This is a genomic window from Quyinboa ferrireducens (assembly GCF_042436675.1).
In the GTDB taxonomy this organism is placed as follows: Bacteria; Bacteroidota; Bacteroidia; order Bacteroidales; family UBA5342; genus JBHJHP01.
In genome coordinates this window covers 1-57671 of record NZ_JBHMVA010000017.1, presented here as the reverse complement: position 1 = coordinate 57671, position 57671 = coordinate 1, and the positions used below count along the sequence as shown (strand labels likewise).

At 38.7% G+C, this 57671-nt stretch carries 48 protein-coding genes (1 of these 48 running past the window's edge); 27 read left to right on the top strand and 21 right to left on the bottom strand.

Annotation, left to right across the window (positions count from 1 at the left end; genetic code table 11):
* From ACE01N_RS18215 to ACE01N_RS18185, 7 genes are all read left to right on the top strand, one after another.
* Positions 1–278, top strand: the 3' portion of a protein-coding gene (locus ACE01N_RS18215) for a hypothetical protein (protein ID WP_380592084.1). The gene continues 220 nt to the left of window position 1, outside the view; 278 of the gene's 498 nt are visible here — the last part of the coding sequence; the start codon falls outside the window, past its left edge; it ends in the stop codon at positions 276–278.
* 167 nt (positions 279–445) lie between these two features.
* Entirely contained in the window at positions 446–1039 is a 594-nt protein-coding gene (locus tag ACE01N_RS18210; protein WP_380592082.1) for a hypothetical protein, read from the top strand.
* 9 nt (positions 1040–1048) lie between these two features.
* Positions 1049–1579 (top strand): hypothetical protein, encoded by a 531-nt coding sequence (locus ACE01N_RS18205; protein ID WP_380592081.1) that lies wholly within the window; start codon positions 1049–1051, stop codon positions 1577–1579.
* 123 nt (positions 1580–1702) lie between these two features.
* Complete coding sequence (locus ACE01N_RS18200) at positions 1703–2920, top strand: permease (RefSeq protein ID WP_380592079.1); 1218 nt, start codon at positions 1703–1705, stop codon at positions 2918–2920.
* 73 nt (positions 2921–2993) lie between these two features.
* Positions 2994–6008, top strand: coding sequence for a glycoside hydrolase (locus ACE01N_RS18195; protein ID WP_380592077.1), 3015 nt, complete (start codon positions 2994–2996; stop codon positions 6006–6008).
* Positions 6009–6134: 126 nt separating this feature from the next.
* Positions 6135–6539 carry a hypothetical protein gene (locus tag ACE01N_RS18190; RefSeq protein WP_375727138.1) on the top strand — a complete coding sequence of 135 codons (405 nt, stop codon included), beginning with the start codon at positions 6135–6137 and terminating at the stop codon, positions 6537–6539.
* A gap of 6 nt (positions 6540–6545) precedes the next feature.
* Positions 6546–7250 (top strand): RluA family pseudouridine synthase, encoded by a 705-nt coding sequence (locus tag ACE01N_RS18185; RefSeq protein WP_380592075.1) that lies wholly within the window; start codon positions 6546–6548, stop codon positions 7248–7250.
* Positions 7251–7278: 28 nt separating this feature from the next.
* Here the strand turns inward: ACE01N_RS18185 and trxA are convergent, their stop codons facing one another.
* From trxA to ACE01N_RS18165, 4 genes are read right to left on the bottom strand one after another with little or no spacing between them, the layout of a single operon-like run.
* Positions 7279–7689 carry a thioredoxin gene (trxA, locus tag ACE01N_RS18180; protein WP_380592074.1) on the bottom strand — a complete coding sequence of 137 codons (411 nt, stop codon included), beginning with the start codon at positions 7687–7689 and terminating at the stop codon, positions 7279–7281.
* Positions 7690–7691: 2 nt separating this feature from the next.
* The gene (locus ACE01N_RS18175; RefSeq protein ID WP_380592072.1) at positions 7692–7829 is read right to left on the bottom strand and encodes a hypothetical protein; all 138 of its coding nucleotides are present in this window, start codon (positions 7827–7829) and stop codon (positions 7692–7694) included.
* A complete protein-coding gene (locus tag ACE01N_RS18170; protein WP_380592070.1) occupies positions 7819–8106 on the bottom strand; it encodes a co-chaperone GroES in 288 nt (95 codons plus the stop codon). The genes ACE01N_RS18175 and ACE01N_RS18170 overlap by 11 nt, the downstream gene beginning before the upstream one ends.
* A 19-nt stretch (positions 8107–8125) precedes the next feature.
* The gene (locus ACE01N_RS18165; RefSeq protein ID WP_380592067.1) at positions 8126–8707 is read right to left on the bottom strand and encodes a glutaredoxin family protein; all 582 of its coding nucleotides are present in this window, start codon (positions 8705–8707) and stop codon (positions 8126–8128) included.
* A 249-nt stretch (positions 8708–8956) separates the two neighbouring features.
* On the opposite strand from ACE01N_RS18165, the gene nhaA reads away from it, so the two are divergent.
* On the top strand, positions 8957–10279 hold the full coding sequence (nhaA, locus tag ACE01N_RS18160; RefSeq protein ID WP_380592065.1) for a Na+/H+ antiporter NhaA: 1323 nt from the start codon (positions 8957–8959) through the stop codon (positions 10277–10279).
* Positions 10280–10291: 12 nt separating this feature from the next.
* The gene (locus ACE01N_RS18155) at positions 10292–11290 is read left to right on the top strand and encodes an alpha/beta fold hydrolase (RefSeq protein WP_380592063.1); all 999 of its coding nucleotides are present in this window, start codon (positions 10292–10294) and stop codon (positions 11288–11290) included.
* 10 nt (positions 11291–11300) lie between these two features.
* Here ACE01N_RS18155 and kdsA read toward each other — a convergent pair whose 3' ends face one another.
* Together kdsA and ACE01N_RS18145 are read right to left on the bottom strand one after the other, a co-directional pair.
* Positions 11301–12116, bottom strand: coding sequence for a 3-deoxy-8-phosphooctulonate synthase (kdsA, locus tag ACE01N_RS18150; RefSeq protein ID WP_380592061.1), 816 nt, complete (start codon positions 12114–12116; stop codon positions 11301–11303).
* On the bottom strand, positions 12109–13386 hold the full coding sequence (locus ACE01N_RS18145; protein WP_375727129.1) for a replication-associated recombination protein A: 1278 nt from the start codon (positions 13384–13386) through the stop codon (positions 12109–12111). Before ACE01N_RS18145 ends, kdsA begins: the two co-directional genes overlap by 8 nt.
* A gap of 207 nt (positions 13387–13593) precedes the next feature.
* On the opposite strand from ACE01N_RS18145, the gene ACE01N_RS18140 reads away from it, so the two are divergent.
* The gene (locus ACE01N_RS18140; RefSeq protein WP_380592059.1) at positions 13594–14109 is read left to right on the top strand and encodes a DUF6265 family protein; all 516 of its coding nucleotides are present in this window, start codon (positions 13594–13596) and stop codon (positions 14107–14109) included.
* Positions 14110–14166: 57 nt separating this feature from the next.
* Here ACE01N_RS18140 and ACE01N_RS18135 read toward each other — a convergent pair whose 3' ends face one another.
* Complete coding sequence (locus tag ACE01N_RS18135) at positions 14167–14931, bottom strand: exodeoxyribonuclease III (RefSeq protein WP_380592057.1); 765 nt, start codon at positions 14929–14931, stop codon at positions 14167–14169.
* Between the two features lie 182 nt (positions 14932–15113).
* Between ACE01N_RS18135 and ACE01N_RS18130 the strand changes: the two genes are divergently transcribed.
* Positions 15114–15659: a glutathione peroxidase gene (locus ACE01N_RS18130; RefSeq protein ID WP_438826952.1), complete on the top strand. Its 546-nt coding sequence runs from the start codon at positions 15114–15116 to the stop codon at positions 15657–15659.
* Between the two features lie 59 nt (positions 15660–15718).
* Positions 15719–16597 carry a carbon-nitrogen hydrolase gene (locus ACE01N_RS18125; protein WP_380592055.1) on the top strand — a complete coding sequence of 293 codons (879 nt, stop codon included), beginning with the start codon at positions 15719–15721 and terminating at the stop codon, positions 16595–16597.
* 9 nt (positions 16598–16606) lie between these two features.
* Here the strand turns inward: ACE01N_RS18125 and ACE01N_RS18120 are convergent, their stop codons facing one another.
* Together ACE01N_RS18120 and ACE01N_RS18115 are read right to left on the bottom strand one after the other, a co-directional pair.
* The gene (locus ACE01N_RS18120) at positions 16607–16996 is read right to left on the bottom strand and encodes a hypothetical protein (RefSeq protein ID WP_380592053.1); all 390 of its coding nucleotides are present in this window, start codon (positions 16994–16996) and stop codon (positions 16607–16609) included.
* Positions 16997–17041: 45 nt separating this feature from the next.
* Entirely contained in the window at positions 17042–18130 is a 1089-nt protein-coding gene (locus ACE01N_RS18115; protein ID WP_380592051.1) for an EFR1 family ferrodoxin, read from the bottom strand.
* A 110-nt stretch (positions 18131–18240) separates the two neighbouring features.
* Between ACE01N_RS18115 and ACE01N_RS18110 the strand changes: the two genes are divergently transcribed.
* The 3 genes from ACE01N_RS18110 (at position 18241) to ACE01N_RS18100 (ending at position 22277) form a co-directional block, all read left to right on the top strand.
* The gene (locus tag ACE01N_RS18110; RefSeq protein WP_380592049.1) at positions 18241–18714 is read left to right on the top strand and encodes an SRPBCC family protein; all 474 of its coding nucleotides are present in this window, start codon (positions 18241–18243) and stop codon (positions 18712–18714) included.
* Positions 18715–19026: 312 nt separating this feature from the next.
* A complete protein-coding gene (locus ACE01N_RS18105; RefSeq protein WP_380592047.1) occupies positions 19027–21858 on the top strand; it encodes an ATP-binding protein in 2832 nt (943 codons plus the stop codon).
* 137 nt (positions 21859–21995) lie between these two features.
* Positions 21996–22277: an encapsulin-associated ferritin-like protein gene (locus ACE01N_RS18100; protein ID WP_380592045.1), complete on the top strand. Its 282-nt coding sequence runs from the start codon at positions 21996–21998 to the stop codon at positions 22275–22277.
* A 74-nt stretch (positions 22278–22351) separates the two neighbouring features.
* Here ACE01N_RS18100 and ACE01N_RS18095 read toward each other — a convergent pair whose 3' ends face one another.
* The 6 genes from ACE01N_RS18095 to ACE01N_RS18070 form a co-directional block, all read right to left on the bottom strand.
* A complete protein-coding gene (locus tag ACE01N_RS18095; RefSeq protein ID WP_380592043.1) occupies positions 22352–23362 on the bottom strand; it encodes a beta-ketoacyl-ACP synthase III in 1011 nt (336 codons plus the stop codon).
* 76 nt (positions 23363–23438) lie between these two features.
* Positions 23439–23624 carry a 50S ribosomal protein L32 gene (gene rpmF / locus ACE01N_RS18090; protein WP_375727119.1) on the bottom strand — a complete coding sequence of 62 codons (186 nt, stop codon included), beginning with the start codon at positions 23622–23624 and terminating at the stop codon, positions 23439–23441.
* A gap of 14 nt (positions 23625–23638) precedes the next feature.
* Positions 23639–24151: a YceD family protein gene (locus ACE01N_RS18085; RefSeq protein WP_380592040.1), complete on the bottom strand. Its 513-nt coding sequence runs from the start codon at positions 24149–24151 to the stop codon at positions 23639–23641.
* A 99-nt stretch (positions 24152–24250) separates the two neighbouring features.
* Positions 24251–25420 carry a sensor histidine kinase gene (locus ACE01N_RS18080; RefSeq protein ID WP_380592038.1) on the bottom strand — a complete coding sequence of 390 codons (1170 nt, stop codon included), beginning with the start codon at positions 25418–25420 and terminating at the stop codon, positions 24251–24253.
* A gap of 28 nt (positions 25421–25448) precedes the next feature.
* The gene (gene rsgA, locus ACE01N_RS18075; RefSeq protein WP_380592036.1) at positions 25449–26351 is read right to left on the bottom strand and encodes a ribosome small subunit-dependent GTPase A; all 903 of its coding nucleotides are present in this window, start codon (positions 26349–26351) and stop codon (positions 25449–25451) included.
* A gap of 44 nt (positions 26352–26395) precedes the next feature.
* Positions 26396–26998: a hypothetical protein gene (locus ACE01N_RS18070; protein ID WP_375727115.1), complete on the bottom strand. Its 603-nt coding sequence runs from the start codon at positions 26996–26998 to the stop codon at positions 26396–26398.
* Positions 26999–27149: 151 nt separating this feature from the next.
* On the opposite strand from ACE01N_RS18070, the gene ACE01N_RS18065 reads away from it, so the two are divergent.
* The 6 genes from ACE01N_RS18065 (at position 27150) to ACE01N_RS18040 (ending at position 35768) form a co-directional block, all read left to right on the top strand.
* Positions 27150–28307, top strand: coding sequence for a hypothetical protein (locus tag ACE01N_RS18065; RefSeq protein WP_380592034.1), 1158 nt, complete (start codon positions 27150–27152; stop codon positions 28305–28307).
* Between the two features lie 294 nt (positions 28308–28601).
* Positions 28602–29249, top strand: coding sequence for a Rossmann-fold NAD(P)-binding domain-containing protein (locus ACE01N_RS18060; RefSeq protein ID WP_380592033.1), 648 nt, complete (start codon positions 28602–28604; stop codon positions 29247–29249).
* Between the two features lie 104 nt (positions 29250–29353).
* The gene (locus ACE01N_RS18055; protein ID WP_380592031.1) at positions 29354–30622 is read left to right on the top strand and encodes a serine hydrolase domain-containing protein; all 1269 of its coding nucleotides are present in this window, start codon (positions 29354–29356) and stop codon (positions 30620–30622) included.
* Positions 30623–30722: 100 nt separating this feature from the next.
* Positions 30723–31463: a 3'-5' exonuclease gene (locus ACE01N_RS18050; protein ID WP_380592029.1), complete on the top strand. Its 741-nt coding sequence runs from the start codon at positions 30723–30725 to the stop codon at positions 31461–31463.
* Between the two features lie 5 nt (positions 31464–31468).
* On the top strand, positions 31469–32899 hold the full coding sequence (locus ACE01N_RS18045; RefSeq protein ID WP_380592027.1) for an MltF family protein: 1431 nt from the start codon (positions 31469–31471) through the stop codon (positions 32897–32899).
* 1 nt (position 32900) lies between these two features.
* Complete coding sequence (locus tag ACE01N_RS18040; protein WP_380592025.1) at positions 32901–35768, top strand: PD-(D/E)XK nuclease family protein; 2868 nt, start codon at positions 32901–32903, stop codon at positions 35766–35768.
* Positions 35769–35770: 2 nt separating this feature from the next.
* On the opposite strand, the gene ACE01N_RS18035 is transcribed toward ACE01N_RS18040, so the two are convergent.
* Positions 35771–36850, bottom strand: coding sequence for an acyloxyacyl hydrolase (locus tag ACE01N_RS18035; RefSeq protein ID WP_380592023.1), 1080 nt, complete (start codon positions 36848–36850; stop codon positions 35771–35773).
* A gap of 137 nt (positions 36851–36987) precedes the next feature.
* Positions 36988–38214 carry an isocitrate dehydrogenase (NADP(+)) gene (locus ACE01N_RS18030; protein ID WP_380592021.1) on the bottom strand — a complete coding sequence of 409 codons (1227 nt, stop codon included), beginning with the start codon at positions 38212–38214 and terminating at the stop codon, positions 36988–36990.
* Positions 38215–38384: 170 nt separating this feature from the next.
* On the opposite strand from ACE01N_RS18030, the gene ACE01N_RS18025 reads away from it, so the two are divergent.
* Together ACE01N_RS18025 and ACE01N_RS18020 are read left to right on the top strand one after the other, a co-directional pair.
* Positions 38385–39755: an exonuclease domain-containing protein gene (locus ACE01N_RS18025; RefSeq protein ID WP_380592019.1), complete on the top strand. Its 1371-nt coding sequence runs from the start codon at positions 38385–38387 to the stop codon at positions 39753–39755.
* 1 nt (position 39756) lies between these two features.
* Positions 39757–41589: a YgiQ family radical SAM protein gene (locus ACE01N_RS18020; protein ID WP_380592017.1), complete on the top strand. Its 1833-nt coding sequence runs from the start codon at positions 39757–39759 to the stop codon at positions 41587–41589.
* A gap of 576 nt (positions 41590–42165) precedes the next feature.
* Here ACE01N_RS18020 and ACE01N_RS18015 read toward each other — a convergent pair.
* From ACE01N_RS18015 to ACE01N_RS18000, 4 genes are all read right to left on the bottom strand, one after another.
* Positions 42166–42531, bottom strand: coding sequence for a DUF1801 domain-containing protein (locus ACE01N_RS18015; RefSeq protein ID WP_380592015.1), 366 nt, complete (start codon positions 42529–42531; stop codon positions 42166–42168).
* A gap of 150 nt (positions 42532–42681) precedes the next feature.
* The gene (locus ACE01N_RS18010; protein ID WP_380592013.1) at positions 42682–45690 is read right to left on the bottom strand and encodes a glycoside hydrolase family 2 protein; all 3009 of its coding nucleotides are present in this window, start codon (positions 45688–45690) and stop codon (positions 42682–42684) included.
* Positions 45691–45735: 45 nt separating this feature from the next.
* A complete protein-coding gene (locus tag ACE01N_RS18005; protein ID WP_380592011.1) occupies positions 45736–50211 on the bottom strand; it encodes a rhamnogalacturonan lyase family protein in 4476 nt (1491 codons plus the stop codon).
* 194 nt (positions 50212–50405) lie between these two features.
* Positions 50406–54041, bottom strand: coding sequence for a hybrid sensor histidine kinase/response regulator transcription factor (locus tag ACE01N_RS18000; RefSeq protein ID WP_380592009.1), 3636 nt, complete (start codon positions 54039–54041; stop codon positions 50406–50408).
* 272 nt (positions 54042–54313) lie between these two features.
* On the opposite strand from ACE01N_RS18000, the gene ACE01N_RS17995 reads away from it, so the two are divergent.
* The 4 genes from ACE01N_RS17995 to ACE01N_RS17980 all read left to right on the top strand — a co-directional run bounded on the left by ACE01N_RS17995 (position 54314) and on the right by ACE01N_RS17980 (position 57475).
* On the top strand, positions 54314–55078 hold the full coding sequence (locus ACE01N_RS17995) for a polysaccharide deacetylase family protein (RefSeq protein ID WP_380592007.1): 765 nt from the start codon (positions 54314–54316) through the stop codon (positions 55076–55078).
* Between the two features lie 24 nt (positions 55079–55102).
* Positions 55103–55837 (top strand): DUF169 domain-containing protein, encoded by a 735-nt coding sequence (locus tag ACE01N_RS17990; RefSeq protein ID WP_380592005.1) that lies wholly within the window; start codon positions 55103–55105, stop codon positions 55835–55837.
* A gap of 27 nt (positions 55838–55864) precedes the next feature.
* Positions 55865–56749 carry a helix-turn-helix domain-containing protein gene (locus tag ACE01N_RS17985; RefSeq protein ID WP_380592003.1) on the top strand — a complete coding sequence of 295 codons (885 nt, stop codon included), beginning with the start codon at positions 55865–55867 and terminating at the stop codon, positions 56747–56749.
* A gap of 75 nt (positions 56750–56824) precedes the next feature.
* Entirely contained in the window at positions 56825–57475 is a 651-nt protein-coding gene (locus ACE01N_RS17980) for an NAD(P)-dependent oxidoreductase (protein WP_380592001.1), read from the top strand.
* Positions 57476–57671 lie beyond the last annotated feature (196 nt).

Below are 57671 nucleotides of genomic sequence, written 5' to 3'. Positions count from 1 at the left end.
GTGATGGCCTATTAAATTTTAATCAAAATCTAATTTTTGTAGAATTAAAATCGAGAAAGTGGAGGGGAAGTAAATGGCTAAATGATGGAATCGAACAACTAAGATCTACAATACATTCTTTTACAAAAAGTTATAACTTAGCAGATTATCCAATAATCCGAGCATATGTTTGTAACCAGTTTAAACCTCAAGCAAATCAAGGTCATGCGGTAAAATTGGAAAAATTCAAAAATGAAACGGGAATAATATTAAGAGCACAACAAGAAATAGTAGTTTAGACCATTCTGAAACCTCAATGAAATTCATTCTATTTAAATGATTAAGCATACTACAATTACTTTAAAAATTCAGTAATTAATTCCGATTCAGAAGCATTTTATTCAAAAAATGCCTACTTTTAAATCCCTAAAAAGAATTTACTTATTTAAGTTTAAGATTATCAACTATGATTTTTAAAAAACCTGTTTTGCTCCTCTTGTTCATGACGTATGGGCTCTTTAACCTCACCGCTCAAATCGAAAAAGGAACCCTGTTGGTTGGAAGTAAGTCAGATATAAGTGCATCATCCGGGATGACAACAACTACTGGTTCGTTGGATTATTGGCAAACCCACATTTATGTAAACAGTAAGAAATATACAAACCTGGCATTAAATCCGATTATTGGTTATTTCATCGCAAATAATCTGGTCATAGGACTAGTTATTCCCGTTAAATACCAGTCATATAACAAAACTGAAAAGGCCTATTCGGTTATGGGAAAACCTTTTATAAAATTCTACATTGGCAATGGAATTGTAAAACCTTATGCGCAAGTTGCAGCCGGTTTTGGCATATTGGACAGCGATAATGTGTATACTCAGTTTGGATATGATTACAGCGTTGGTATGGGAATCGCATTAAATCAAAGGTTTGTAATAGATATTGGCATGGGATTCGCCTCGCTTAAATACAACGAAGTGGTTAATCAGTATGATATACCCAAAACACAAAAACTGACCGACCTTGGACTTGATTTAGGACTAGTTGTATTACTTTAAATTTTTATCATGGAACCAAATCAACAAACCTCAAAACAATTCTTCAGAACGATAAACATCTTGTTTCTCGCATTGTTTGCTGGACCCTTTCTATTCGCATGTATAGCAGTTTTTATGAATTCAGGCGAGAACCTGAGGTTTCAGTTTTTTAGTTCAGAAGAACCGGTTTTCATTGCTGCCACTACCCTAGCGATTATTGATCTGTTCGTGAGTAGGATCATGTACCGTTATCAGATAAAAAGATATAATAAGGATGATAAGCTTCATGTAAAGATGGCAACTTACCAGACCGCTGTTATTATAAGACTGGCATTGATAGAAGGGGCATCGCTTTTATTAATCGTAAGCTTTTTTCTTTCAGCAAATCTAACTGCACTTATTTTTCTTGGATTAATGTTTATACAGTTTTATTTCTTCAAACCGTCCCGGGAAGAAGCCATCAGGGATTTGCATCTTAATTATAATGAAACGGCACAGGTAAATAATCCTGATGCAATTATTGGACAGGGTGTACCCCAGGAGCATACCATTAGAAGATAACAGTTTGGGACTGAAATAAATTTGACATACTACCTTTTATATTTTAACTTTACATATCTGTATTCAGAATACCACATTATCTGAAACTCTCCGTCATTTTAAGAACCTGCAAATTAAATATAAATGAGTCATTTTTTTCAGCAATGGGGTGAAGCCTCATATACATCATTTTCTTTTTTCTGGATGGCGCTTTGGGCTTTTATGCTTGGGTATGTCATCAGCAGCATGATCCAGATTTTCGTGACCGAGAAACGAATGAAACAAAGCATGGGGAAGCCCGGCATAGGCAGCATATTAAAAGGAACATTTTTCGGTTTCATAAGCAGCTCGTGCAGCTTCTCAGCCTTAGCCAGTACTAAATCGCTTTTTCAGAAAGGGGCCAGTTTTATATCCTCTGTAGCTTTTCTGCTTTCATCAACAAACCTTGTTATCGAACTGGGGATCATTATTTCCATATTCTTGGGATGGCAGTTTCTGGCCGGCGAATATATTGGCGGAATAATGCTGATCCTGTTTAGCTGGTTGCTGGTCAAACTAATCCGTCCTGACAAACTCATTAAAAAGGCAAGGCAAAACCTTGGAAGCCCTGACGAGGACGAAGATATGGAAAAACCGTTCAGCGAAAAAGTCAAATCCATGGAGGCCTGGTCAAAAACGGGCAAACAATATGCCATGGAATGGAAAATGGTCTGGAAGGATGTCACCATTGGATTTACCATTGCCGGCATCGTCTCGGCATTTGTCCCGGATTCCTTCTTTCAGACGCTCTTTATCCATACCGGTGACGGACAACAGAGCTACAGTTTTTTAACGCTTCTGCAACATGTTATTGTCGGCCCCCTGGTGGCTTTTATGACCTTTATCGGTTCAATGGGAAATATACCTCTCGCTGCACTACTGTATGGGAAAGGAGTTAGTTTTGCCGGTATCATGGCTTTTATTTTCAGTGATCTGGTCGTCTTTCCTGTGCTTCGGATCAACGCCAAATATTACGGCTGGAAGATGGCATTTTTCATTCTGCTCCTGCTGTTCCTGTCACTGATTATCACCTCTTTGACCCTGCATTACGGCCTGGATATCATGAACCTGCTTCCGGACGGTTCACAGCAAAAGATCACCGATAATATGGGTTTCAAAATTGACTATACCTTCTTTCTGAATATCGCCTTTCTTATCATTTCAGGCATACTGGCCTGGTTTGGATTTGTAAAAGGTAAACATGTTATGCATCATAAAGAAATGACTCCTAAAAGTCCTGCACTTGAAAATACGCTGAAATACATAGCCTTAGCTTGTTATGTTTGGTTGATTGCCGGTTTTGTAATACATTTTGTCGTATAAGTGCAACTTTTCCAACTTTGTTTATGATGAAACGGAGCCATAAAACCGTATTTTAGCGGAAAGCTAAAAATGAATGAAAAAATACGTCTACATCATAGCAGGAATACTCATCTCAGTTTTTTTTAAAATTTCTGCACAAGACATCACAATTAAACCAAATCCGGTCAAAGAATATCAAACCATTGAAGGCTGGGGCTCATCCTTGTGCTGGTGGGCTCATATGGTGGGACAATGGGACGATGAAGCCAAAATTGATGAAATAGTTGATCTGATCACTTCACCGGATAAGCTCAATATGAACATCTTTCGCTATAATATCGGAGGCGGCGATGATCCCTCCCACTATTCCACGCCGGGAAATCCGGGACATATGGCAGACGGTAAAGGTGTGCGCGCCGAGATGGAAGGATTTAAACCGGGTGAAAATGAACCTTATGACTGGACCGCCGATGCCGGACAACGCAAAATAATGCTCAAAATCAAAGCGAAACGGCCGGATGCCATTTTTGAAGCATTTTCTAATTCACCACCTTACTGGATGACTTACAGCGGTTGTTCTGCCGGAAATAATCCTGCCGGTTCAGACAACCTTAAACCGGAATATTACGGACAGTTCAGCGATTATCTAATTGAGGTCTGCAAACATTACAAAAACACATACGGCATTGAATTTAAAACACTGGAACCGTTTAACGAATCGCTCAGTAGTTACTGGGGTTACCTCGGCGGACAGGAAGGCTGCCATTTTGATGCCTCCTCACAGATTGCCGTGATAAGGGAATTATATCCACGGTTACAGGCATCAGGATTAAATACGGTCATTTCTGCTTCGGATGAAACCAACATCAGTAGTTTTATATATGCCATGAATGCCTACATCACTGCAGGTGACATTATTCCAAAACTGGGACAGATCAATACGCATACCTACAGCGGCAGTGATCCGGAAAGGATAGAAGCTCATAACCTTTCACGCACGATGGGTAAAACACTCTGGCAGTCTGAAACAGGCCCAAGCGGTTTCAGTGGCAGTGGGATCAGCAATAATCTGCAACTGGCTCAACGTATGTTTAGTGACCTTACCATAATGAAACCGTCTGCGTGGATCGACTGGCAGCTGATGGAAGAATGGAATGATAACTGGTGCCAGATGCGCTGCAGCTTTGCCGATGAAACGTATTACACCGTAAAGAACTTCTATGTCAGAATGCAGGTCACCTGTTTTGTGAAACAAGGCTACCGTATCCTGGAGTCAGGAGCACCAAATATTTTGACTGCCATCAGTCCTGATAATAAGGAGCTGGTTATGGTGGTGCTGAACCAAACAAACACAGACCAAAACTTATCAGCTGATCTGTCAGAATTTGGAACGGTAGCTGCTTCTGCGACGGTTTACAGGACAAGCTCATCAGAAGACTGTTCAAAAAAACCGGATCAGGCTATAACAGAAAGTAAACTAAGTTATGTCTCACCGGCTCAAAGCATCACAACCTTTATCGTTCCGGTAACTTTTACGAATTACGCTCAGTTCAGATTAACAGAAGGCATAACCTTCGAGGATCAAAATACGGAGGGCTTTACCGGGACTTCCGTACAACTATCTGAAAATGGGGCAAAAAGCGAACTGAACAGCAGCCGTTTTACGCTCTCAGCAGACGATAATGTGATCAGCTATGAAACCGGACAGAGTTTTGTTACGACACCGGAATACCGCTATCTGCATATCATGACCAGGTCGGGCATTCACAATTCTTCGCAAACGGCAACCGGTGATACAATTTTACTGGAATCAACTGATACCTGGCAGGATCAGGTCATCGATTTTGGCATCAATACTTCATTTTCAAAACTGGTATTTAAAGGTGTTGATCCGGGAAACCCGCTTTTTATAGACAACCTGATCATAAACAATGATCCTGATCCAAGAGGAGTAACTGAGGTGGCTCCTTTTTTTGATTTTGAATCTGCTTCCGGTGTACCTGTAATAAACAGAGTCCCATTCGAAAATGGTTCTGCTGTTCATGTTATTGCAAATTCAGATATCGTTGGGATGAATGTTTCGGGACATATTCTGGAATATCTGTACCCTATGGTGGCAAACCCAACTGTTAGTGAAGACACCTTATTATTTACCCTTTACGCTCCACTGAAAATATCAGAGGCAACCGCTTATTTTCACATGCTGGTTAAGTCTCCTGCATGGAAAATAAATGTTACCATAGGTAATATCAGCAGGGAAGTTTCTGTTACGCAAGGTGAATGGACAGATGTCGTCATCGATATTACGGGATTGTTAAACCAGGTTATCGGATCTGTTCAGATTTCGCCATTGGGATCGGTTAAATTGAATACGATTATGTATCTTGATGATATTACCTTTAATGATAATTCCGAACCCCTTACCTATGTTTTTGAAGCTCCGAAAAACGGTACCTATATCATTTACAGCCGGAACAGCAACAATGTCATTACCGTTAACGAAACTGGTGATGGTCTCATTCAGGATCTTCCTGATGATGGTTCTCAGAATCCGGAACAGCTTTGGGATTTCACTGCCACGGAAGGAGGTTACACTATCAGCAACACCGGTTCAGGTAAAGTGATGACTGATGAAGATGCTTATCTGCTGGCTTTAAACGAACCGGCGCCGGATAAAGACGGACAGGTATTTACCGTTTCTGAAACTGATGGTGGTTATGTAAAAATAGTATCAGTAAAAACAGGAAAAGCCCTTGATGTTGAAAGTGAAAGCACTGCAGCAGGTGCCAACATCGGATTGTGGGATTTTGGTTCAACTAATAACTACCACCGGCAATGGGCCCTGGTTAAAATAAATGGTGCAACGGGATTACACCTCCCTGAAAACGATGGTTTAAATTCAGTCCTTTTAATTTCAGAAAAGGGGAAATTATCGATCTATAACCTTCCCTCCTCTTCAAATTTAACCGTTTATACCATTAACGGAACAAAAATCAGGGAGCTTCAAAATGTGGCTCAAAATATCAGCGTCGATCTTAAACCCGGAATTTATATCACGAGAATACATACAAATACCGGTATTTTCAGTCTCAAAGGGATTGTATACTGACACAAAATTCCGGATTTGCCATAAAATATTTTTTTCTTCTATCGTTTATACTATTGTATTTCCGACAATTAAATTTCATGTACCTTTACACCCTTAAAAGTTTATAAACCAACAAACTCTGAAAACATGAAAAACAGAATCAGAATATTTGGAATTCCCGTTAATCAGAGAAATGTGGTTCGCTGGAAAATTTATATTGACCGTGCCAGGATGTATATCGGTTATATAAGTTTTATAATGCTTGGTTTTGTTTTTCTGAACTCATTTCAGAACGATGCCATCAGGACTTATCTTGATCAGAATAAATTGTGGATTTATCCTGTCATTATGGTTCTGTTTGTCGTTGTATCCTTATTTCTTGGCCGTATGGATACGAAACTTGGTATGCGGCGTGAAGAAATGCGCAACCAGGCGGCAGAAAACCCGGTGACCATGGAAATTTTAAATTCACTGAGAGAAATCCGGGAAATGCAAAAACAGATGATTGCAGATCAGAAAAGTATTGAAAAATCAGAAAACAAAACTAAATAGCGACACGTGCCGGACAAATATTCCAACAAAAATATTCCCAGGAAATATCAGCCCAGAGGATTGACTGTTCTATACGAAGATCAGGATATTATCGTGATCAATAAAATAAATGGATTGTTAACCATGAGTACGGGCAGGGACCATGAGAAAACCGCTTATTCACTTCTTACCGACTATGTAAAAAAAGGGAATAGCCATTCCAGAAACAGGATATTCATTGTGCACAGGCTGGATAAAGACACCTCGGGGATCCTGGTTTTTGCAAAGCATGAAAAAGCAAAACGCTTTTTACAGGATAACTGGCAGGATTTCAGTAAAACCTATTTAGCCGTTGTACATGGCAACCCTGATAAAAAAGAAGACATTATCACATCCTATTTAATGGAGAACAAATTGCACAGGATGTACTCAACGAATGATCAGAAAAACGGAAAATTTTCGAAGACCGGTTATAAAGTCATCAGGGAATCGCGCTATTTTAGTCTGCTTGAGATCAATCTTTATACCGGAACAAAAAACCAGATACGCGTTCATTTATTTGAAGCGGGCCATCCTGTTGTGGGTGACAAGATGTACGGAGAACGCGATAAAAGTATTAAACGTCTGGGATTGCATGCAGCATCACTCACGTTCATTCATCCTTACTCAAAAGAAAAAATGACTTTTGATTCAGAGCTGCCTGTCTATTTAAAATCGTTGCTGAAACAATAAAACCGGAATTACTTCCGGTTTTTGAATCTTATGCCAAACCAACTTCTTTAAGAATTGATTTTTTAGGTTTTACACCCATAATGCGCTTCACTTCCTTTCCGTTATCGAACAGAATCATGGTCGGAATGTTCCGGATGTTATATTTCTGCGCCAAAGCCTGCTGCTTATCCACATTTACTTTGCCAATGGTTATATTGCCCTTTTGTTCTTCAGCAATTTCATTCAGTGTTGGTGCAACCATTTTACATGGCGCACACCACGGTGCCCAGAAGTCCACCAAAACTTTTCCACTTCTGATAACGGGTTTAAAATTCTTGTTGTCAAGAATTCTGATATCCTTACTTGGAGCCACATCCTCCACATTTTTCATTTTTCTGTAACTGTAAGCGATGTACCCTATAATCAAGGCCAGAACGCCCAATCCTATATACCATCCCATAATTACTTATTTTCTTCCAGGTTAAACGACTCCGGCTCTTCGGAAACCAAACCAGCGTTCCCTTTAAAAACCCTTTTTAAAAACGCCCTGAATGAAATCCAAACGTGGATCATCGGGCAACTCTGACTATCAAATCTCATCTGTTTCCACAATTTTAGCGAGTATCTCAGAATACTGAATCAACAGGTATTTTTTCCCTTCAAATTCGGTTTCTGTTCCACCGTAGGTTTTATATAAAACTAAATCTCCAACAGAGATTTCAGCATTTTCAATAGTACTCATTGCCACCACTTTTGCAATGGTTTGTTTCTCTTTGGCCGAATCTGGAATAATGATTCCCGATGCTGTGCGCTGCTCATTTTTATCGTCGGTTACATCGAGCAACACATTCTGATTTACTGGTTGTAATTCTCTCATGTTATAATAGTTTTTGTTTTTATCCCTGTAAGCCTAATAACTCATTTATCCGGGCTTTGTTGAACCCAACAATTATTTCTCCGTTAATATCCGTCTGAGGAACACCCTGCTGTCCGGTTCTGCGGACAAGTTCTTCCGCTGCTTTAGGATCACGGGAAACATCCACATCGGTATATCTTACCCTTTGATTTTTTAGATATGTTTTTAACGTGTTGCACCAGGAACATGTTGGTGTGGAATACACTGTTACCCTTTTTTGCGGTTTCCCTTCCTTTTTTACTTCTGCAAAATAAACAGCATCTTCAAATAATGCCTTATAGTGTCCAGCATTGTTACAGCCTTTCACAACATTCTTAAATGAACCATTCTCAAACTCAAGCAAAGTGGGAACCGAGGTGATACCAAACTCTGTGTGAATATCCCTTACCATTGTCACATCAGCATAATAAAGGTTCAAACCTTCCACATTCTCACTGCCTTCAGCAATATGCCCAAACGCACATTCACTTTGTTCCGTACCTTTTTTGTACAGTAACAGGTAGGCTTTGTCTTTCCCTGATATTGCGTCCTTTAATTCCGAAAAAGAATTGATCTGTATCATAATTCTACCTCCTATTTTTTCCGATCACAAATTTATTTGAATCATAGCATTTCATCAATACTATACCGAGCGATTATAACCGGTTCACATATGAAATTTTACAGGAAAAAAGCTGTAAAATTTCAATTTTATAAAAATGGTTAAAAGCTTTACGACTAAGTACTCTGGCAGAACCTTTTTAAAGTATTTCCTGTTATAGATGTATAACTTACTATGGACTAACACATTGTAAACATAATCTGCACATAAATGGGTACAAAACAACCGGACAATTTCATAAAAGAGGTCATAATTACGCCAATACAGAAATTCACAAAGATTGAAAGTTTTAGTGGGATATTGCTTTTTTCAGCAACAGTTATTGCACTGATCCTGGCAAACTCACCTGTTGGAGAATCTTTTAACAATATCTGGCAATATAAAATCGGGATCAGTTCAAAAGAATTTCACCTGGTAAAGCCTCTGATCCTATGGATTAACGACGGCTTAATGGCCATATTCTTTTTTGTCATCGGGCTGGAGATAAAGCGGGAACTTATGATTGGTGAGTTGAACACCATGAAAAAAGCCTCCCTTCCATTATTTGCAGCCGTTGGAGGGATGATCATTCCTGTTTCCATATATTTATTGTTCAATACATCTCCCGAAACACATAGTGGCTGGGGGATTCCTATGGCTACAGACATTGCTTTTTCGCTGGCAATTCTAACATTACTTGGTAAAAGGGTTCCTGCCAGTCTTAAAATTTTCCTTACAGCATTTGCCATTGTGGACGACCTTGGTGCTGTTCTGGTCATTGCACTTTTTTACAGTGAAGAAATTAAATGGATGCTCTTGCTTTATGCCATGATCCTGTTTGTTATCCTTTTAATTCTCTCCAAAAGAAATCTGTACTCTAATTATCTTTTGGTAATCGCTGGTGCCGTAATATGGTATCTGTTCCTTAAAGCGGGAATTCATCCAACCATAGCAGGTGTATTGCTGGCATTTACTGTACCAATAAGCCAGAAGATTGATATTAAAACATACAACGAAAAATTAAAAGGCATAGTGGCCAGAATTGCACGAACCGAGGACAATGATAAGCCAATATTAAAACACGAACATCTTGACGCTGTGGATCAACTGGAAGAACTGACTGCAAAAGTGCATTCCCCGCTTCAACATTTGGAGCATAAACTGCACAACTGGGTGGCATATTTTATTATGCCGGTATTTGCATTTTCAAATTCCGGGGTTATAATCAGCAGTGAATTTCAACCGGACGTACCATTGATCGGGCAGATTTCTGCAGGTTTGATTTTAGGTAAAAGCATAGGTATATCACTGTTTTCGTGGTTGGCAATCAAACTGGGAATAGCTGAAAGACCAGCAAGTGCTGATTTTAAACAAATCGTCGGAATAGCTTTTCTGGCCGGCGTTGGTTTTACAATGTCCATCTTTATTGCAAACCTTGCATTCAGCAGCCAGATATTATTGCTCGATTCTGCGAAAATTGGAATTCTGGTGGGTTCACTGATATCAGGTATTGTCGGTTATTTACTTTTAAGAAAGTATACATCCAGAGTATAAAACAAGATAATTATGAAACAACTTATATTTTCCATAATTTTTCTATTCTCCTGTTTAAACTTTTTTGCGCAACAGGATTCACTTCAGTGGCTCGATATTGAACTTGCCAACTACGACTATCCCTATCCGTTCAGCCACATTCAGTTGGATATTCAGAATCAGCATCTTCAAATGGCTTATATGGATGTTAAACCTGAACATTACAACGGCAAAAACATCATGCTTTTACACGGTAAAAATTTCAATGGCGCCTACTGGGGCACCACGATTAAAGCGCTGACTAAAGCAGGCTACCGTGTTATTGTTCCGGATCAGATTGGCTTTGGAAAATCTTCCAAGCCGGAACATTTTCAATATTCCTTTCAACAGCTGGCCATGAATACAAAAGCAGTACTGGATTCCATTGGCATAAAACGGACTGCTGTTTTGGGTCATTCTATGGGAGGTATGCTGGCCACACGCTTTACGCTGATGTATCCCGGCAGCGTTGATAAGCTGGTTCTGGAGAACCCTATCGGTCTGGAAGACTGGAAACTTGTTGTTCCGTACAAACCAATTGAATGGTGGTACAACAACGAACTTCACAAAGATTATGATAAAATAAAGGCATATCAGCTCAACAGCTACTATGATGGCAAATGGAAAAAAGAATATGATGAATGGGTGAATCTACTGGCCGGATGGACGCTCAATTCAGATTATAAACGTATTGCATGGAATGCAGCATTAACCTACGATATGATATTTACTCAGCCGGTGCTGTATGAATTTCAGAACATTGAAGTTCCTACTCTGCTTATTATCGGAACACGGGACAGAACTGCTCTGGGAAAACCACTTGTCTCTGACTCTGTGAGAAAGACCATGGGCTTGTATAACAAACTCGACAAAAAAACACAGCAGACAATTCCGGATTGTAAACTTGTGGAAATTCCAAATATTGGTCACTTACCCCATGTAGAGAGCTTTGAAGAATTTATTGCTCCACTGAAGACATTTCTGAAAGAATAGTACGGAGTTGCTAAAGTGCTTTTCTGATCCGAACCAGTTTTTCCAGCAGGGGTTCAAGCAAAGCCAGATCCAACATGTTGGCACCATCTGATTTTGCAGTAGAAGGATCGTGATGCGTTTCCAAAAACAAGCCATCCACTCCTACTGCGATCCCTGCTTTGGCAATGGTCTCTATCATCTGAGGATTACCACCTGTTACCCCTGAACTCTGATTGGGTTGTTGCAACGAATGAGTTATATCCAGCACCACAGGGCACCCGGTCTTCTGCATTTCCGGAATAGTGCGGTAATCTACGATTAAATCGCTGTAGCCAAACATGGTTCCCCTGTCAGTCAGCATCACTTTGTCGTTTCCGGAATCAATCACCTTCTGCACTGCAAATTTCATGCTTGAACCGGACAGAAACTGTCCCTTTTTTATATTAATGGTTTTGCCGGTTTCCGCAGCTGCTACCAAAATATCCGTCTGACGGCACAGGAATGCCGGGATCTGGATCACATCAACATATTCAGCTGCCATTGCGGCTTCATTGGCTGAATGAATATCGGTAACAGTTGGAACATCAAATGTTTCTGAAACCTTTCTCAGTACTTTCAGTGCCTTTTCATCTCCTATTCCGGAAAAAGAATCCAGCCTGGACCGGTTAGCTTTTCTGTATGATCCTTTAAAAACAAACGGAATTTCAAGCTTATCCGTCACCTTTTTGATCGTTTCTGCAATCCTCAGTGCCATATCTTCACCTTCGATGGCACATGGTCCTGCCAGAATAAAAAAGTTACCTGAATCTTTATGTTTTAATTTGGGTATGTTCAACGCCTTACTCATGGTTGTATTTATTTTTCCAAAGGGATTTCATCCGTTCACTTATCTTTGTTTCAGATGCATTTTTCTGAGGTGTATAAAACTGTTTTCCTTTAATCTGATCCGGCAAAAATTCCTGATCCACAAAATTTCCGGGATAGGAATGCGCATATTTATAATCTGCTCCATACCCCAGTTCTTTCATCAGTTTGCTCGGTGAATTTCTTAAATGCAAAGGAACCGGCAGATTGCCTGTTTTCTGAACCAGACTCTGGGCATCACCAATGGCCATATATGCAGAATTACTTTTGGGTGAAGTGGCCAGGTATATCGTTGCTTCAGACAGCACAATCCGTCCTTCCGGCCAGCCGATCCGTTCAATAGCCTCAAATGCCGCGTTAGCAATAAGCAAGGCATTCGGATTAGCCAGTCCGATATCTTCTGCTGCCAGAATCACCAGTCGCCGGGCAATAAATTTGGGATCTTCACCACCTTCCACCATCCTCGCCAGCCAGTACACGGCACCATTGGGATCACTGCCCCGAACAGATTTAATAAATGCTGAAATGATATCGTAATGCAATTCGCCATTTTTATCATACATGGCAATATTGCGCTGCAACTTTTCAATGACCAGATCATCGGTCACCACAATTTTATCATTGAAATTAGCCGATATCAGTTCCAGAATATTCAACAGTTTACGGGCATCACCTCCACTCTGGCGAATTATTGCTTCATGTTCCTTAATCTCCCAATCCAGCTTTTTCAATTCTGAATCCTCTTTCAGGGCGCGATCCATGAGCTTTAGTATCCCGTCATTATCCAAAGGCTTAAGTACATAAACCTGACAGCGGGACAATAATGGAGAAATGACTTCAAACGATGGATTTTCGGTTGTAGCACCAATCAAAGTAAACACACCTTCTTCAACGGCCCCAAGTAATGAATCCTGTTGCGATTTGCTGAAGCGGTGAATCTCGTCAATGAATAAAATTGGATTTGGCCGGTCAAAAAACTGTGACTTACGGGCCTTTTCTATCACCTCCCGCACATCTTTCACCCCGCTTGACACAGCGCTTAAGGTGTAAAACGGCCGTTCCTGCTGATTGGCAATGATCTTTGCCAGGGTCGTTTTTCCAACTCCCGGAGGTCCCCACAGGATGAAAGAACTGATCTTGCCTGATTCAATCATTTCGCGCAACACCGCACCTTTTCCAACCAGGTGCTCCTGGCCGATATAATCGTCCAGAGATTTAGGACGCAAACGTTCCGCGAGTGGTTTTAAAGCCATAATTTAAAATGAAAAACAAAAATACAAATTCCAACTGAATCGGATCAATGATACTTAACTTTTCCAAAGTTTAAAACTTTGGAAAAGCTTATTCACTATCTTTTCAACAAACCGCTTTATGATATTTTTTAAAACTCCCCAATTCATAAACCACTCAGCAAAATAAATTGTTATAATTACATCAATTAACTTTAAAAATTATTTATAATGAAAAAACTTGCCTTTGCATTAGTGGCATTTTTTGTACTGCATCTTTACGCTTCAGGACAAAATGAATTTCCAAACACGATGTTCTATAACGATTCTGTTGGTTCACCAAAAGCGGATTTAAGTGTAATTGCCTGGCTACAGGGACACTGGCGTGGAGAAGCTTTCGGTGGCATAACAGAGGAAATATGGGCACCTCCTTTAGGTGGATCCATGATGGGCGCTTTTAAACTTGTATCAGAGGACAAAGTTACTTTCTATGAACTTGAAACCATATCAGAAGAAAACGAAACACTGATTTTAAGGCTTAAACATTTTCATTCCGACTTGAAAGGCTGGGAAGAAAAAGATAAAACTGTAGATTTCAAACTGGTGAAAGTTACATCTGACAAAGTTTACTTTGAAGGCTTTACTATAGAACGACTAAACAAAAATGAAATCAATATGTACGTTGTTATTGAAGATGACAATAAAACTGCTGAAGTAAAATTTAATTACCACAGGATGACTGAATAATCACGATCCCATTTACCTTTTCCAAAGTCTGAAACTTTAGAAAAGTATCTATCGGTTTTACTTCAACTCAATCGCTACCGGACAATGGTCGCTTCCCATAACGTCGGCCAGAATAGATGCATTTTTTACTTCCGGGATAAAACTTTCGCTGACCAAAAAATAATCGATTCTCCATCCGATATTCTTTCCTCGGGCACCTGCACGAAAACTCCACCACGAATAGGCATCTGTCTTATCCGGATAAAAATGACGGAAACTATCCACTAAACCACCCTGCGTAAACCGATCCATGCCATCAATCTCTTCCTGCATATAACCGGCACTCTTATTATAATTCGCTTTTGGCCGGGCAATATCTATTTCAGTATGAGCTACATTAAAATCGCCACACACTATGACAGGTTTCGTTTCTTCCAGTTTTTTAAGATAATTGAAAAATGCCAGATCCCATTCCTGCCTGTAACCTAACCGCTTTAATTCACTCCCGGAATTGGGGACATAAACAGAAATCAGATAAAATTTATCATATTCTGCACACAAAACGCGGCCTTCGTTATCGTGGTCATTAATACCAATACCTTTCGATACACTTATTGGCTCTGATTTAGAAAGGATTGCTGTTCCGGAATAACCTTTTTTTTCTGCGGAGTTGGAATAAATATGATAGCCTTCAAGCACTGCCAGCGCTTCTGCCACCTGATCATCCTGTGCTTTGGTTTCCTGCAGACATAACATATCCGGATTCATTACTTTTAAATCCTCAAAAAAATTCTTTTGAACAACGGCACGTATTCCGTTTACATTCCATGAGATTATTTTCATAACTGATATTTTAGTCAATATTAATTGTCATCATACAAATATATCAAGCAACTGCTATATTACAAACCACTATTATCCTTAAAGTGTTTAGTGCAGAACCATTTTGATGCTCTTAACCATTCTTAACCCATGTTGAACAAACATCACTGCACACCATATTGTTATAAGCTAAAACAATTGCAATGAATAAATTCTACATCACTTTAATGCTACTATTTACAGGTGTAGCTTACAACGTAAATGCTCAAAAAAGTTTCTATGATTTCAAAGTGGAAACCATAACCGGTGATTCAATCAGCCTTTCACAGTTTAAAGGAAAGAAAATTTTAGTCGTCAATACGGCGTCGAAATGTGGCTTTACGCCACAATATGAAGGTCTTGAAAAATTATACGACACCTACAAAGACGCCAACTTTGTAATCATAGGATTTCCCGCCAATAATTTCTTACATCAGGAACCCGGATCCAACGAAGAAATAGCGAAATTCTGTAAAATGAATTACGGAGTCACTTTTCCAATGATGGCGAAAATAAGTGTGAAAGGGAAGGATATACATCCGGTTTATCAATGGCTGACCACAAAAAAAGAAAACGGTGTTCTGGATACAAAGATCAGTTGGAACTTTCAGAAATTTCTGATTGATGAAAACGGGAACCTCGTGAAAACGCTTTCTCCCAAGACAAAACCTATGGATGAAGAAATTGTTGGCTGGATTAAAAGTTCCTGAAGCGCCATCGCTGTTTATAATTTCATAAAAAAAACCGAAATTCGCATAAAATTTAAATTATGAAGATCGGGATCGTACAGCAGTCCAATACTGTATCAGTTGAACATAACAAATTAAAACTGGCTGAAAACATCAGAACTGCAGCCAAACTGGGCGCACAACTGGTGGTTCTTCAGGAACTGCACAACAGCCTGTATTTCTGTCAGACCGAAGATACTGAAATATTTAATCTTGCTGAGCCAATTCCGGGACCTTCAACTGCTTTTTACAGCGATCTTGCAAAAGAAAATAACATTGTTCTGGTCACATCATTGTTCGAGAGACGTACAGCAGGTATCTATCATAATACAGCCGTTGTGTTCGATATTGACGGATCTATGGCAGGAAAGTACCGCAAGATGCACATTCCCGATGATCCTGCCTATTATGAAAAATTTTATTTCACGCCAGGAGATTTGGGTTTCGAACCCATCAATACTTCACTGGGACGATTGGGAGTTTTGGTTTGCTGGGATCAGTGGTACCCCGAAGCAGCACGTGCGATGGCTCTAAAAGGAGCTGAGATACTGATTTATCCGACAGCCATTGGCTGGGAAAGTACAGATACCGAAGCAGAAAAAGAGCGGCAGCAAACAGCGTGGATTACAGTTCAACGCGGGCATGCTGTGGCAAATGGCCTGCCTGTTGTTGCAGTAAACCGAACCGGTTATGAACCGGATCCTTCAGGGCAAACCAATGGCATACAGTTCTGGGGCACTTCCTTTGTTGCCGGACCGCAGGGTGAACTTTTGTATAAAGCTCCGGCTGATAAAGACGTTATTGAGATTATTGATGTAGATATGAAACGTAGCGAAGACGTGCGACGTATCTGGCCCTTTTTCCGGGATCGCCGGATTGATGCATTTAACGATCTCCTGAAGCGTTTTGCTGATGACTGATTATAATAACTACTCCTCTTTCAGCTTTTCAATCGTATAACGTTCATAATTGTCTCCCGTTCCTCTCCAGAAAGTGAGTTTATCCTTGGAATAGGCATAGGTGTATGAACCTGATAAAATAAGTGACCAGTCAAAATCAGCCGTCCAGACGCATTCATCATCAAACTGAATGGTATAATCATCCCATCCAACCGTTCCGTGACAAATAGCAGGAAACCGATCTGCTTCACTCCCACCTTCAAAAGTAAAATCTTTAATATTTAACGTAATCGCAGTTGTTGAATCGCCACGGGTATAGGAGCCTGCATATTCGCCGTCAAGATCAGGCAAACTGTTTTTTGGATCACACGAAAAAAATACTGAAACCAAAATAATAAAAAGAGGTATTGTATATTTCATACTGCGTTTTCTTAAATGTGTAAATTAAGACAAAAAGCGTTGCATTTAAAACTGATTTTTACGAAGAATTTTTCCAGGCTGATATCGATTCCAAAGTTTTAGTCTGGTTAATGAGGTATATTCAATGATTATATCGAACCACTTAAAACGCTGTAAAAAATGAACAACACGATATGTGAATATAATCACTGCCATATACAAAGCAGAAAGAACCAGAAACCAAATGGTTCCGTTTTCGGTAATAAATCCCGGTAAAGTTATCCCAATCCGCTGTAACAAACCAAGCAGCAGTGTAACCACAGCCGTATTAGTGAGCGTAATTACACCAACTACCATTCCGTGAGCAGTTTCAATGGCCCGTTTTGGACAGGCATTCATGCATTGCATACAACTCTCACATTTCACAGTCCAGAATGGCCGGTTATTAACTAATTTTATGGCATTAACCGGACAATTTTTATAACACAATCCGCAATTATCACAACCTTTTGTAGCCACAAAGGTTTTGGCAATAAAAAACCTTCCTACAAAATAATATGCCAAAGCGACCGGAGTTAGAATCAGATCAACCGGAAGATCGAGCAAGGACCTGTACACCTTTCTGCCTTTCAGTATCTTGTGTGCAAAATCTTCTGTTTTTTTTTCACAACGGTGATGAATTTTCAATATAGCTTTTTCCCGGAGACCCGGATGCAGGGATATCCAGTTTGATGGTAAATCAATGGAACGCATGCCTGCTATTTTATACCCCTTAAGCCATAGCACCAATGCAGCAAGCAACAGGGCAATTCCACTCACACCGGGTAGAAACCACCGATTTAGCATAACGCCCGCTCTCGTGTTCATCAAAAATACATGACAGTCGCCTGGATTACGGGGAAATCTGAAAATGTATTTTACCATCAGTGGTGGATAATTAAATCCATGTGTCGGCGAAATAAACCCGATGTAAGAACCAGGTTCAATGCCTGGAATTATGTGCCGTTCCGATGAACCAAGATTATGTTGAATTACCTCAAATCCCTTTTGAGAAGCAACATCTGAAACCCATCCAGAAACTCTTTTTGCATTTCCTGTTCCCGAAAACCAAAACAGATCAACTCTCTTTCCTTTATAATCCGGTGATGCACTCATTCCCAAATGGTTTAACTTAATGTTCCACAGATTTATAAAGTACTAAAATTAATAAAATTCAGAACTTTTTATACCATATACAGGTTTATGTATCAAATAATCTGTTAACAATGCGTTTTCATACCATAAACAAATCCGTTGTCGTAAAAACGTCTCTTGAAGAAGCATGGGAATTTATACGTAACCCGGAAAATCTGAATCTGATTACTCCGGCAGATATGGATTTCAGAATCGTTTCGGATCTGCCTGATAAAATGTTTAATGGGCTTACAATAGCCTACAGGGTCAAAATTCCGGTTTTAGGAATTACCGACTGGCTCACTGAAATTAAACACATCCGGGAACCTTTTACCTTTGTGGATGAGCAACGTGTGGGTCCTTATAAGTTATGGTATCATTATCATGCATTGGAGGAAGTTGACGATGGGGTAAAAATAATTGACAAAGTACATTACCAGCTCCCTTTCGGCATTTTAGGACATCTTGCACACCTATTATTTGTCAGACGTACACTGATGAAAATATTTGATTTCCGCAATATTAAATTCAAGGAACTTCTTGAAAATAAAGAGCAGTCAAAATAAACGTCAATATTCATATCAACTCCATTCTTTTCTTAAAGTATGCCTGTATTCTCTATCCTCCACAGTAATTTTATGCATTTTAAGCCTGAATTTACCCACAACATAATTTTCATCATACAGGCAATATAGCCTGTCAATTATACTATATAGACTGAGGCTGAATTATACCTGCTAATTTGAAATATCCTTTTTTATTTTTATGTTTAACGTTAACTAAATTTTAACTCATATTTATGTGTTTAGATTAGTGCCAGTTAGGAGAGTTATGGTTTGGTATTAATGTCATTAATGTGCTATAAATTTATATATCTGATGAACGAAAAGATATTTGCATCTGATTTTTCCAGGGCTCCTTTTGGTTATGCAACACACAGAATAATTCTGGACAAACATAATAATCCCGTTGATTATCAATTTATTGAGGTTAATAAGAAATTTGAAGAACTGACTGGCATGTCTGCCAAAAAAATTATTGGCAAAACTGTTACACAAGTTTTACCTGGTATCGCCAACGATAAATTTGACTGGATCAGATTCTATGGCGATATAGCGATCAATCAGACATCCAAAGAATTTGAACAGTATTCTGTAATTTTGAATAAGTGGTACAGAGTCAGTGCATTTTCCCCTGAAAAAGAATATTTTGTAACTTACTTTACAGATATCACGAAAGATAAACAACAACTTGAAAATGACGCACTCATATTAGAATTATCCCGCAGCATGCTGTCCATAAATAACAGGACAATAAACTACAAAGAAATTACAGAAAACCTTCTTAAACTATCGGGAGCTAAATATGCCATATTCAATTTATATTCTGATGATCAGACAAAAATAGAGCATAAAGCAGTCTGCGGCTTAACAGACCAAATAAACAAGGTATATAATAAATTTGGATATTCATTGCAAAACAAGCAATGGAATATTACCCCTGGCAAACTGGCTGAAATTGTAAGTGGTGAAAATCTGAAAAAAGTTTCAATGGATGAACTTGTTGACGGTCAGATTCCTCCCGTGTTATATAAGTCGGTTAATAAAATGCTGGGGCTTGGTAATATCTATTCAGTTCAGATCAGGCACGAAAATACTGTTTTAGGAGACTTTTTATTATTTTATGATAAAAACAAGGACCTTGAAAATACTGAAGAGGTTAAGACCTATGTAAATATTGTTGGGATTGCACTGGACAGGATCAAGGCTGAAGCAGCACGCGAAACTGAACTTAAGAGAAATAAAGAACTCCGTTTTTTTTACATGAGTGTAATTAATGCCATTCAGGATGGGATTTCGGTTGTATTACCTGATTTTACCATTATCAGTGCCAATGATAAAATCAGGAAATGGAATGAAAATGATGAAGTTATAGGCCGAAAATGTTATGATGTTTACAAAAACAAGAATAAACCTTGTAAGTCTTGCGTTTGCACGGAGGCTTTCAGGAGTGGTAAAATTTCGGTAAATGAAATTAGAGGCTTGTATGGGAATATTGATAATTTATATGAAATATCAGCCCTGCCTTTAACTGACCCTGCTACAGGTAAAATTACATCCGTCGTTGAACTCGTGAGAGACATTACTGAAACAAGAAGTGCCCAAAAAGAAATAAAAAACCAAAAAGAAAGGTTACAACACGTAATTGCAGGAACCAATATAGGTACATGGGAATGGAATGTTCAAACCGGCGAAACAGTGTTCAACGAACGATGGGCAAATATAATTGGATATACACTTGATGAACTTATGCCTGTTTCCATAAAAACCTGGAACCATTTTGTTCATCCTGATGATGTTGAGAAAAGTGAGGAGAGCATTCAACGGCATTTTGATGGTAAGGATGAATTCTATGAACAGGAATGCAGAATGAAACATAAAAACGGAAACTGGATATGGATCTTGGATAAAGGCAAGGTAGTTACCAGAACAAGCGAAGGAAAACCTGAATGGATGTTTGGAACTCATCAGGATATCACCGATCGCAAAAATTCTGAAAAAGAATTGCTAATAGCCAAGGAAAAAGCAGAAGAAAGTGATCGTTTAAAATCAGCCTTTCTTGCAAATATGAGCCACGAAATCAGGACCCCAATGAATGCTATCGTTGGCTTTGCATCTTTTCTGCATGATAAAGACCTGAATCAGGAAGAAATCCGAAAATATTCGGAATATATTATTTCCAGCGGAGACCATCTTCTGGAACTGATCAACGACATAATTGACATTTCCAAAATAGACGCAGGAGAGATCAGGACTACAATTGATGAAACAAACCTGACTGAACTGCTTCAGGAAGTATATGGCATATTTGAACCGCAAATGAAATTAAAACAGAAAGAGGGAAACATCATACTTGATGCTAAGATTCCTGAGGAAAATTTTTATGTACTTTCTGATATAGTCCGTCTACGACAAATCCTGTTGAACCTTATTAATAATGCTCTGAAATTCACACACGAAGGGAAGGTTGAATTTGGTTTTGAAGAGAACGGGAATGAAATTGTATTTTATGTACAGGATACAGGTATTGGTATATCGGAGAAGGATCAGGAGATTATTTTTGAACGTTTCAGACAGGCATCCGGATCAACCGAAAAAATATATGGTGGCACCGGCCTTGGTTTGTCTATCGCAAAAGCTTATGTAGAGTTATTAGGAGGCCATATGCATCTTACATCCGTTCCGGGAAGTGGTTCTACATTCAGTTTTAGCATTCCCAACAATAAAGTGGAGAAAGAAGCTGAGGTAACTTCAAAAAAGGAAACGGCTCTGCCGCTTGCATTTAATGGAGAACACATTTTAATTGCAGAAGATGACTTCATTTCGTTCAGTTATCTCAGTGAGATTCTGTCTAACTATAATCTGAAAGTAAGTCGTGCTGAAAGTGGTGAAGAAGCCATAAAATTAATATTGAATGATCCAACGATAAATCTTGTACTTATGGATATTCTGATGCCCGTAATGGACGGCCTGACAGCAACCAGGTTAATCCGTGAAAAACAGATTAATATACCGGTAATTGCACAGACAGCTTATGCATTTGAAAGTGACAGAGAAAGGAGCATTGGAGCAGGTTGTAATGAATATCTTTCAAAACCTATAAAAGAGCCGGTTTTAATAGATGTTCTTCATAAATTTTTAAAAAAATAAGCTACTGTCATGTAAAAATGACATATATACTTTTTTGTGCCTGGTTAATTTGTTATTTTTAAGAGCCTAATAATATTAATATCAATGGCTTTTATTTATAAAATTATATTAAACCCAATAAAAAAGGAGGCTAAAAAATGAGTGATTATCACGAACCCGCTGAATCTCTAAGTGAAAAAGCAAGATCGTTAACCCGTGCATTGAACAGTTTAAAAGAAGAAATTGAAGCAGTTGACTGGTATAATCAACGCTATGATGTGGAAAAGGATAAATCACTGAAAAATATCCTGAAGCACAATATGGAAGAAGAAATGGAACATGCCTGTATGACATTGGAATGGTTACGGCGAAACATGGATGGCTGGGATGAGGAATTAAGAGAGAACCTTTTTAAAGAAGGAGAAATCGGACACCACTAAAATGTTGTATTTATCCTGAAAAAACAAAGGGCAACCCAATGGCTGCCCTTTACTGTAATATTTTATACGATCATCTATTTCACTTTATCACCATCATAAGCCCAGACCAGGTAACCGGCTCCCCACGTAAAACCTGCACCAAACGTTGCCAGGATTATTTTATCACCCTTTTTGAGTTGCTTTTCCCATTCCCACAAGCATAATGGCAATGTGGCAGAAGTAGTGTTACCATACTTTTCAATATTAATCATTACCTGATCCTTATTAATTCCCATATGATAGGCAGTAGCTTCTATAATACGCATATTTGCCTGATGAGGCACAAGCCATGTCAGTTCTTCTGATTTGATATTGTGTTTTTTCATCATGTTTACAGAAACTTCAGCCATATTCGAAACCGCATGTTTAAAGACATGCCGTCCTTCCTGGTAAACGTAATGCTCATCATTATCCACCGTTTCGTGTGATGCCGGACGTACCGAACCGCCTGCTTTCATTTGCAGATGCTTCAATCCGCTTCCATCCACATGTAAATCCGTATCCAGTATACCAATTCCTTCTTCAGTTGAAGGTTCCAGTAAAATAGCCCCGGCTGCATCACCAAATAACGGACATGTAGTTCTATCCTTATAATTTGTAATGGCCGACATTTTATCGGATCCAACCAGGATAACTTTTTTATGCTTACCTGATACGATATACTGTGTTGCAGTATCAAGTCCAAATAAAAATCCTGAACATGCTGCCATGATATCAAAACCGTAAGCACTCGTTAATCCCGCCATATCCAGAATTGTGGATGCTGTAGACGGGAACGGGTGATCCGGCGTTGTAGTTGCACAAACAACCAGTTCTATTTCTTCAGGTTTTGTATTCGTTTTCTTTAAAAGCTTTTTTATGGCCTCGGCCCCCATAAAGGCAGATCCTTTATCTTTATCTTTAAGAATTCGTCTTTCCTTAATACCTACCCTGGTCATAATCCATTCATCAGTGGTATCAACCATTTGACTTATCTCATCATTTGTCAGACGGTATTCGGGCAGATAGGTTTCGATGCCTGTGATAATTGCTTTTAAATTACTCATCTTGAAATAAAAGTGTTTGCCATGAAATAAAAAAAGCCCTAAACGGAGTTAGGGCATATGCTATATAGCCTTAATACTACATATCAACTGCTTTCTCAACAGCCAGTCTACCTCTGTAGTAACCACATTCACCACACACGGTGTGATAAACATGTGATGCGCCACAATTAGGGCATACTGCTAAAGTTGGCATCTCAGCTTTGTAATGCGTTCTTCTTTTATCCCTTCTTGTCTTCGATGTTTTGTGTTTTGGATGTGCCATTTTTCCAAATTTATTTAATTGTTATTACCTAATTTCTTTAAAGCTTCCCAACGGGGATCAATATCCTGTTTTTTTTCTTTTTTCGTTTTGATGATCCGAGATAACATTTCGGCATTACATTCTCCTTTTTTATGAAATTTGGAAATCGGAATGCTCAGTTTAACAAATTCATACACATACGATGAAAGATCAAAAAATCCTTCTTCCCGTGGTATGATTATCACTTCATCGTCAATTTCATTGAATTCTTCTCCATATTTCAGGTAAAGGTTAAATTCTCCCTTAATTTTTAAATCCATTTCATCCAGACACCGGTCACACGGTACATGAACTGTTCCTTTTAATTTAAAGTGCAACTCAAATGTCCGTGTTGTTTTTGTAATAAACAGTATTACATCAACATCTGAATCCGAAATTTCGTCATCATCAAAACACTCAATGAACGTCTTCTCAACATGGAACGTTAACTCCTGTTTTCCGCTTTCCAAACCCTTTAGAGGGATAATATATTCTTCCAGCCTCTTCAAGTCCCCTGTTTAAAAACCCTGCAAAATTATAAAAATAACATCAACAAATAAAAAAATAGTTTCTTTTTTGCTTAAATAGTTGAAATTTACCGCTCAGCATCAGGATTTAAGTATTGGCAATATCACCCGTATTGTTGTTCCCTTATCCAGTTCCGACCATTTCACGAAGATTTTTCCATGGTGATAGTTTTCCACAATACGCTTTGTCAGTGATAATCCAAGCCCCCATCCTCTTTTTTTCGTTGTAAAGCCCGGATTAAATATGGTTTTGAATCTCTTTTTGGGAATTCCTTTACCATTATCCGTAAAATCGGTAATAACAATATCTTCCTTTTGCTTCATTACAATTGAAATTTCACCCACACCTGTTGTGGCATCAATAGCATTTTTAATGATATTCTCAATGACCCATTCAAACAATGGTCGGTTCACTTCTACCGGTATAAACGCACTCTGGTCAATTTCACTTATTATATTAATTTTTTTCGTGGTACGGCTTCTCATATAGGCCAGAGCATCCAATAGCAGAATGGTATAGTTATGTTGTTCAAGCGAAGGCATTGATCCGATTTTAGAAAACCGCTCTGTCACCATATTCAACCGGTTCAGATCCTTTTCCATCTCCGGGATCATCTCCGGGTTAAAGCTTCCTGTCTTCATTAATTCGGTCCAGGCCATAAGCGAAGATAAAGGAGTACCCAACTGATGCGCTGTTTCTTTTGAAAGTCCTACCCACACCTGATTCTCCTCTGCCTTTTTAGAAAACGAAAATGCCAGGTACGCCATCACAAAAAAGAATGCAATAAGGCCTAGCTGTACATACGGATAGTATTGCAACTGCTTCAATAAAATTGAATCATTATAATAAAGTGTCAACTCAAAAAGACCGGTTTCAGTCTGGGTCTCCAATTGAATTGGCTCCTTCTTTTCAGCAAACTGCACTGCTCTTTTCTTCAGAAACTCTTCCTGATTTACATTTTCCGGAATTCTGATATTAGCAAATGTAGAGATGGTATCGTGATAAATAATAATCAATGGAATAGTGGTATTATTCTGTAAAACGGTTAGGATAAGGCTTAAATTAACCGTTTCATCCGTTTCTGAAAGCATCTTATAAGCTTCAGCGGTAAGCTCCATTTTTTTTCGTTCTTCAATGGATAACCTTTTGGCAAGTAGATTGGAGAAGATCATGGAAGCTACCACAATAAGGCCTGCAAAAACCATCAGGAATAATTTCAGACGGGTTTTAGTATCATATATCGTCTTCATTTCAGAAGTGTTTAATAATTTTCAACGGTTAAACCCTGTATTTATTGTCATCCGGATCCTCAAGTATATTCAGGTAACTCACGTACCTGGAATAACTAATCTCCCCTTCTTCCACCGCTTCTTTCACCGCACATCCGGGTTCTTCAACATGAATACAGTTATGATATTTACACTTTGCAGCTACTTTAAAGATCTCTGGAAAGAAATGGTATATTTCATTACGCTCAAAATCAATCGTTCCAAAACCGCGAATGCCGGGTGTGTCAATAATGTAACCGCCAAGCTTTAAGGCATGCATTTCAGAAAAAGTCGTGGTATGTTTCCCCGAATGATGCGCATCCGATATTTCCTGAGTCTTCAGTTTTAAATCAGGATCAATGGCATTAATTAATGACGATTTTCCAACTCCACTGTGACCGGATAAAAGTGATACTTTACCGGAAAGTAAGGCCGCAACTTTATCAATATTTCTGTTTTTAACAACCGAAGTAAAAAAGCATTCATATCCTATTTCAGAATATATGGCTAACCATTCTGCCAGTGTATCTGTTTCTTTGTCGTTATATAAATCAGTTTTATTGAAAATCAGTTTAGCGGGTATATCATACGCTTCAGCAGTGGATAAGAACCTGTCGATAAAAACAGTTGTAGTTACCGGATGACTGACCGTTGCAACCAATACCGCCTGATCGATATTTGCAGCAATAATATGCGTCTGTTTTGAAAGATTGGTAGCTTTTCTAACAAGGTAGTTCTTACGGTCGTGAATGGCAATAATTGTGTTATTTTCAGGATCAACATCTACCCTGTCTCCTACAGCCACAGGATTTGTACTTCTGATGCCCTTAAGCCTGAATTTTCCTTTTATACGGCACTCAAGACTTTCTGTCTCTGTCTGGACCAGGTACCAGCTACCCGTATTTTTGGTCACAATTCCGGTTTTAACCATGCAAATTTTTTCTCAAAAATAGCGGATTATAGCATATCTTCAAAAAGTGGCTTCAGTCGTTTTATTTCACCGAACCAAATGACAGGTTTCTTATCAGGGTAATTTTTAAGAATTAATGAAGCAAGTTGAAAAAATGATTTAACCGGCGGGAGACCAGCATTTAACAGTTTCTGTTCATCATCGGTATTCGCCGCAATAAACATTTGTTTTATTTCCGTAATCCGTAGTAGTGCTTCCTCCCATGCATTTTGTTTGGCCAAAACGGAAGCATACAGTTGCAACATCAAAGGAATGGAAATCTGATGCATATAACCGGGAATTGGAGGCGAGGCATAAACCCTTGCAAATGCTTTTTCACTGTTTTCAATGTCTCCGTTCTGCACATAAGCCATGGTCAGATTAAACCAGTCTGAACGAAAATTGACCAACTCTGTCAACGCTCTAAAATCACTGATAGCCCTGTCATAATGGCGACGTTTATAATTACCCAATCCTCCATATCTCAAAGCTTCAGCCTTTGTCTCAAAATTATACGAGCGTTTCAATTTTTCGGACAGACGAAACAATTTATCCCACTGCTTTGAGGAATAGTAAATCCTTAATTTATCCACTTTTCTTTTACCAAACATTCTGCCCTTTTTCATATTGAACACAAAAACACATGCTATGTTTCGCAAATTTTAATAATTCTGCCCATTTTTTTACTTTTGATCCCAATTCACTCTTTCAGGTTATACGCTGAGAAGTGCACTCAAAGAAGTCATAAGTACCAGTAAAGTTATGGGATCCGGCATTTACTATTTTAATCCTACAGCAGAAATGGCTGTTGCAAATGGCATTTTCAGCTACCAGCCACCCGCATTATTGCAATCATTCGAAAGGGATATGGCTTCTGTAATGTTGTACTTTGCCGGTAAAAGTGACGTAGTCCTGATTCACCAACATCCAAATGAAAGTTTTTTGGATAAAATCCGTTCTATAAAACCTGATCTGCCTGAATTTATGACGATGAATCAACTGATTGATTCCGGCAGAAAATTCGACGAACTTGTCCCCTGGGGATGGAGCCCTGTAGTCTATAAAACACTTGAATCGGTTTTTCCTTTGCTTAAGGACAATTTTAAACAATCAGCGTTTTACACCTGGGACCAACAGTATAAGACATATTACAGCAGAATGACCTCAGCTAAAGTCCTTGAGCAGATCTGCAATGAAAGCACCAGGGGTGTCGGGGAATTCGCTATGCTAAAAGCCACTCAGTGCTTTAGGACAAGCGATGTTCAATACTTACTCTCTGAAAACGGGAAGCTGGTAATAAAAGCTCCCTTCAGTAGTTCCGGAAGAGGATTGCAAATGCTACGCAAACACCACCTTAATAATTCCAATATAGCATGGATAAACAGTATCCTGGAGAAACAGGAGTTTGTTATGGCAGAAAATCTCCACCATAAAATCGCCGATCTTTCATTTCACTTTAAGTTAAAAAATAATATGGAGCCAGAATATCTGGGGACTGTTTATTTCGATACCAACAGCAACGGACAGTTTAGTGGGTGTTTTTTGGATAATCATCCTGAAAACACAATCAATAAAATAACGGAATTATTTATTGAAAACGGTGGAATTAAAATTATGGCAGCAGCAATCAGGAAATATTTCAAAAATTACGAAGGTTTTTTGGGAGTTGATGCCATGATCATAGAACAGTCAGGTCATCTGCTCCTGCATCCGTGTGTTGAAATAAATCCACGGTTTACAATGGGATTACTTACCCTCCGGATCAGAAAAAATATAGGTTCAGATGGTTACTGGAAAATGTTGTTCGACAAGTCAGGAAATCTTCACAAATTTTTTGACAAAAGTACAGTCCCACTGACTCCCGTATTTCCGGGCACAAAATTTGCGGCAGTTCTTGATCCAATACAGAAATATGTTTAACAGAATATTTTACACCCCATAACCCTGTACTTTTTATAATTCAGGTTTTCAGTCTGTCATATATATATTTACAGATAAATTCTTAAATTTGAACATCCAGTGGAATTGTGGTATATAATAATTTTCTGAAACTTAACATTCTTCAGGTATTTCAGAAATTAAAACCCGGAATTGATTTGTAATTTATTTGTTTATTTAATAATAATTTAATATTAATTAATACGTGATACACTAAGGTGTTATTGTCAACAGAACAGATATTTAATATTAGATAATTTCTTAAGGGTACCTTTGATGAATAAATCAGTAGTTATTGCCGGATCAACAGGTTTGGTAGGTAAAGCATTATTACGTAAAGTTACAGCTGATAGTTTTTTCAATAAAATTAATACTTTAGTGCGTTATCAAAGCATAACGACAATGCCCGAAGTAACCGAAATCGTTAGTGATTTTAATACGATTCACCATCTTCCCAAAGCAGATATTCTGGTCATTTGTCTGGGTACTACGCGTAAAAAAGCCGGTTCCAAAGATGCATTTCGTAAAGTAGATTATGGTTATGTCACCAGACTTGCCAGGTTAGCTGAATCTGAAAACTATGAAAAAATTATTGTTATCAGCTCATATGGCGCCAATGCTGCATCCGGTAATTTTTATCTGAAGGTAAAAGGACAAATGGAAGATGTGGTTCAAACGGTAAATATCCCTGCCAGGGTAATTATCAGACCATCGTTATTATTAGGAAAAAGGGATGAATTCAGATTTGGAGAATCGATGGCTGCATTTGTTATGAAAGTAATAATGCCGGTTCTGAAAGGGAGAATGTTAAAATACAAACCTGTGAAAGACACACAGGTTGCTGATGCTATAATAAAACTTGCAAAAGAACCGTTAAACGGAATTAAGATTATTGAGCCGCAATGGATTCATCAAAACACATAATTTATTAACATTCTATTAATTTTTGTTTTCAGAGGCAATTGAATTTTTTATTTTTGAGGGGTTATAACACAATGAGGAGGTTTTTTAAAATACTTGCGTTATTAATGATTCTGCAACTGCTGTTTGTGGCACCAAACCATGATTCAATAGGTAGCGAAATTCCAAGAAAATTTGAACCACCCCACTCTGATCACTTTTATAACTACCAATCCGATTTTAAATCATTCGATCATTTTGATTCACGCTTTAACCGCTTTCTTTCATTCTGGAACATTAAAGGAGCATCCGTTGCTGTTGCCAAAGACGGAAAACTGATTTATGCCAAAGGCTTCGGTCTGTCTGATGTTGACAATAATAAGAATGTGGAACCTTATAACCTATTCAGGATTGCAAGTGTATCCAAGCTCATCACCGCTACGGCAATTATGAAACTTGTTGAAGATGGTGAGATTACACTGGAAGATAAAGTTTTTGGTCCGCAAGGAATCCTGAATATGGCACCATATGACAAATACAGAGATAAAAAGGTAGAGGAAATTACAGTTCGGCATTTACTGGAACACAGTGGTGGATGGACGACACGTTATGGTGATCCTTTATTTGAACAACATAGCCTTGCAAAAAGAAATGGCTATAAAGAACCTCTATCAAGTGAGGACATCATTGCCATTATGCTTAAAAAGCGTCTACATTTCAGACCCGGTGAGGCATCTTACTATTCGAATCTGGGATTTGTCATATTAGGAAAGGTAATTGAGGCAGCATCAGGTGTGGACTATGAATTATATGTCAAAGCTAAAATACTTTATCCACTTGGAATTTTTGACATGAAACTTGCTGGTAACTACAGGGACACAAAAGAAAATCTTGAAGTTAATTATTACGAACAGCCGGGTGCTATAAAAATTCAGGACTGCGACGGATCAGGAGAGCTTGTTTCCAAAAGTAACGGAGGAAATAACTTAAAGGCACTGGAGGCCGCCGGAGGCTGGATAGCATCATCAACCGATTTAATGAAACTTTTACTGGCAATTGATGGTTTCGGATTTCCTGCAGATATATTATCGGAAAAAAGCCTTGAAACCATGGCAACACCAAAAGCCATTGGCTATTCTCCTCTTGGATGGAGAACTACAAACAGGCATGGGTACTGGCTTAGAACAGGAAGTTTTGCCGGAACATCCTGTGTTTTAAAAAGAAGACCTGATGGAATATCGTATGTAATCTTATGCAACACAAGTGCCTGGGTTGGCCCGGATTTTCCTTTTAAAATGGCATCATTTACTGACAGGGAACTGAACAGAATAAATAAGTTTCCCGTTGAAGATAACTATCAGCACATGCCTTCAAAATATATTTCACTTAAAAACTGACATTTAAGGTTACAGGCAAAGTAGTATTTATACGGTTTATCCGTTCTGACTGTTTTTGAATTCACCATTTTTTAGTATTTTTAATCCAACATTAACCAGTATGGCTTTGAAAATAAAACCTGAACATATCCTTTTTCTTGACATAGAAACTGTTCCACTTGCTCAAAAACTCAGTGATTTATCCGAAAGTCATGCAAAATTATGGTCATTAAAATTTGAACAGTTCAAATCCAGAAATCCGGACAGATATGATGAATCGGTTGATGCAGCTAAAGCATTCAGTCTGGAAGGTGGTATATTTTCAGAATTTGGTAAAATAATTTGCATTTCCGTAGGAATTATGACCGAATCCGGTGGAACAAAACGGTTTAGGTTGAAATCCTTTGCCGGTGATGACGAAAAGGTATTGTTAAATGATTTTGCAGGAATGCTTAATAAATGGAGTTCTCCTGAGAAACAGCTTTGTGGACACAATATTAAAGAATTCGATGTGCCATACATTTGCAGACGAATGATTATAAACGGGATATCTTTACCGGATGTACTGAATATAGCAGGGAAAAAGCCGTGGGAAGTCCAGTTTATAGATACACTCGAACTATGGAAGTTTGGTGATTTTAAACACTATACATCTTTGAATCTGCTTACAACCGTGCTTGGGATTCCTACACCAAAAGATGATATTGATGGCAGTATGGTTGCTGAAGTGTACTATTCAGATGATAATCTTCAGCGCATTGTCAGCTATTGTGAAAAAGATGTTTTTGCAACAGCACAGGTATATTTCAGGTTCTCAGGACTTCCACTGATGGAACAGGAAATGATTGAAAACGCTAACTAGTTTGTTTGAGAAAGCTATCATACATATTGCTTCTGGCTATTCTTGTGACAATTTCAGGATGTCATGACCACACCTCAAAGCATAAAGCCCAAAAGAACGTAAAGGACACTATTGATCTTCCTCAGATACTAAAAAGAGACACATTAGTAGCTCTCACCGCATTTAGCAGCACTTCCTATTTTATATACAAAGGCCAGGCAATGGGTTATGAATACGAATTGCTGAAAAAATTTACCGAACACCTTGGTGTTAACCTTCGCATGGTTGTAATCCGTGATATGGACAGCATATTCAGTTATCTAAACAATAATGAAGTTGACCTGGTTGCTTATGCTCTGACTGTTACCAATTCCAGGAAAAAGGAAGCTGCATTTACCGTACCACTTCAATATACAGAACAGGTTTTGGTACAGCGCCTACCGGATAACTGGCGTAATATGACCAGGGATAATATAGATAAACAGCTTGTGACAAATGTTGTGGATTTAATTGGAAAAGACGTATATGTAAAACGCGGATCACCTTATTACTCAAGGTTGGTGAACCTGATGAGCGAACTGGGTGATACCATAAATATTCACGTGGTGAATCAGGACTTTACCACCGAAGAACTGATTTCAAAAGTTGCAGAAGGAGAAATACCTTACACGGTAGCAGATAAAACAATTGCAGATCTTGCCAATTCGGGCTACGACAACCTTGATACCCGATTAAAAATAAGTTTTCCACAACGACTTGCATGGGCTACGCGAAAATCATCGCCAAAGTTGATTGCTGAATTGAATTCCTGGCTTGAATCCATAAAAAATACAAGTTATTATAACATTCTGTATAATAAGTACTACAAGAACAGGTCACGTTATAAACAAATGGCATCCAGCGACTTTTTCTCCCATTCCGGAACATCCATTTCTCCATACGACGATTTATTTAAGAAAGCGGCCAAAGAACTGCACTGGGACTGGCGCCTGCTGGCAGCACAGGTTTATCAGGAATCCAGGTTTGACCCCTGGGCTGAATCCTGGATGGGTGCTGTAGGACTCATGCAAATTATGCCGGAAACGGCGGGCATGTATGGAGATTATGACCTTTGGGAACCGGATCAGAATATAGAAGCCGGCGTCCAACACCTGAAATGGCTCTATACTATTTTCGATAATGATATAGACAGTATGGATCATATTAAATTTACACTGGCATCCTATAATGTTGGTCCGGGTCATGTTGGTGACGCGCGAAAGCTGGCGGCGAAATATGGCAAAGACCCCAATAAATGGGACGACAATGTAAGCGAAATGATTATTCTGAAAAGTGAAAAAAAATATTACACCGATCCGGTGGTTGAACATGGTTACTGCAGGGGCATAGAGACTTTCAACTATGTAAAAAGCATCATGGAGCGTTACGAACATTACAAACAGTTTTTTGAAAAGTAACATGGAATTATTTCTGCAACAGGTTGCCCGGCATTTAATAGAACATCATAAAGAAGAACTGCATAGCTACTGGCTGGTATTCCCCAATAAGCGAACCAGTCTCTTCTTTAAAACATGGCTTTCACAGTTAACAGACGATCCGGTTTTCGTTCCTCCATCTTTTTCCATTGATGAATTTATCGCCGAATTTACCGGTCTTGAGGAAATAGATCAGCTGGGTGCATTGTTTAACCTTTACAAGGTACACCAGCAGGCAACCGGAAGCGAAGATACATTTGATGACTTCTACTTCTGGGGCGAAATGCTGATCAACGATTTTGATGACATTGACAAATACCTGGTTGACGCCAAACAGCTTTACACCAATCTTCTGAACCTGAAAGAAATTGACCAGTATTTTATGGATCAGGCTACAGAGGAAGAAGAACGCATCAGGCATTTCTGGGAAGAACTTTTCAGATCGAAAAAACCGGGAACCAAAGAATTTTTACAAACCTGGGAAAAACTCTACCCGGTATATCAGGCATTCCGAATGAACCTGAAAAGCCGGAACCTGGGCACCAAAGGAATGCTCTACCGCGATGCCGTTGAAAATGTCTTCGCGGTTGAACCGGAAAAACTGCCGTTTAAATATGTGGGATTTGTAGGTTTTAACGCATTAACCAAAGCTGAAGATCAGATTTTTACTGTCTTACAGAAAACAGGGAAAGCAAGGTTTTTCTGGGATTACACGCGCGAAATGATCACTTCGGATACTACCAGTGCCGGATTCTTTCTAAAAAAACAACTGAAGCGTTTCCCGGGTGTATTCGATGAACCTGCCAAACAAAACCCTGGCCTGAACCTTGAGGTTATTGCCGTTTCATCCTCGTCGGCACAGGCAACCGTTGCTGGTAAAATACTGGAACAACAAAACGATATACCGGGCCTGAACACTGCTGTGGTTATGGCGGATGAAAGCCTGTTGCAAACTATGCTGAATAAAATCCCGTCTAACGTTCAGGATCTGAATATTACCATGGGTTACCCTGTGAAGAACAGCCAGGTTTCAGCATTACTAGGTCAGATTACCAACCTGCAACAACGCGTAAGGTACCAGAAAGGGGTGCCCAACTATCATTTCAAACTCGTACTGCAATTGCTCTCCAACAATATTCTGCAGCGCGTTGCACCTCATATCAGCGAACTAAGGAATGTGATGAAGGATCAAAACCTGTACTATGTACCTTCCACATTTTTTAAAGATGATCCGGTTTTAAAACTTATTTTCACACCTGTTGAAAACGGGAAGGAAGTGATCAACTACCTGATACGGATATTTGAAATGATCCTGTTAAGGCTGAATTCTGATCAGAAGGACGAAGAAACAGAACCAGTTATTGATGCTGAAAAAGAAATGTTATTTGCAGTTTATACCCGCTTGATCCGGGCCGGCGACCTTTTTGGTTCAGCCGAAACCGTTCTGCCGGGAAGGGATCTTATCTTTAAACTGGTAAAACGTATTGCAGATAACATAACCCTGCCTTTTGAAGGAGAACCATTAAAAGGACTTCAGTTGATGGGTATTCTTGAAACACGTAACCTTGAATTTGAAAATCTCATCATCCTGTCAGCCAATGAGGGATTTCTTCCTTCTACTTCTCACGGCACTTCATTTATTCCTTTTAACCTGCGAAAAGGTTTCGGGCTGCCAACCGTAGAGGAGCAGGATGCCATGTATGCCTATTATTTTTACCGGTTAATTTACAGGGCTAAGAACGTCCATCTTATATACGACTCATCATCGCAGGGTGTTAATACCGGTGAGCCAAGCCGCTATATTTACCAACTTAAATACCTGATGGATATTCCGGTTACTGAGCGAACCGTAAATTACGAAGTATCTCTCAGTACGATGAGAACCATAACCATTCAAAAAAAAGAAGAAGTTCTACAGGCACTGGAACGGTTTAAATCCGGCAGTTCAGCATTATCGGCCAGCAGTCTGAATGCGTTTCTGGATTGTGGTTTAAAATTCTATCTGGCGTATGTTGAACGCATCAGGGAACAGGACGATATTCAGGATGATATTGATGCAAGAATCTTTGGGAACGTATTTCATGATATCATGGAAACGCTTTACCAGCCTTTTTCAGGGAAGATGATAGACAGAACCGATATAGCCGATATCCTGAAAAATAAATCACAAATTGAAGCCACTGTAAAGCTTTGTTTTGCCCGAAACTTCTTTAAGAACGAATCAATTTCAGATACTTCCAGAATAAAAGGAAAGCTGCTGATTTATGTGAAAGTACTGATAAAGTACACCACAAAACTGCTGGAATACGATATGAACAGCTGCCCTTTCAAATATATTGAAGGAGAAAAGCAGGTACAACACAGCCTGGTTCTCAAAGATGGCAGCAAGGTGAACTTATTTGGGAAGATTGACAGGGTGGATGAAAAAGATGGCATTAGCCGTATCATTGATTACAAATCGGGAACCATTAATGTCAACACAAAAAACCAGATTATATTAAAGGATATCGACGCACTGTTTGACCGTGAAAAAGCCCTGAACCCGGATCAGAAAGCAATTTTTCAGACACTGTTTTATGCCATGCTTTACAGCACAGAAAACGGAAATACATCAGAAATACATCCTGGCATCATACCAATCCGTAAGTTGTTTGGAAAATCAGCATTATCTCCACAAATATTCACTTCAAACGGAGATGTTATAAGTTATGACTCAGAAGTAAAAGATCAGTATGAAGAAGGCCTTAAAGCAGCAATCGAACGGATTTTTGACCCGGAATTATCATTTGCCCAAACTGATGATCTGAAAAACTGTGAATATTGCGATTTTAAGAATATCTGTGGCAGGTAAAACTAATCAAGCCCGCGGTTTATGGAATAACCAATTCCCCAGGTAATTTCCTTGGCTTTGTTGCCCTGCGCACGTAACGACATATCAATAAACATTCCTTTAATCAATCTATATCGCACTCCAAACCGTTCGTAAACAGGTAAGGAATCATACGTTAAAAAAGCCATGTAGCCAAACTGGGTAACCAGAGATAAGTGTCGTAAAATAAATTCACTGCTCACAAGTATTCCACCCTGATACAGCGAAATTTTTTCACCTTCCAGTGTTCTGGCAAAAGGTCCCAAAAGATCTGAATGTTGACCATCCAGCAAATATTGTTTCCATTTCAGGGAGTTGTCTTTAATCAGGTCAAATGCAATTCCCAGCCGGTGACGTTTTGTAAATCTTTTTGCAACCAGGATCTGAAGATTCTGAGCGAGATATGTTTCATCATGGTCACTAATCCCCAAACTGCCTGCACCATAGCGGACATCCAGTCCCCACTTTTTATTAATTTCCGGATAATCTGCTCTTTCCTTCAGTTGAACCTTTTCTGCCTCAAGTCTGTAAGTCACACCAGTTCTGACGCCCAACATATTCAGTCCCATATTCGGCTTTTTCCCGGCTCCGTTTGAAAAATGAGAAATACCAGCACCAACATACCCGTTAAATCTTTCACTAATCTTAAAAGAAGTATTCAGGTTAAAATCAAGGTATGCATTCAGGTGCGTGCTCACACCAATATTATTCGGATTGGTAACCGGATCGTAAATATTCTCCACCCAACCCAAGCCGGTAGCTACATCCCATTCTATTTTAAAATTCTTAAATTGATATATCGGGAAAGTACCGAAAAAGTAACCTGCGAGTGTTTTACCAATTTCAGGCGATGTAAACTGCCCTGCATTTAACCCTACTCCAATTTTAGGATAATCGTAAGCCCAGTGCCAGTATCTGTCTCCATTGGTTTTATAAAAATATCTGACTTCCAGCACATGATGAAAACCAGCAATCCTTTCAAGTTCGGGATAGTGAGCCCAAAGATGTGAATTTAAAAGGTTCACAGCAATATAGTTATTACGCTTAACCTTTACTGAATCCATATCCTGTGCATTAACCATTATGGTAAACGCAAGAAAAACGAATATATGGACAGTAATACTTTTCATCCCGGGTCAACACAAATGTAAAAAAAAGGCTGAACAAAACGTCCAGCCCTTCACTATCAATTTACATTTAACTATTTATTCAATTTTTTCTGCAGGTTTTGATCCAACGCTTCCAAAAAGTCCTCTGTATTTAAATAATGACTTTCATTTAAGTCTGAACCATAAATACACAACGCAAGATCCTTCGTCATGTGGCCACTTTCAACGGTTTCCACACAAACATCTTCCAGTGCATTTGCAAAATCAATCAGCGCCTGATTTTCGTCCAGTTTTCCACGGAATGCCAAACCACGGGTCCATGCAAAAATTGATGCAATCGGGTTTGTTGATGTTGGTTTTCCTTTCTGATGCATTCTGAAATGTCGGGTTACTGTACCATGTGCAGCTTCAGCTTCCATTGTTTTTCCATCCGGTGTTACCAAAACTGATGTCATTAAGCCTAAAGAACCAAACCCCTGTGCCAACGTATCGCTCTGCACATCGCCATCGTAATTTTTACAGGCCCATACAAAACCACCATCCCACTTCAACGCAGCAGCCACCATATCGTCAATCAAACGATGTTCATAGGTGATGCCTATTGCATCCATTTCAGCTTTATAATCCTTCTGGTAAATTTCTTCAAAAATATCCTTGAACCGACCATCGTATTTTTTCAGGATGGTATTTTTTGTGCTCAGGTATAAAGGCCATTTTTTATTGATAGCCTGCTGAAAACAACTGTGTGCAAAACCACGGATCGATTCATCTGTATTATACATGGCCATTGCAATGCCATCACCTTCAAAATCATAAACTTTATGTTCCTGCTTTTCTCCGTTTTCACTTTCAAACGTAATCGTTAGTGTCCCTTTTCCCTTGGTTACAAAGTCGGTTGCACGATACTGATCACCGAAAGCATGACGACCAATACATATTGGTTTCTTCCACCCCGGGACCAAACGCGGTACATTTTTAATCATGATTGGTTCACGAAATACAGTTCCACCTAAAATATTACGGATTGTTCCGTTTGGAGAACGCCACATGTGTTTCAATCCGAATTCCTCCACACGCTTTTCATCGGGAGTAATGGTAGCACACTTAATACCAACATGATATTTTTTTATGGCTTCGGCTGCATCAACAGTTATCTGATCATCTGTTTCGTCTCGTTTCTGAACGCTTAGATCGTAATATTCAATATCAAGATCAAGATAAGGTAAAATGAGTTTTTCCTTGATAAATTTCCAGATAACGCGGGTCATTTCATCTCCGTCAAGCTCAACAACGGGATTGGCAACTTTAATTTTCTCCATTTCTAATTTTTTTCTTGAATTAATGTATGAGGCACAAATATATAAAAATCTGACTATATTGATTTGTACCGAATTGCAAGTCTTGATAATAGAACAAAGAATGTTGGAAAGTGTTGAATTCTGATTTCACTAATATCTGTTTCCATTAATCTTTTACTATTTTTGACCCGATGTATGCCATTGTAGATATAGAGACCACGGGTGGAAGCGCGCAAAAGGACAAGATAACAGAAATAGCCATTTACAAACATAACGGGAAAGCTGTTGTGGATGAATATTCAACGCTTGTAAATCCTGAGCGGAATATTCCATATTATATCACACAACTCACCGGTATTTCAAACGAAATGGTAGCTGATGCACCATGCTTTTATGAGGTTGCGAAGGATATTGTGGAATTTACGAAAGACTGCATCTTTGTAGCTCACAACGTGGCATTTGACTACCGTTTTGTAAAGAATGAATTTGCCCAGCTGGGATTTCATTACCAGAAAGACACACTCTGCACCGTAAAACTGTCCCGCAAGTTACTTCCCGGACACACATCATACAGCCTTGGAAATTTATGTTCAGATCTGAACATAGCCATCAACGGAAGGCACCGGGCCGGTGGTGATGCGTATGCCACAGCTCTCCTTTTCAGTATTTTGGTTCAGCAGAACAATGGGATATTACCCAAATCTGAAAGCGATTTGATAGATCCCAAAATTCTGAATCCTTCTTTAAACTTTGAACTGGTTAAAAACCTTCCTGAAGCATGCGGCGTATATTATTTATACAATCAGAATAACGATCTGATTTATATCGGAAAAAGCAAAAATATTCGCGGCAGAGTTTTAACACATCTGAATAACGGAAATACTGCCAAATCAGGAAAGATGGCATCAGAAATAGCCAATATTGATTTTGAACTTACCGGCAGCGAACTGATTGCACTACTTAAGGAATCGCACGAAATAAAACAGAGCAAACCGTTGTACAACAGAGCCCAGCGCAGGACATTAATGAGGTACGGACTTTTTCTCTTTGAAGATACAAATGGCTATCTGAACCTGAGTATCGAAAAAACAGATCAGAAAATTAAAAAGGAACCATTAACGACATTCTCATCGCTTGAGGAAGGAAAAAACAGGCTGAACCGTTGGATCAAAAAATACCAGTTATGCCAGAAATTGTGCGGGATGTATGAAACACAGGGTGCCTGTTTCAATTATCAGGTACATGAATGCCATGGCGCCTGCATCGGCCAGGAATTTGCTTATAGCTACAATTTAAGGGTAGAAGAACTACTGAAAATATTAAAATACGATTCTCCCAATATGGCCATACTGGGAGAAGGAAGAAATCCTGAGGAAAAGTCTGTTGTTTGGGTGGAGAACGGCACTTATCTTGGCTTTGGTTTTTTTGATGAAACCACACAGTTTTCTCAACTTTCCGATCTGAAAGATGTTATTAATACATACCCCGATAACAGAGATATTCAGCAGATTATCAACAGCTACTTGCGCAAACACAAAAAACTACAGGTAGAAAAATTCTGATATGTCAACAACCAAAAACTATAATTTAACAGACTGGCTCCCTACGACAAAGAAAGAGATGGAACTCAGAGGATGGGACCAGGCTGATGTAATTCTTTTTTCCGGTGATGCCTATATCGATCATCCCTCGTTCGGGCATGCCGTTATTGGGCGTTTACTGGAATCAATGAACCTGAAAGTGGCTCTTGTGCCACAACCCAACTGGCGCGATGATCTTCGAGATTTCAAAAAACTTGGAAAACCCAGACTATTTTTTGGCGTAACTGCCGGCTGTATGGATTCCATGGTAAACCATTATACTGCCAACAAACGATTGAGGTCGAATGATGCTTACACTGCAGATGGACGTGCCGGTGCCAGACCTGATTATGCAACAACAGTCTACAGCAATATTCTGAAAGATTTATTTCCTGACGTGCCGGTTCTAATTGGTGGTGTGGAAGCCTCTTTGCGCAGAGTGACGCATTATGACTACTGGCAGGACCAATTGATGCCCTCAATTCTGGAAAGCAGCAAAGCCGACCTTCTAATCTACGGCATGGGTGAAACTGCGCTTAAAGAACTTGTCAGACTTTTGGAAAGAGGGGTGCCGTTTGAATCCATTAAAACCATTGAGCAAACAGCATTTATAGCTGATCCGGATCATCTGCCCAAAAATAAAAACTGGGAAGATATTACGCTTGCGTCCCATGAAATATGCATGGAGGATAAAACGGCATATGCCAGGAATTTTGCCATTATTGAACGAGAATCCAATAAATGGTTTGCACGGCGCTTGTTGCAGCCAACCGGCAACGGCGTGGTTGTAATCAATCCACCATTCCCTCCTATGGACTCAAAAGAGCTTGATAAAGTTCATGCACTGCCATACACCCGAATGCCGCATCCCAAATACAGGGATAAACATATTCCGGCATACGAGATGATTAAATTTTCGGTGAATATGCACCGTGGTTGTTTTGGAGGATGCAGCTTTTGTACCATTTCGGCCCATCAGGGAAAATTTGTGGTAAGCCGAAGCAAAAAATCCATCATCGATGAGGTAAAGCAACTAACAGAAATGGCAGATTTTAAAGGCTATGTTTCTGACCTCGGCGGACCATCGGCCAATATGTACCAGATGCAGGGGAAGGAACTTGATATGTGTAAAAGATGTGCCAGACCATCCTGTATTTATCCCATAGTTTGTGATAATCTTGATACAGATCACACACCTATGCTTGAAGTTTACAACGAAGTGGACAGCCTGGAAGGTGTAAAAAAAAGTTTTGTTGGAAGCGGAATAAGGTACGACCTTCTTTTAAATCCACATAACCACCTTCCGCTGTCACCGGACAAGGAAATTTACCTGAAGGACCTGATTACGAAACATGTTTCCGGAAGGCTGAAAGTTGCACCGGAACATACGGAGGATGAAGTACTAAAAATGATGCGTAAACCGAGCTATAAACTATTTTATAGTCTGAAAAAATATTTCGACAAAATCAATCAGGAAACAGGGATGAACCAGCAGCTGATACCTTACTTTATATCAAGCCATCCTGGTTGTGAGGCTGAACACATGGCCGACCTTGCTGTAAAAACAAAAACACAGGGATTTAAACTGGAACAGGTTCAGGATTTTACACCAACGCCAATGACACTCGCCACGGTTATGTATTATTCAGGAATTGATCCGTATACGGGAAAACCGGTAACCATTGCCAAAAACAAAAAAGACAAACTGAAACAACGTAGCTTTTTCTTCTGGTATAAGAAAGAGTACCGTACTGCTCTGCGAAATGAACTCTCCCGAATGAACCGTAAAGATTTAATTGGTAAACTCCTGGATTAAAGCACGTAACAAGAAGATCCCGGTTTTCGTTCGTTTCAGGGTATTTATATAAAAAATTTAAAGGGACCGATCTGGCAACCGTATCCCTTTAACCCCAAAATTGATGTATTATGAAAAACCCCTGTGAAGTTCAAATTCATAAGGAAATCTAGTGCTCTATTCCTGGAAATACTTATCAAAAAACTTAATATTAACAGTTCCGGCCTTTTGTTCTATCATCGCTCTAACAACCCGCCTTCCTGCTCTGAATTGAGTTAAGATAAATATTGCAAAGAACATTGTAAGCATCTAAATTTCCTTTATAAAAACTGTATAACCTAATTACTTTAACTTTAATACCTCAAATTTACACTGTATTGATATTAAAAACAAATTATTTAACATTTAAATTAATATTATTTTAATATTAAAACCGAATATCCTTTAAATAAAGGATTTCATACAAATACTCAAAATGTTAAAATATGTTTATTTTATTAATAGAATATCAACAATCTTACAAAAAAGTTTCAGAATTTCTACAAATCATGTTGATTTTATGGATATAAAATAATGATATGTGCAATAATTTACAGATTATTTAACATGAATTATGCCATTGCGATACAGGTCCAGTGCAGCCAGTAATAGCGTTTCTATTTCATCAATAGGAATGTCCTCCATAGGATTAACTTTAAGTATTTTCATCCTGGAACGATTTTCCGCTTCCAGTCCCGGGAAATTTAAATATTTGCCTTCCACCATAAGAATGTAGGGTAAATTATCATTCCTGTCTTCCCACAGATAACAGCATGCTTTGTTTTTAAAACAAAAGCAAGGCATTCCATATTTCACAGTTTCTGTTATTCTGCTATCCTGTTCCAGAATAATACTTCGTAAAGCCAGCAGGCAGCTCTTATTCGGTTCTTCTTTACAAAAATAAAAATCATCTGATGCAGCCATAGGAACAAATTTAAACTACTTTTTATTCTGCAAACCCATATCAATACAACAATATAAAATAAATTGCAGATTTGGTTAAACTCAGAGTATACTTAAATAAAAAGGGATGTCTACCCAAAAGACATCCCTTATCCAACCTAAAAATATCGTTCAATTTTTTAACGACGGTTTTACGTTTTTAAAAAATTCAGCTTCTACAATTCTCAGTTGACCTTTCGTATCCATATCTTCCGGATCCCGGAAACCATCCAGTTCCACTTTTCCACTCACTTCTATCATATTCTGAAACATATCAGCTTCTATACCGGCACCGGTAAGTTTTATTGTTACAGTCTTTCCTTCCGTTGGTTCAACCGGAATAAGAATGTAACCCAGACTACGCGCCGTTTCACCAGACCACACTTTTTTGTCATCCACAAAAATATCGATCGGATATGTCCTTCTCCTCCACCCGGTCATTTTTAGTGATACCTCATCAATTTCAGCTATCGTATCCAGTTTATACATAATCCAACCGGTGGACATTTTACCATCATTTGTCCATTCTGACATTTCATTGTCATCATAACTCATATAAGCTTTATCCGAATTGGCTCCGGCAATAGCTGAAGCAACAGGTATAGATTTACGGGTGACGGTATAAGAAGGTGTTAGAGGCGTAGGACCTTGTTCAAGATTACATGGCAAGCCTTCCGCAACAAATTGTTCAGACAATCCGTTTTGTACCTCCGCCGGAACAGTAACAAGACTGACTTTAGCAGCGTTTAGACCATCTGAAGTAGCCTTAAGTTTTATTTTGCCTGCTTTGGTAGTAGATCTGATCAGGACTCTGTTTACGCCACACTCTACAGGCAATGTTGTTTCTCCAACGTAATTTCCCTCAGGACCTGTAGCAATACCGCCAATCCACTCCGCATTTCCACTCAGTTCAAACTGTATCATATTCAATGCGGTCGGACAACGGTGTCCGTCTTTATCAACCACCTCTACCTGCACCATTGCCAGGTCTGCGCCATCCGCTTTGAAACCAACCGGTGATTCCATGGTAGTAAGCTTTAATGCAAACGGTGCTCCTGCAGTCTTGATAACATCTTCAGAAACAACTTTACCCTCTTTAAAAGATACGGCCTTTATTTCTCCGGCTTCATATTTTATATTTGGGAAAGTATAAAGGAAGCGGTATGAATTATTGCCGAACCCCTGAGATTTTCCATTAACAAACAGTTCCACTTTGTCACCGGACGAAACCACATAAACATCCTTTACGGTTTTATCAGTGTAATTCCAGTGTCCTATAATATGGGTCAAATATTTTTCAATATCTACCCATCCTGCCCACATCACCTGTTGGGCAAAAAAGTTATCCTTAGGTATCCGCATAGGATCCACTTCCCCGCTCCTACGGTAATTCTGCTCGCCACGGTAATGCGTATTGGTATCTGAAAATATTATTTTCGCACCTCCGCTGCTTACCCGTGTTCCTGTTCCGGGTCTTTGAATATAATAATCATACCAGCGTCTGACATTCTCAATGGCATGTGCATCCCGGTTATGGTTATAGGGTGATGCATCTGTTACTTTACTTCCGCTTACATTATGAGCATGCGTACCTCCAGAACCTTCCTTGTGATAAGGTGGCGTGTATTCATCCCAATATTTTCGCAATCCTTCATCACGGGAATATTCTGTAGCAAACAGAGGCTTTCCTGCACTTTTATTAATATACAACATCTCCCCTCCATACTCTGCTTCTTTGCTATCCAACATCTCACGGCTACCGATAGCACGGCCGCCATAAGGATCATAAGTATCTCTTATGACCTTTAATTCCGCCATATGCGCTTCACTAATATTCTCGTTTCCTCCTTCATAAAACAAAATGCTCGGGTTATTACGGTTATAAATAATGGCATCCCGCATAACCTCACAACGTTGTTCCCAGCGACGCCCTGTTACGTCTCTTTCCGAATCTCCGGCCGGCATCACCTGAATTAAACCAACACGATCACATGACTCCACATCCTGTTTCCATGGTGTAATGTGCATCCAACGCACAAAATTCCCATTTGATTCAATCATCAGTTTATTACTGTAGTCGCTTAACCAAGGCGGAACAGACATTCCTACACCCGGCCATTCATTGCTGGTTCGCTGCGCATAACCTTTCATCATAATGACCCTGTCATTCAAATAAACCATACCATCTTTAAAGGCAGTCTTTCTAAATCCGGTGCGAACCGGAACCTCATCCACAACCCGATCATCAACAATCAACTCAGAGACAACCGTATACAAATACCCGTATCCCCAACTCCAGAATTCCAGATTAGTCAGTTCTTTTGAAGCCTTTAACTCGGCAACTCCATTTGGAGAAACAAGGCCCGGTATACCATCAAATCTCGCCACCTCATTGCCTTTAAGGTCCTTAACAGTTATTGCCAGCCTGGCAACAACAGCGGTATTACTTTCATTTTTAACTTCAGAATCAACATGGATTTCGGCCTTTTTGCCTTTGATGTCCATATCCGTTGCATAAACATAGACTCCAGTTGTTCCCAAAGTTTTATATAAAGGTAATGTCTGATAGACATTTCTCGTAGTGTACAGGTAAACGTTTTTAGGTATTCCGCCGTAATTGGCATTAAAGTTTCTGTCATTCCACTGATATCGCTGATTGTAGAACCGTTCTCTATAGTCCCAACTGTTATCTGTTCTTACCGCGACTACATTTTTCGCAGGGTAAGGTTTAACCAGATCTGATACATCCAGCCCAACTGCCGTAATACCATTTTCATGAAGTCCGACCAACGTTCCGTTTACATAGAACTCACCACCCTGTCTCACCCCTTCAAATTCCAGAAATACTTTTGGATTTTTATCATTCTCCGGTAAAACAAAGGTCTTTCTATACCATGCAATCCCCGTAGAAAGCTTCGCGATATCTTTCATAAATGCCTCACTTTCATTCCATGCGTATGGCAGAGTTATCTCTTTCCATTCCGAATCATCAAATTTCAATGCAGAGGCCTCAGGTGTATCACCAACCAACAATTTCCACCCTGAATTAAAATTATATTTATGTCTTGTTACTTCAGCGTGCAATGCAAAAACGGCTGCCACTAAAACAGTAACTACACTTATCGTCTTTTTTATGCGCATTATTTTTCTTTTTAATTAAACCTAAAGGTATTCTTTAAAACAAGGTTATTCTTTACAAACCTTATATGTCACAACCCTATCAGTTGCTTTGATCTCAACAATATATATACCCGGCGCTAACGCAGACATATCCAATTCATTTTTACCGGTAGGTATAGTATTGTATAAAACCTTACCCGAAAGTGATTTAACCGTGATAATATCGGGACTTACGCCACCGGCAATATCAATGATTAAAAGATCCTTAACCGGATTAGGATAAAGACTGATCTGATCGTTGCTCACATCCTGAAGTGGCGTAGATTTCATCACTTTTATAATCCCCTGGTCATTCAACAGTGATACATCCCATGCCAAACCAGGGCCGGGGACAGACGGTTCAATAACACTGAATGAGCCTGCTACGGTTGAATTAGCAAAGAGTTCAAAGCTATCTCCTTCCTGATAAGCATCAGAGGTAAGTTTATTCATTTGAAGTGTACCACCGAGACTGACAGTTTTGCCATTGGTCAGAATCTTATCGCATGTATTGCCATTGGTATTTACATCAACCAAAAGAGTCGCACCGGCGTTCAGGGTTACATTATTATTGATCGTCAATGTGCCATATTTCCATCCGGGAGAAAGCACACCTCCATTATTTACTACAACTCTACCATTAATTATACCTGTTCCGTCAAGCATACCTCCCGAATTTATATTTACAGTGCCTGATCCCGTTGCACTTCCAGTAGTATTATTTATGTATAATAAGCCTGAATTTACTGTCGTCCCACCTGAATATGTACTTGAATTAGTAAGGATAAGCATTCCTGTTCCTGCTTTTGTAAGAGAATTTCCCTGAATTACTCCATCAAAAACTGTTGTATCATTTTTTTCTCCGATCACCCAGTTTTCAGTTCTCAGGTAAGAATCCGATGCACCTGTCACGCTTCCAACATGTACCGTTTGTGCAATATTATCCCCACTGCTTGTCCCTGTACTGTAATACATGGTCATCCCGGATGCCAGATCAAAGGTCATATTTCCATAACCTGCGCTTCCACTTAAACGTAAAGGTGATACACCCTCAACATGAACTGTCCCCTGAAAGTCAGACCAGTCTCCCCGGAATATAGTTCGATCAATATCTCCGGGAAGCACAATATTTAAAGTTCCCTTACCTGTAAGTTTTCCTCCAAAATTACATCTCATATCTGCTTCAAGCGTACCTTCATAGTCTTCCGGCACAAAAATGTTTGAATTGAAATCGGTATAATCACGGGTATTGCCCATTTTTAAAACACCTCCTTTAAACGTAATTAATCCGGTACCAAGTGCTCTTACATTCTGTCCACTTCCGGGATCATTAAGCTGAATAGCACCTTCCTCGATCACAGTTCCACCGGTATAACTATTACTGTTATCCATGAGATACAACGTTCCCGGCCCTTTCTTAACAAGTGCTCCGGATCCCTTTAAAAGTCCGCTAGTGGATAAGGTGGACTGCTCATAATATATATGAATAGTATCAGATTGTCCACTTATCATCATCCCCTTATCGGTGTAATTGTTTTTTACTGACCTATAATTTAATACTGCATCGTTCAGCACAAACGCTTCAGGTGCTACCGATGGATTTGCTCCCACAGCACTTGACTTACCTGCCAGATCAAAACTTTCAACAAATAAAGTACCTCCATTAATGATAGTTTTACCTGTATATGTATTTGATGATCCATAAAGTTGCAATGTACTTTGTTCGTTTACAACAACATCACCCACTCCCCCAATAACACCATCGCCTAGAATACGGTAACTTACTTTTCCATTTACGGTTAACTTTCCCACAGGTAATTCTCCATCTAACAATACAGCTGTTTGGGATTTTCCTGTTTCATCAAACACAACACTATCACCTGCAACGAACTGAGTTTTATTTCCATAAAGCAACCAGTTATCATTATTTTGCAGATCCCAGTTAAAATCTGAGCCTTCCCATACAATGGTTGAAGGATCACGTGTTCCTATTATTTCCAATGCAATGGAATTTAATGTGTCCTTTACAAAATACTTCCGTCCAAACAAACCCTCAATGGTTATATCTGATAAATTACCGGAAAATACAGTGCCATATTCAATCAGTGTATATAGTCCCGGTTTAATCACCTCGTCCAGATTATTGATCCTGATCAGGATCTTATTAACAACAACACCACTATCACATATTATTTTATCACCTGGCTTAACCAAACTGGTTGAATCATCTGTAAGATCAAACGCAAGAATCATTCCCGCCGTTAATACCAAATCATCCTTAAAAGTTAAAGAACCTGCTTCACCAGGATTACCCGGTGCTATCACAGACCGCTTTTCAAACGAACATGTCTTATAGATTGTTCCATTTCCAGCAAGAGTTGCACCCCCTAATACGTTTACCTCACTCTCGCTAATTTCATTATTAACAACCAGCGTTCCTTGTTCAACACTGGTTTTACCTGTATATGATCCCCTAATGCCAAGTGTTAAAGTACTGTATCCCGATTTGATCAAATCGCCATCACCAGCCAGATCACCGGTTCCCGAAAACTCATAGTCTACAGGAGAAATAACATAATTAATAGCAGGGGCAATAACATCATTTATAACAACATGGGTATGTCCGGTTCCTTCAATACCAAATAAAACGGAATCGTTTGCTTCATATGTAGATTGGATATTGTTCACATCCCAATTGTTATCAGTTGTATTCCACGTTTGTGAACTAATTCCTGTCCATACAGCTTTTGCACGCTGCATAGCAGGTATTGGTGGAGTGGTCATATCATTACCCAGATAATAATCCAATTGAGCAGACTGGTAATAGCCTTTAGTCGTCATGCAAAGCCGGTATTCGGGATTATGTGCCAGGGTATAAATTCGTTGACTGGTGGGGTCCGTCGTATTAAATATCTGCAATGCCCTGTGATCTGACTTCTCATAAACGACCTCTTCACGCCAGTCTCCCATTATATCACCATACAAAACCGGAACGTTACGCCATGTATATACGGCTCCCCAGTCGCTTGCAGTCAGTATTCGCTCCTCATAGTTACCCACATAATTCCATTTCAGGAATTTAACACCATCCAGCATTTCACTTTGCAGATCACCGTCCCACCATAACCGGAGATTGGGATAAGATCCGGTAATCACACTGGTAATTCTACCATCCTGAACATTATAAATACCATCCGTAAAAGTCCACATTTCAAACCCGGGATGCCTTGGATCAATATCTGCTACATTACCCCGGGCATAATCTCCAATAGATGCTCTGTATTGCGTTTGCAAAAAAGTTCCATCGCTGGCATCATAATAATACCAGGCCAGCCCACTTGGATTATCCTGTTGGATTCCATAACCTTCCAATCCAGGTCGATCCGGGTCGAAATCACCAATATGAAAACGGTCACCATGTACAATTCCCTGATATCCCAACGAATATAATGGTGTTCCATTATCATCAAGGACATATCCACCATCACAAATTTCATCCTTACCGTCCAGATCCACATCAACGATACGCTGCTGGTGAAATTCGGGAGCACTGTAATTACCTCTTAACCACTTCCAGCGTTGTGTAATCTCACCGTTATAATCATATGCACTGACAAGGAGGTTAAACGCACCATCATCTCTTCTGTTTTTTGCCTTAACGACTACCGAAGGATGAACTCCATCGAGGTACGCAATATTTAACTGTGTCTGTAGAGGGCCGTCAGACATATAATCTGTTGGAAGTGCAATTCTTGATTTTTCACTCCCTGTCATACCGTCCACAACAGATAAAAAGTTTTGTATATCGTTTGTATAACTTAATGTTGATCCGTCTCCAAAAATTGTACCATTAGCCGATTTTATAACGACCTCAGCTTTGCCGTCCATATCAAGATCATATACCGTTACACCATCCCACATCCCGTTGCTGATTACGGCAGCTCCTCCTTCTATGCCATCACGATTCAGGCTGAGTGGCCCCATATCTACCTGCCAAAGTCGTGTTCCATCTTTTTCATAGGCTTCCACTTTACAGGTTGCATCAGCAATATTGGGAATTCTATCCACAACAAACTCATATTCTCCATCTCCATCCAGATCACCAACCCAGGCTAGATGTACAAAATAATCTCCAAGATATTCAATAGGAACCTCAAAAACCTGGTTACCATGAATTCCAACCTCAGGTGACTTTTCCTGCTCTACTCCATCAACAACAGGCGCAACTGCATATTTACTGGTAGATGTGTTGTTATCTGTATAGTTAGACACATTCAAATCCGAAGCAATTAATGTATTATCACGATACAGATTATATCTGGTACCATTACTGAATTCCGTACCCAGTATTCTCCAGCTAATAAAAACCGACGAAGAATTTTTCCTGATCGCAACCGTTCCCCTGCCTAGTTTTTCCATCTTTCGCTGAGCATCTGCTTGAAAAGGCATAAACAATATAAGCATACTCACCGCTATGAAAATCAATTTCTTAGTATTATTCATAATGTATTTTAAAATTTATTCGTCTAAAATAATACAGCACGACAAAGTATTATTTATCAGTATATGCCATGACATATCATATTATGACAAATTTATGATTTAAACCGGTTGATTGTTAATATCCAAATTACAGTATAAGTAAAACGATTAAAATTTAATCAAAGACCTACCATTTTCTAATGGTAAAAAATTGATTATTTTTTACCTGATCTGTATTTTGAAGGGCTGCTTCCAAAATGCCTGGAGAATGTTCTGGAAAAATTTGAAGGTTCTGTGAAACCGACTTTATAAGCTATCTCAGAAATTGTCATTCCGGTTGTTAGTAAGAGTTCTGATGCCCGCTCCATTCTTATACGAACAATGAACTCCTGTACTGTACTTCCCGTTACAGCCTTAAGTTTGCGATAAAGCTGCCGGGGACTTATTTCAAGTAACTTTGCAAGTTCTTCTGTATTGAAGTTAACATTTTCAATATTCCTCTTTACAAAGTCAATAGATTTATTTAGAAATGCGTTATCCTGATCAATATTTTGATTCATAATATCACCCATGAACTTTGCACCTGCCAGTTGCTTCTGCATTTTTTGCCTGTTTCCCAGTGTACTCTTGATCTGGGCTTTTAATACTTCTACATTAAAGGGTTTTTGAATATAAAGGTCTGCGCCACTCTTCAATCCAATAATCTGATCTTCATTTGTCCCTTTTGCAGTTAATAATATAACAGGAATATGGCTTGTTTTTGCATTAGTCTTAACCAGGTTACACATGGCTATGCCATCCATTTTGGGCATCATTACATCAGAAATGATCATATCAGGTATATTCTGAACAGCACTTTTCAACCCATCTTCTCCATTATTCTCCGAAAGCAGTGTGTATGTATCTCCAAGTTCTGCGGCAAGATAAGATAACACATCCGGATTATCTTCAACAATTAGAACTGAAGGTCCGGTTGAATTCAAATCTTCCGTTTCTGATGTATTATTCAGGTTATGGTTCTGCATTCCAGATAATCCTGTTTCAGGTTCATTATAAGGAAAACTTAAGCTGACAATTGTTCCTTTATTTTTGTCGCTCTCAATTTTAATAGTTCCCCCCAGAATATCAACATAATTTCTGGTTATTGTCAGCCCCATACCTGATGAATAGCCATAGAAAGGCTTTGTCCCTTCATTATTAAAAGGCTCAAAAATCGTTTTAAGCGCTTCTCTTTTTATGCCAACACCACTATCTTTAATTACAACAAAATACCTATTCTGATCTTTCCTAAAACTAAATAACACCTCTATTCTACCACCGTCAGGCGTATATTTAAACGCATTGGATATCAGATTTAGCAATATTTTTTCAAGTCTTTCTCTATCATAATATCCTATTAACTCTTCAATTTCTGAATTGAAAACCAAATCTATTTTTCTGTTCATAGCCATCATACTAAATGACAACACGCTCTCCCTGACAATACTAATCCCATTTTCGAGGGTATAATCCGGTAAAATTTTTCTGGTTTCTGATTTTCTGAAGTCCAACAGCTGATTGATAAGATTCGAAAGATGCGTTACATTACGTTCAATAAGTTCCAGATAAAGTGCCTTATTATCTGATGACAGATGTCTGTTTTTCAACTGTTTGATAGGATCTACAATTAAGGTTAGTGGTGTTTTTAATTCATGTGATACATTGGTAAAAAAATCAATCTTCTCTTTATTTATCTCTTCCTGTTTTTCCAGATTCAGTTTTTCAATCAGCAATTGGCTTTTCAGGCGTTCGCGGGAAATAATAATCCTGTAAGCCATATATATAACGCCTAACAATAATAATACATAAATGACATAAGCTACCCTTGTGGCATACCAGGGAGGCATGATGCGAATAAACAGGTGTATGCTATCAGAAATGATCCCATCAGAGGTCGCTACATAAGCTAACAGTGTATAATTGCCAGATGGTATTTTTGAATAAGGTATTATATTGTGTTTGGTCTGCACATAATCTTCGTCAAAACCTTCCAGTTTATAGAAGATCACATCTCCATTTTTATTCTCATAATTTAAATCTACCAAAGCAATTGAGAAACTTCGGTTATTGTTATTAAGAATTAATTTTTTGGTATTAATCAGTACCTTATTTAATATGACCTGATTATTAATTGATTTTCCGGGTTTAACCTCAATTCCAGACACGTATAGTTTTGAAAACAACAATACAGGCTGATAATCGTCCGAATTGATCAGATCCGGATTAAAAGAAACATACCCTTCTCTGGACCCAAAAAATATGGTGCTATTCACTGTATCGTTATAACATGCGCCATCCAGAAAAACCCAGCTCATATTATTTTCCTGAAGCGAATAATTATAAATCTTTGAAGTACTGAGATCAAATTTTGAAATCCCTTTTTTATGCGCTATCCATATGTTACCATTTTCGTCTCCTGTAATAGCCGAGATGTATTGATCCTGCAATCCATCCCTCATCTCATAGGATGTAACAGAATAATTCTCAGGATCAATTCTGTTTAAGGCTTCTGATGTTCCGGCCCAGATTTCCCCTTGCTGATCCTCATATAAGGTATACACCAGATTACCCGTTAGCCTTTCCCCTACTTCATTCGTATTATCTATGTGTTTAACTTTGTGATAGTTCCCAATGCTGTCAGGACATAACACAACAATACCGGCACCTTCAGTAGCGATCCATAAATTATGAAACTGGTCTTCAACCAGGCTCATAACACTATGGTTATCAATTTCCCCCGAGAAATCATAAAACTTAAGATGATGGTTCTCCACATTAATTCTAACAAGTCCGTTGTATAAACCTGCCCAGATATTTCCATCATTGGAACTGATTAAACTATAAACCGAACTCACCAAAATATCCGGGAAAAGAGTTTTATTCAATATTTCAGTACTTTTTTGGGTCTCCGGATCATAACAACTAATCCCCTTCAAACCACCAACCCATATTCTGCCATACTTATCTTCCAGTAATGCCCTGATTTGTTTCTGTTCATTCTTAGATCTGAAATAAGGATGGTGCTCATCCAACTTCCCGTTTTTATAAATGAACATACCATCGTTGTTTGTTCCAAGCCAAAGTTCATTGTCTGTTTTAAGAATTGACCTTACAGAAGTTAATACCGGTTGTTCTGAATTTTCGTTTATCAGATGATATAAATTAAAGGGTTTTCTGTTTGTATTAACTTTATACACAGTACCACTCCTCGATCCTAACCATATAAAATTCTGATTATCAATATAAAAACATGTAATATAATCATCTGTCAATGCGCCGGGTTGCCAAAGATTGGAATGATATTGTCGTTCATCTCCTGTGGCTGTATTATACGAAGTGAATACATTCCCCGAAATATAATAACCGTAACCATGAATGGTTTTATTCCGGTTTAACTGGTTGGGAATATAACTCAGTAAGAGTGAAACATTATTAGGGACTAAACTGTCAGGTATCGTTCGAAAATAATCTAGTCCATAATTGTACTTAACATATTTGTTATCAAAGGTTAGAATCCATAGCTGTTGGTTATCATCTGTGATTAAATTACGGATTCTGTTATTAGGTACAGATAATGAATCCCCCTGAATATGATTAAATACATCAAATTTATTCCCATCAAACCGGTATAATCCACTCCAACTTCCAAACCAGATATATCCAAGGGAATCTTTTGCAATACCGTGTATAGATGTATTCGGAGAAATATCCGTACCTCTTTCGACTTCGAAAAAAAGATCCTGCGAAAATAAATTCTCAGCACTGCAACATAGCCAGATTAAGCACAGTATAAAACGTAAAGCACTCTTCATTGATACAACCCATTAATACCTATTATATGATATTTCACTTTCAGTTATTGTATTGCATTAAATTAAACACTTTACTAAATAACCCATACTTTACCGAATTTACAAACGAATGTCTTAAAACGATAGAATTTGGCAATTATTGATCCAATATTCATCCATTCATTTTACTTCAAAAACAGATTTAGCTTTATCTTTGATCATGTCCATTCAAATTTCATCAGCGATTTTATTTTTGTATGTCATACGTTCTGAAAATATAAAAATCTGATATTATGAATATGATCAAAAAAACCGGGTATTTCCTTTTAATTCTGCTTAGTTTTCAATCCTGTAAATTCAATAAGTCAGAAAAGTCTGAATCAGGTTCTGATGCACCAATAATCGTTCTCACCTTTGACGATGCTGTTATCAGCCATTATACATATGTTGCCCCTTTATTAAAGCAGTACGGATTTGGCGGAACCTTTTTTATTTGTGAATATCCCCGTCGTACACCTGCAGACACATTGCAATATATGAACTGGAACCAGATAAGCAAACTCAACAACATGGGATTTGAGATCGGAAATCATACCAGAACCCATAAACACGTGAACAGCATGCATCGCAGTGAAATGGAAGAACAGATTGCTTATATTGAAGATAAATGTAAAGCATACAATATTCCTAAACCGGTTTCATTTGCTTATCCTGGTTATGATACTGCTTCATTGGCTAAAGTCGTGTTAAAAGATATGGGATATACCTATGCCCGCATTGGAGGAAGCAGAAATTTTGTTCCTGCACAGGACAATCTTCTACTGATCCCGAGCTACAGCACTACCGGATCTGATGAAAACGCAAAGATCCGGATCATGGATATACTAAAGAATTCCAAACCCGGAGATATCATTGTATTTACCATTCACGGTGTGCCGGACATTGTTCATCCACATGTGAATACTTCACCGGAACTTTTTAGCGGGTATCTGAAATATATGCATGACCATGGTTACAAGGTTATAGCCATGCGCGACTTAAAAAATTACATTCCATGATTTTACATACTTTTTATAAAAGACATGATGAGACTTATTAGGACAAGTAAAATTGCAGATGCGATAATGTTAAAATATCATCCGGTTGCTGTATTTCGTTCAACAATAAAACCTGAAGGTGCCACACAGTTTAAAGAAGGTAGATGGGGATGTGTCGTTTCGTTATTAAATGCCGCAGCGAAAGGGAGAACAGCTGTATTTGATAAAAAAACGACGCCTTGTATGGGCGGTCAGGTCGGATTAGGTTTCGGTTGTTATGATATGAATTTTATTAAGCATCTGTTATCTTCTGGTTTCCCGGATGGAAGAGAAGGTGAGTATTATCTTAAAAATATGGAGCTTGCCGAAAAATTTGCTACAGGATTACCACAAATTGTTACCGATAAGTACATAATCTTTAAGCCCCTTTCGGAATTAAAAGAAGACGAGATCCCGGAAGTAATTATTCTCATGGTTAATGCTGACCAACTTTCAGCACTGATACTGCTCGCCAATTATGATAAGGAGACTCAGGATAATGTAAAAACAGACTTTGCCGCAGGATGCCAGCAAACAATATTGCTACCTCTTAATGAGGCAGAGAAAGGTGGCTCAACTTGTTTTGTAGGACTGACAGATCTATCAGTGCGAAAACTTGTAGATAAGGATACTCTATCATTCGCGCTTCCTTATAAACGCTTTTTAGAATTGGAAGATCAGGTTGACGAAAGTTTTCTAACCAAGGAAACATGGCTTAAAATTGCGCCAAGGATAGGTTAGAATTTTTCTACCAGAAACGATAATAAAATGACTCAAAATACTACATATAACAATTTTATCGAGAGCTATATAAAAAAACTTCCAACAGGATTCAAATGGCAAAATACTCCTTTGCAAATTTATCCATTGGAGTTTATTTCTAAGTACCTGATACTTCCTACACCGCTTCTTCAGGCTGATTATCATTTTTTTGTATATCTGAATAAAGGTGAATTTAACCATCAGGTAGGAATTGAAACCTATAATATTAAGGCGCCCGCCATTTTATATGTTCCGGAGGGAGAAGCTTTTTCAATCAAATCAGTGAAAGATGAATTAGTTGGATTCTTCATTCTCCTGGAAGATAAAGTCATTTCTTCAACGGTCAGTAATGATGAATTACCTGATTTGTTGGCAATTGAAACTTTAATCAATCTGAATGCAGATAATAACCAGTGGCTAAAAACACTATGTGACTTATTGTACCGTGAAATTTCTTCTATCGATCCAAAACGTAAAGTGGGAACCGGACTTTTACAGGCACTGATCTATAAGTTGAATGGTTTATCTAAGAACAAAAAGACACTTTCAAGACAAAATGAAATAGCCATTAGGTTTAAACAACTGGCAAATGAACATTATAAGACGCACAAATATGTAAAATTTTATGCCAAAGAATTAGGCGTTTCTGAAAATTACATGAACAGATGCGTGAAAGCTCATTTCAATAAAAGCAGTAAACAAATTATCCAGAATATTATTATTCTTCAAAGTCAACTCCTTATGTTCAGTTCCAGCAAGGATATTAGTGAGATTTGCTATGATGTTGGGATTGATGACCCGTCCTATTTCTCCCGTCTGTTTAAGAAAATCACAGGTCAAACACCATCAGTATTCAAAAATCAAATAATACACGGTTTGTCCGGTTTTTGATTTGATTATTAAAAGTATTTAATTTTCTTCATCTCTATCTTTGCGTAAGATTAAGAACATAAAAATCATGATGAGATGAAAATATTCTTACTGGGTGCCACAGGAAGCACCGGACGTGAAGTACTTAAAAGATTGATTAAAGAAAATTATAATGTCAAAGCATTAGTGCGAAATCCTACAAATCTAGACCTAAAAGAACTTGGACAAATAGAGGAAGGGCAGGTTGAACTTATAACAGGAGGTGTGTTTGAGCCTGAAAAACTGAAAGAACATTTTAAAGGCTGTGATTTGGTTATTTCAGCACTGGGAACCGGAACGAACAACAATTATACAGAGATCTATTCCGAAGGAGGCCGGAATATCCTTGCAGCAATGAGAATAACCAAAATAAAAAAATTGATTACCATCACTGCAGGACTGATTGACATGAGTGATCCTTCGACCGATAATTTTTTCCTGAACCGTATCATTCGTCCTAATTTCAATAAGGTTTATTACGACCAAACCCGTTGGGAAACTATTTTGGATGATACTGACGATATTCAATGGATTTGTGTACGGCCAACTTATCTGACGAATAAAGCATATACCGGCAAATACAGAATTCAGGACAGGCACACACCGAAAGGAGGAAAAAGAATAAGCCGTGCCGATCTTGCGGATTTTATTGTCAGCCAAATTGATTCGAATGCATATATTCACAAAAAACCGGTTATTGCATACTAATTCAAGTTGACGAAAATAAGGCATAAAAAAGGACGGAATGTAAACATCCCGACCTTTTCTGAGCAAATTACTATGAAAAACTATTTATTATTGACAGTATCCCATAAAGTGTGTAAATGGGATTTGGTTAATATAAATTTAAACGTTCCTCAAATATAATTAAAAACTGATTAAGGATCATGCCCCAATCTCTGAT

Bases quoted from the DNA above. Each gene is read 5' to 3' on its own strand.
- ACE01N_RS18210 (WP_380592082.1), top strand. From the start codon at position 446: ATGATTTTTAAAAAACCTGTTTTGCTCCTCTTGTTCATGACGTATGGG.
- ACE01N_RS18205 (WP_380592081.1), top strand. From the start codon at position 1,049: ATGGAACCAAATCAACAAACCTCAAAACAATTCTTCAGAACGATAAAC.
- ACE01N_RS18200 (WP_380592079.1), top strand. From the start codon at position 1,703: ATGAGTCATTTTTTTCAGCAATGGGGTGAAGCCTCATATACATCATTT.
- ACE01N_RS18195 (WP_380592077.1), top strand. From the start codon at position 2,994: ATGAAAAAATACGTCTACATCATAGCAGGAATACTCATCTCAGTTTTT.
- ACE01N_RS18190 (WP_375727138.1), top strand. From the start codon at position 6,135: ATGAAAAACAGAATCAGAATATTTGGAATTCCCGTTAATCAGAGAAAT.
- trxA (WP_380592074.1), bottom strand. From the start codon at position 7,689: ATGGGATGGTATATAGGATTGGGCGTTCTGGCCTTGATTATAGGGTAC.
- ACE01N_RS18175 (WP_380592072.1), bottom strand. From the start codon at position 7,829: ATGAGATTTGATAGTCAGAGTTGCCCGATGATCCACGTTTGGATTTCA.
- ACE01N_RS18170 (WP_380592070.1), bottom strand. From the start codon at position 8,106: ATGAGAGAATTACAACCAGTAAATCAGAATGTGTTGCTCGATGTAACC.
- ACE01N_RS18165 (WP_380592067.1), bottom strand. From the start codon at position 8,707: ATGATACAGATCAATTCTTTTTCGGAATTAAAGGACGCAATATCAGGG.
- nhaA (WP_380592065.1), top strand. From the start codon at position 8,957: ATGGGTACAAAACAACCGGACAATTTCATAAAAGAGGTCATAATTACG.
- ACE01N_RS18155 (WP_380592063.1), top strand. From the start codon at position 10,292: ATGAAACAACTTATATTTTCCATAATTTTTCTATTCTCCTGTTTAAAC.
- kdsA (WP_380592061.1), bottom strand. From the start codon at position 12,116: ATGAGTAAGGCGTTGAACATACCCAAATTAAAACATAAAGATTCAGGT.
- ACE01N_RS18145 (WP_375727129.1), bottom strand. From the start codon at position 13,386: ATGGCTTTAAAACCACTCGCGGAACGTTTGCGTCCTAAATCTCTGGAC.
- ACE01N_RS18140 (WP_380592059.1), top strand. From the start codon at position 13,594: ATGAAAAAACTTGCCTTTGCATTAGTGGCATTTTTTGTACTGCATCTT.
- ACE01N_RS18135 (WP_380592057.1), bottom strand. From the start codon at position 14,931: ATGAAAATAATCTCATGGAATGTAAACGGAATACGTGCCGTTGTTCAA.
- ACE01N_RS18130 (WP_438826952.1), top strand. From the start codon at position 15,114: ATGAATAAATTCTACATCACTTTAATGCTACTATTTACAGGTGTAGCT.
- ACE01N_RS18125 (WP_380592055.1), top strand. From the start codon at position 15,719: ATGAAGATCGGGATCGTACAGCAGTCCAATACTGTATCAGTTGAACAT.
- ACE01N_RS18120 (WP_380592053.1), bottom strand. From the start codon at position 16,996: ATGAAATATACAATACCTCTTTTTATTATTTTGGTTTCAGTATTTTTT.
- ACE01N_RS18115 (WP_380592051.1), bottom strand. From the start codon at position 18,130: ATGAGTGCATCACCGGATTATAAAGGAAAGAGAGTTGATCTGTTTTGG.
- ACE01N_RS18110 (WP_380592049.1), top strand. From the start codon at position 18,241: ATGCGTTTTCATACCATAAACAAATCCGTTGTCGTAAAAACGTCTCTT.
- ACE01N_RS18105 (WP_380592047.1), top strand. From the start codon at position 19,027: ATGAACGAAAAGATATTTGCATCTGATTTTTCCAGGGCTCCTTTTGGT.
- ACE01N_RS18100 (WP_380592045.1), top strand. From the start codon at position 21,996: ATGAGTGATTATCACGAACCCGCTGAATCTCTAAGTGAAAAAGCAAGA.
- ACE01N_RS18095 (WP_380592043.1), bottom strand. From the start codon at position 23,362: ATGAGTAATTTAAAAGCAATTATCACAGGCATCGAAACCTATCTGCCC.
- rpmF (WP_375727119.1), bottom strand. From the start codon at position 23,624: ATGGCACATCCAAAACACAAAACATCGAAGACAAGAAGGGATAAAAGA.
- ACE01N_RS18080 (WP_380592038.1), bottom strand. From the start codon at position 25,420: ATGAAGACGATATATGATACTAAAACCCGTCTGAAATTATTCCTGATG.
- ACE01N_RS18070 (WP_375727115.1), bottom strand. From the start codon at position 26,998: ATGTTTGGTAAAAGAAAAGTGGATAAATTAAGGATTTACTATTCCTCA.
- ACE01N_RS18065 (WP_380592034.1), top strand. From the start codon at position 27,150: ATGGGATCCGGCATTTACTATTTTAATCCTACAGCAGAAATGGCTGTT.
- ACE01N_RS18060 (WP_380592033.1), top strand. From the start codon at position 28,602: ATGAATAAATCAGTAGTTATTGCCGGATCAACAGGTTTGGTAGGTAAA.
- ACE01N_RS18055 (WP_380592031.1), top strand. From the start codon at position 29,354: ATGATTCTGCAACTGCTGTTTGTGGCACCAAACCATGATTCAATAGGT.
- ACE01N_RS18050 (WP_380592029.1), top strand. From the start codon at position 30,723: ATGGCTTTGAAAATAAAACCTGAACATATCCTTTTTCTTGACATAGAA.
- ACE01N_RS18040 (WP_380592025.1), top strand. From the start codon at position 32,901: ATGGAATTATTTCTGCAACAGGTTGCCCGGCATTTAATAGAACATCAT.
- ACE01N_RS18035 (WP_380592023.1), bottom strand. From the start codon at position 36,850: ATGGATTCAGTAAAGGTTAAGCGTAATAACTATATTGCTGTGAACCTT.
- ACE01N_RS18030 (WP_380592021.1), bottom strand. From the start codon at position 38,214: ATGGAGAAAATTAAAGTTGCCAATCCCGTTGTTGAGCTTGACGGAGAT.
- ACE01N_RS18025 (WP_380592019.1), top strand. From the start codon at position 38,385: ATGTATGCCATTGTAGATATAGAGACCACGGGTGGAAGCGCGCAAAAG.
- ACE01N_RS18020 (WP_380592017.1), top strand. From the start codon at position 39,757: ATGTCAACAACCAAAAACTATAATTTAACAGACTGGCTCCCTACGACA.
- ACE01N_RS18015 (WP_380592015.1), bottom strand. From the start codon at position 42,531: ATGGCTGCATCAGATGATTTTTATTTTTGTAAAGAAGAACCGAATAAG.
- ACE01N_RS18010 (WP_380592013.1), bottom strand. From the start codon at position 45,690: ATGCGCATAAAAAAGACGATAAGTGTAGTTACTGTTTTAGTGGCAGCC.
- ACE01N_RS18005 (WP_380592011.1), bottom strand. From the start codon at position 50,211: ATGAATAATACTAAGAAATTGATTTTCATAGCGGTGAGTATGCTTATA.
- ACE01N_RS18000 (WP_380592009.1), bottom strand. From the start codon at position 54,041: ATGAAGAGTGCTTTACGTTTTATACTGTGCTTAATCTGGCTATGTTGC.
- ACE01N_RS17995 (WP_380592007.1), top strand. From the start codon at position 54,314: ATGAATATGATCAAAAAAACCGGGTATTTCCTTTTAATTCTGCTTAGT.
- ACE01N_RS17990 (WP_380592005.1), top strand. From the start codon at position 55,103: ATGATGAGACTTATTAGGACAAGTAAAATTGCAGATGCGATAATGTTA.
- ACE01N_RS17985 (WP_380592003.1), top strand. From the start codon at position 55,865: ATGACTCAAAATACTACATATAACAATTTTATCGAGAGCTATATAAAA.
- ACE01N_RS17980 (WP_380592001.1), top strand. From the start codon at position 56,825: ATGAAAATATTCTTACTGGGTGCCACAGGAAGCACCGGACGTGAAGTA.